The organism is Yoonia sp. R2-816 (assembly GCF_046762905.1).
Lineage (GTDB): Bacteria > Pseudomonadota > Alphaproteobacteria > Rhodobacterales > Rhodobacteraceae > Yoonia.
Genome location: NZ_JBKQXN010000350.1, coordinates 57,543 through 115,213, shown reverse-complemented (window position 1 = coordinate 115,213; position 57,671 = coordinate 57,543). Strand labels below are relative to the sequence as shown.

General features: G+C 58.7%; 49 protein-coding genes (2 of these 49 cut by a window edge). 23 read left to right on the top strand and 26 right to left on the bottom strand.

Features of this window, described 5'->3' with window-relative positions; genetic code table 11:
- Positions 1 to 398, bottom strand: the 5' portion of a protein-coding gene (locus ACFWW2_RS26435; RefSeq protein ID WP_393933624.1) for a hypothetical protein. It extends 211 nt beyond the left edge of the window; the window shows 398 of its 609 coding nt (coding positions 1–398); it begins with the start codon at positions 396 to 398; its stop codon lies off the left edge, out of view.
- 241 nt (positions 399 to 639) lie between these two features.
- Here ACFWW2_RS26435 and ACFWW2_RS26430 point away from each other — a divergent pair, with 241 nt between their 5' ends.
- On the top strand, positions 640 to 825 hold the full coding sequence (locus ACFWW2_RS26430) for a hypothetical protein (RefSeq protein ID WP_393933623.1): 186 nt from the start codon (positions 640 to 642) through the stop codon (positions 823 to 825).
- Between the two features lie 295 nt (positions 826 to 1,120).
- Positions 1,121 to 2,887 carry a phosphate ABC transporter substrate-binding/OmpA family protein gene (locus ACFWW2_RS26425; RefSeq protein ID WP_393933621.1) on the top strand — a complete coding sequence of 589 codons (1,767 nt, stop codon included), beginning with the start codon at positions 1,121 to 1,123 and terminating at the stop codon, positions 2,885 to 2,887.
- Between the two features lie 69 nt (positions 2,888 to 2,956).
- Here ACFWW2_RS26425 and ACFWW2_RS26420 read toward each other — a convergent pair whose 3' ends face one another.
- A complete protein-coding gene (locus ACFWW2_RS26420; RefSeq protein ID WP_393933619.1) occupies positions 2,957 to 3,826 on the bottom strand; it encodes a branched-chain amino acid aminotransferase in 870 nt (289 codons plus the stop codon).
- A 147-nt stretch (positions 3,827 to 3,973) separates the two neighbouring features.
- On the opposite strand from ACFWW2_RS26420, the gene ACFWW2_RS26415 reads away from it, so the two are divergent.
- The 13 genes from ACFWW2_RS26415 (at position 3,974) to ACFWW2_RS26355 (ending at position 25,793) form a co-directional block, all read left to right on the top strand.
- Positions 3,974 to 4,480, top strand: a complete 507-nt coding sequence (locus tag ACFWW2_RS26415) for a MarR family winged helix-turn-helix transcriptional regulator (protein ID WP_393933617.1) — start codon at positions 3,974 to 3,976, stop codon at positions 4,478 to 4,480.
- A complete protein-coding gene (locus tag ACFWW2_RS26410; protein ID WP_393933615.1) occupies positions 4,477 to 5,175 on the top strand; it encodes a response regulator in 699 nt (232 codons plus the stop codon). The genes ACFWW2_RS26415 and ACFWW2_RS26410 overlap by 4 nt, the downstream gene beginning before the upstream one ends.
- A 123-nt stretch (positions 5,176 to 5,298) precedes the next feature.
- Positions 5,299 to 6,222 carry a histone deacetylase family protein gene (locus ACFWW2_RS26405; RefSeq protein ID WP_393933613.1) on the top strand — a complete coding sequence of 308 codons (924 nt, stop codon included), beginning with the start codon at positions 5,299 to 5,301 and terminating at the stop codon, positions 6,220 to 6,222.
- On the top strand, positions 6,219 to 6,455 hold the full coding sequence (locus tag ACFWW2_RS26400; RefSeq protein ID WP_393933611.1) for an exodeoxyribonuclease VII small subunit: 237 nt from the start codon (positions 6,219 to 6,221) through the stop codon (positions 6,453 to 6,455). The genes ACFWW2_RS26405 and ACFWW2_RS26400 overlap by 4 nt, the downstream gene beginning before the upstream one ends.
- Entirely contained in the window at positions 6,455 to 7,342 is an 888-nt protein-coding gene (locus ACFWW2_RS26395; protein WP_393933609.1) for a polyprenyl synthetase family protein, read from the top strand. The genes ACFWW2_RS26400 and ACFWW2_RS26395 overlap by 1 nt, the downstream gene beginning before the upstream one ends.
- 12 nt (positions 7,343 to 7,354) lie before the next feature.
- Complete coding sequence (gene dxs, locus ACFWW2_RS26390) at positions 7,355 to 9,271, top strand: 1-deoxy-D-xylulose-5-phosphate synthase (protein ID WP_393933607.1); 1,917 nt, start codon at positions 7,355 to 7,357, stop codon at positions 9,269 to 9,271.
- A gap of 336 nt (positions 9,272 to 9,607) precedes the next feature.
- The gene (locus ACFWW2_RS26385; RefSeq protein ID WP_393933605.1) at positions 9,608 to 15,562 is read left to right on the top strand and encodes a beta strand repeat-containing protein; all 5,955 of its coding nucleotides are present in this window, start codon (positions 9,608 to 9,610) and stop codon (positions 15,560 to 15,562) included.
- A 116-nt stretch (positions 15,563 to 15,678) separates the two neighbouring features.
- Complete coding sequence (gene tssK / locus ACFWW2_RS26380) at positions 15,679 to 17,010, top strand: type VI secretion system baseplate subunit TssK (protein WP_393933603.1); 1,332 nt, start codon at positions 15,679 to 15,681, stop codon at positions 17,008 to 17,010.
- Positions 17,010 to 18,620 carry a type IVB secretion system protein IcmH/DotU gene (gene icmH / locus ACFWW2_RS26375; protein WP_393933601.1) on the top strand — a complete coding sequence of 537 codons (1,611 nt, stop codon included), beginning with the start codon at positions 17,010 to 17,012 and terminating at the stop codon, positions 18,618 to 18,620. Before tssK ends, icmH begins: the two co-directional genes overlap by 1 nt.
- Positions 18,617 to 22,237: a type VI secretion system membrane subunit TssM gene (gene tssM / locus ACFWW2_RS26370; protein WP_393933599.1), complete on the top strand. Its 3,621-nt coding sequence runs from the start codon at positions 18,617 to 18,619 to the stop codon at positions 22,235 to 22,237. Before icmH ends, tssM begins: the two co-directional genes overlap by 4 nt.
- A gap of 3 nt (positions 22,238 to 22,240) precedes the next feature.
- Complete coding sequence (gene tagF, locus ACFWW2_RS26365) at positions 22,241 to 22,957, top strand: type VI secretion system-associated protein TagF (protein WP_393933597.1); 717 nt, start codon at positions 22,241 to 22,243, stop codon at positions 22,955 to 22,957.
- Positions 22,954 to 23,721, top strand: a complete 768-nt coding sequence (locus tag ACFWW2_RS26360) for a PP2C family protein-serine/threonine phosphatase (protein ID WP_393933595.1) — start codon at positions 22,954 to 22,956, stop codon at positions 23,719 to 23,721. The genes tagF and ACFWW2_RS26360 overlap by 4 nt, the downstream gene beginning before the upstream one ends.
- A gap of 8 nt (positions 23,722 to 23,729) precedes the next feature.
- Positions 23,730 to 25,793: a serine/threonine-protein kinase gene (locus ACFWW2_RS26355; protein WP_393933593.1), complete on the top strand. Its 2,064-nt coding sequence runs from the start codon at positions 23,730 to 23,732 to the stop codon at positions 25,791 to 25,793.
- Between the two features lie 263 nt (positions 25,794 to 26,056).
- On the opposite strand, the gene ACFWW2_RS26350 is transcribed toward ACFWW2_RS26355, so the two are convergent.
- The 6 genes from ACFWW2_RS26350 to ACFWW2_RS26325 all read right to left on the bottom strand — a co-directional run bounded on the left by ACFWW2_RS26350 (position 26,057) and on the right by ACFWW2_RS26325 (position 29,691).
- Positions 26,057 to 27,286: a hypothetical protein gene (locus ACFWW2_RS26350; RefSeq protein WP_393933591.1), complete on the bottom strand. Its 1,230-nt coding sequence runs from the start codon at positions 27,284 to 27,286 to the stop codon at positions 26,057 to 26,059.
- A complete protein-coding gene (locus ACFWW2_RS26345; protein ID WP_393933589.1) occupies positions 27,283 to 27,687 on the bottom strand; it encodes an ExbD/TolR family protein in 405 nt (134 codons plus the stop codon). Before ACFWW2_RS26345 ends, ACFWW2_RS26350 begins: the two co-directional genes overlap by 4 nt.
- Positions 27,684 to 28,163, bottom strand: coding sequence for an ExbD/TolR family protein (locus ACFWW2_RS26340; protein ID WP_393933587.1), 480 nt, complete (start codon positions 28,161 to 28,163; stop codon positions 27,684 to 27,686). Before ACFWW2_RS26340 ends, ACFWW2_RS26345 begins: the two co-directional genes overlap by 4 nt.
- On the bottom strand, positions 28,163 to 28,801 hold the full coding sequence (locus ACFWW2_RS26335; RefSeq protein ID WP_393933585.1) for a MotA/TolQ/ExbB proton channel family protein: 639 nt from the start codon (positions 28,799 to 28,801) through the stop codon (positions 28,163 to 28,165). Before ACFWW2_RS26335 ends, ACFWW2_RS26340 begins: the two co-directional genes overlap by 1 nt.
- A 39-nt stretch (positions 28,802 to 28,840) precedes the next feature.
- A complete protein-coding gene (locus ACFWW2_RS26330) occupies positions 28,841 to 29,272 on the bottom strand; it encodes a hypothetical protein (protein WP_393933583.1) in 432 nt (143 codons plus the stop codon).
- 104 nt (positions 29,273 to 29,376) lie between these two features.
- Entirely contained in the window at positions 29,377 to 29,691 is a 315-nt protein-coding gene (locus tag ACFWW2_RS26325) for a hypothetical protein (protein WP_393933581.1), read from the bottom strand.
- Between the two features lie 134 nt (positions 29,692 to 29,825).
- Here ACFWW2_RS26325 and ACFWW2_RS26320 point away from each other — a divergent pair, with 134 nt between their 5' ends.
- The 3 genes from ACFWW2_RS26320 to ACFWW2_RS26310 are packed head-to-tail and all read left to right on the top strand — an operon-like array spanning position 29,826 to position 34,261.
- A complete protein-coding gene (locus ACFWW2_RS26320; protein WP_393933579.1) occupies positions 29,826 to 30,254 on the top strand; it encodes a DUF1036 domain-containing protein in 429 nt (142 codons plus the stop codon).
- Positions 30,255 to 30,314: 60 nt separating this feature from the next.
- A complete protein-coding gene (locus ACFWW2_RS26315; protein ID WP_393933577.1) occupies positions 30,315 to 31,925 on the top strand; it encodes a caspase family protein in 1,611 nt (536 codons plus the stop codon).
- An 11-nt stretch (positions 31,926 to 31,936) separates the two neighbouring features.
- Positions 31,937 to 34,261 (top strand): peptidoglycan DD-metalloendopeptidase family protein, encoded by a 2,325-nt coding sequence (locus tag ACFWW2_RS26310; RefSeq protein ID WP_393933575.1) that lies wholly within the window; start codon positions 31,937 to 31,939, stop codon positions 34,259 to 34,261.
- An 81-nt stretch (positions 34,262 to 34,342) separates the two neighbouring features.
- Here ACFWW2_RS26310 and ACFWW2_RS26305 read toward each other — a convergent pair whose 3' ends face one another.
- On the bottom strand, positions 34,343 to 34,507 hold the full coding sequence (locus tag ACFWW2_RS26305) for a hypothetical protein (RefSeq protein WP_393933573.1): 165 nt from the start codon (positions 34,505 to 34,507) through the stop codon (positions 34,343 to 34,345).
- Between the two features lie 95 nt (positions 34,508 to 34,602).
- On the opposite strand from ACFWW2_RS26305, the gene ACFWW2_RS26300 reads away from it, so the two are divergent.
- Positions 34,603 to 35,475, top strand: coding sequence for a LysR family transcriptional regulator (locus tag ACFWW2_RS26300; RefSeq protein ID WP_393933571.1), 873 nt, complete (start codon positions 34,603 to 34,605; stop codon positions 35,473 to 35,475).
- 16 nt (positions 35,476 to 35,491) lie between these two features.
- Here the strand turns inward: ACFWW2_RS26300 and ACFWW2_RS26295 are convergent, their stop codons facing one another.
- The 14 genes from ACFWW2_RS26295 to ACFWW2_RS26230 form a co-directional block, all read right to left on the bottom strand.
- Positions 35,492 to 36,283 carry a hypothetical protein gene (locus tag ACFWW2_RS26295; RefSeq protein WP_393933569.1) on the bottom strand — a complete coding sequence of 264 codons (792 nt, stop codon included), beginning with the start codon at positions 36,281 to 36,283 and terminating at the stop codon, positions 35,492 to 35,494.
- A gap of 26 nt (positions 36,284 to 36,309) precedes the next feature.
- The gene (gene tssH / locus ACFWW2_RS26290; RefSeq protein WP_393933567.1) at positions 36,310 to 39,042 is read right to left on the bottom strand and encodes a type VI secretion system ATPase TssH; all 2,733 of its coding nucleotides are present in this window, start codon (positions 39,040 to 39,042) and stop codon (positions 36,310 to 36,312) included.
- 28 nt (positions 39,043 to 39,070) lie between these two features.
- Entirely contained in the window at positions 39,071 to 40,051 is a 981-nt protein-coding gene (gene tssG / locus ACFWW2_RS26285) for a type VI secretion system baseplate subunit TssG (RefSeq protein ID WP_393933565.1), read from the bottom strand.
- A complete protein-coding gene (gene tssF, locus ACFWW2_RS26280; RefSeq protein WP_393933563.1) occupies positions 40,048 to 41,988 on the bottom strand; it encodes a type VI secretion system baseplate subunit TssF in 1,941 nt (646 codons plus the stop codon). The genes tssG and tssF overlap by 4 nt, the downstream gene beginning before the upstream one ends.
- A complete protein-coding gene (tssE, locus tag ACFWW2_RS26275; protein WP_393933561.1) occupies positions 41,985 to 42,575 on the bottom strand; it encodes a type VI secretion system baseplate subunit TssE in 591 nt (196 codons plus the stop codon). Before tssE ends, tssF begins: the two co-directional genes overlap by 4 nt.
- A gap of 96 nt (positions 42,576 to 42,671) precedes the next feature.
- Positions 42,672 to 43,169: an Hcp family type VI secretion system effector gene (locus tag ACFWW2_RS26270; RefSeq protein ID WP_393933559.1), complete on the bottom strand. Its 498-nt coding sequence runs from the start codon at positions 43,167 to 43,169 to the stop codon at positions 42,672 to 42,674.
- A gap of 69 nt (positions 43,170 to 43,238) precedes the next feature.
- Positions 43,239 to 44,732 carry a type VI secretion system contractile sheath large subunit gene (gene tssC / locus ACFWW2_RS26265; protein ID WP_393933557.1) on the bottom strand — a complete coding sequence of 498 codons (1,494 nt, stop codon included), beginning with the start codon at positions 44,730 to 44,732 and terminating at the stop codon, positions 43,239 to 43,241.
- Between the two features lie 55 nt (positions 44,733 to 44,787).
- On the bottom strand, positions 44,788 to 45,306 hold the full coding sequence (gene tssB, locus ACFWW2_RS26260) for a type VI secretion system contractile sheath small subunit (protein WP_393933554.1): 519 nt from the start codon (positions 45,304 to 45,306) through the stop codon (positions 44,788 to 44,790).
- A gap of 119 nt (positions 45,307 to 45,425) precedes the next feature.
- Complete coding sequence (locus ACFWW2_RS26255; protein WP_393933552.1) at positions 45,426 to 46,787, bottom strand: ImpA family type VI secretion system protein; 1,362 nt, start codon at positions 46,785 to 46,787, stop codon at positions 45,426 to 45,428.
- A 124-nt stretch (positions 46,788 to 46,911) separates the two neighbouring features.
- A complete protein-coding gene (tagH, locus tag ACFWW2_RS26250) occupies positions 46,912 to 48,171 on the bottom strand; it encodes a type VI secretion system-associated FHA domain protein TagH (protein ID WP_393933550.1) in 1,260 nt (419 codons plus the stop codon).
- Positions 48,172 to 48,206: 35 nt separating this feature from the next.
- Positions 48,207 to 48,803, bottom strand: a complete 597-nt coding sequence (locus tag ACFWW2_RS26245; protein WP_393933548.1) for a DUF6931 family protein — start codon at positions 48,801 to 48,803, stop codon at positions 48,207 to 48,209.
- A gap of 230 nt (positions 48,804 to 49,033) precedes the next feature.
- A complete protein-coding gene (locus tag ACFWW2_RS26240) occupies positions 49,034 to 49,993 on the bottom strand; it encodes an alpha/beta hydrolase (RefSeq protein WP_393933546.1) in 960 nt (319 codons plus the stop codon).
- A gap of 35 nt (positions 49,994 to 50,028) precedes the next feature.
- On the bottom strand, positions 50,029 to 50,586 hold the full coding sequence (locus tag ACFWW2_RS26235) for a nuclear transport factor 2 family protein (RefSeq protein WP_393933544.1): 558 nt from the start codon (positions 50,584 to 50,586) through the stop codon (positions 50,029 to 50,031).
- Positions 50,587 to 50,708: 122 nt separating this feature from the next.
- Positions 50,709 to 51,596 (bottom strand): AraC family transcriptional regulator, encoded by an 888-nt coding sequence (locus ACFWW2_RS26230; RefSeq protein ID WP_393933542.1) that lies wholly within the window; start codon positions 51,594 to 51,596, stop codon positions 50,709 to 50,711.
- 184 nt (positions 51,597 to 51,780) lie between these two features.
- Here ACFWW2_RS26230 and ACFWW2_RS26225 point away from each other — a divergent pair, with 184 nt between their 5' ends.
- Entirely contained in the window at positions 51,781 to 52,434 is a 654-nt protein-coding gene (locus ACFWW2_RS26225) for a hypothetical protein (RefSeq protein WP_393933540.1), read from the top strand.
- Here the strand turns inward: ACFWW2_RS26225 and ACFWW2_RS26220 are convergent.
- Positions 52,400 to 53,260: an SDR family oxidoreductase gene (locus ACFWW2_RS26220; protein WP_393933538.1), complete on the bottom strand. Its 861-nt coding sequence runs from the start codon at positions 53,258 to 53,260 to the stop codon at positions 52,400 to 52,402. The genes ACFWW2_RS26225 and ACFWW2_RS26220 overlap by 35 nt on opposite strands.
- 57 nt (positions 53,261 to 53,317) lie before the next feature.
- On the opposite strand from ACFWW2_RS26220, the gene ACFWW2_RS26215 reads away from it, so the two are divergent.
- Complete coding sequence (locus tag ACFWW2_RS26215) at positions 53,318 to 53,944, top strand: class I SAM-dependent DNA methyltransferase (RefSeq protein ID WP_393933536.1); 627 nt, start codon at positions 53,318 to 53,320, stop codon at positions 53,942 to 53,944.
- Here the strand turns inward: ACFWW2_RS26215 and ACFWW2_RS26210 are convergent.
- Positions 53,941 to 54,690 carry a class II aldolase and adducin N-terminal domain-containing protein gene (locus ACFWW2_RS26210; RefSeq protein ID WP_393933534.1) on the bottom strand — a complete coding sequence of 250 codons (750 nt, stop codon included), beginning with the start codon at positions 54,688 to 54,690 and terminating at the stop codon, positions 53,941 to 53,943. The genes ACFWW2_RS26215 and ACFWW2_RS26210 overlap by 4 nt on opposite strands.
- Positions 54,691 to 54,769: 79 nt before the next feature.
- Here ACFWW2_RS26210 and ACFWW2_RS26205 point away from each other — a divergent pair, with 79 nt between their 5' ends.
- On the top strand, positions 54,770 to 55,675 hold the full coding sequence (locus ACFWW2_RS26205) for a Gfo/Idh/MocA family protein (RefSeq protein ID WP_393933658.1): 906 nt from the start codon (positions 54,770 to 54,772) through the stop codon (positions 55,673 to 55,675).
- A gap of 21 nt (positions 55,676 to 55,696) precedes the next feature.
- Here the strand turns inward: ACFWW2_RS26205 and ACFWW2_RS26200 are convergent, their stop codons facing one another.
- Entirely contained in the window at positions 55,697 to 56,233 is a 537-nt protein-coding gene (locus ACFWW2_RS26200; protein ID WP_393933532.1) for a hypothetical protein, read from the bottom strand.
- A 371-nt stretch (positions 56,234 to 56,604) separates the two neighbouring features.
- On the opposite strand from ACFWW2_RS26200, the gene ACFWW2_RS26195 reads away from it, so the two are divergent.
- Positions 56,605 to 57,671, top strand: partial view of an NAD(P)-dependent oxidoreductase gene (locus ACFWW2_RS26195; protein WP_393933656.1) — the 5' portion only. 274 nt of this gene lie beyond the right edge of the window; 1,067 of the gene's 1,341 nt are visible here — the first part of the coding sequence; its start codon is at positions 56,605 to 56,607; its stop codon lies beyond the right edge, outside the window.

Sequence of the window (57,671 nt, the reverse complement as noted above, 5' to 3'; positions counted from 1 at the left end):
GGCAGTGCTCCTTTCGGCCAGGCCAGCAGTTTCTGGTTCAGCCGCCTGATCTGACGTCTGTCGATATCATTATCGTCCAAGCACAGTCTGTGGGTCCGGTAAAAGCCCATGTCCCAGTTCAGCAGCACCTGCGCGAACGTTTGCGAGGCCTTCGGACGCGGCGGTAGCGGCTGCGGATCGGTCAGATGACTGGCCGGGTCGCTGTTGTAGAACGCATAGGCCGCCACCGCAAAATCGCATTCTGGCTGCCCCAGCATCCAATGCACCAGATCATCATGCGCGCTGCCTTTGGTGCGCCGGATTGTGTCCAGCCACAGATCTTGCGGCGCAGACTTCAGAATGCGCCTGAGCGTTGTCGCGCTGGTGTCTGTGGTCGTGGCGTGTGGCGAAGCATTCATGTGTTATCAGTTCAGATGGTCGTTCATAGTGCCCTAACTTGCCTCCGGATACTGACAGAACTGGGGCCGCCGTTGGGCAAACATCGGACGTTTTCATAAATGACCTGTTCTTTAGGAAAGGCTTTGCCTGGCGTTACAAGGGTTTGTGCGTGGCGCGCGGGCCGGATTCCCAAAAGCCCCGCTTTCCGTGACGAATCCATTTCAATTGTGTTAAGATAGATCACTCAACACGGAGGACGACATGAGCAAACATGTTCTGGACAGACCAAAGGTTGTTACGAATGAGATGTTGCGCCGCGCCGTGGCGATTCAACGCAAGGCGCTTCCCCGTAAGGCGAGCCTGACGCTACAACGCCGCCGCCGTTTGGGCATAACACCGCAGAAGCTATCGTATTTTCTGCGGTTTGACCGGGCCAAGACCCTGTAGCGATCCGAGGGGGATTAGTTGGGGGCATTTGGGTGCCCCCATCTGGCAGGGTGCGCTTATATGTCTCAGATCCTTTCCGAATATTACGTTTCTTTTGTCTAATCTTTGCTATTATTTCTTGGTTGACGTAAGGTCGTGGCTTAGTCATCGGCTCGCTGGAAACTTCTTTTGAGGAGAATGAGCAGCGGTGGGTGAGCCGGTCGGAGTGCTATGAGGCGTTCTGAATCATTGTTTTAGTAACGAGTGGAGGATCAGTATCTTGCAGTTAACTAGACGTTCTCATTTTCAAACCACCATGCTGTCGTTGGGCATGACGCTGGCCGTTGGCGGCACCGCAATGGCAGAGCAGGTCAGCCTGACAGTCGATAATTCAAATATGCAGGTGGAAGGTGATCTGGTGTCGTTCGATGGCACAAGATACGTTGTTTCCATCCCCAATGTCGGTGAGGTTCAGATCGCGGCTGACGGCGCGGAGTGTTCCGGACCTGGATGCCCCGCATTGGTTTTCGAAGAGGGCGCTGAAGTTACGCTGGATGCACTCAGCGGCAATTCCACTGTGACCGGGACGATGATCGATTTCGCGGATGGTGTGTTTTTGATCCAGACGGTGGCTGCTGTCATGCGGGTTCCGGCGGACTCCGTTACCTGTACCGGACCGGGATGTCCCACGCTTGAGGTCATCATGCCGGCAAGCGAAAGCCAGCCCGAGGCCGTCGTTGCGGAAGAGACCCCACCGGTGCGCCTTTCCGCTGATCTGGTGATGGTCGGGTCAGACAATGTCGGCGAAGATCTGATGCCGTTGGTCATGGAGCCACTTGCAGAGTTATGGGGCGCGAACGTTTCTGATCCGATTGAGTTGCCCGATGATATCGCGCAATACATTTTCACGCCCATTGGGGGCGGTGATCCGTTTGTGATGGAGGTCGAATCGAACGACTCTGAGATCGGGTTTGATCGACTGGTCGAAGGCACCGCCGATATCGCCATGGCATCTGGGCCGCCGACACAATCGCAGATCAATGCGCTGGCGGCTCAAGGGCGGGGTAACCTGCTTGATCCATCGCAGGAATACATCATCGGCGTCGATTCCGTTCTGATGACTGTCCATAACACTAATCCGGTTGATGCGTTGTCGCGGCAGCAACTGGTCAGCATCTATACGGATCAAACAAGAAACTGGTCGCAGGTTGGTGGACCAAACCTGACGATCATGCCGGGTGCCCGCGATGGTGGATCTGCCCGCCGCAACTTTGAAAACTGGGCTTTTGGGCAGGAGCGTGATCTGTCGCCGGGGACGTTTGAACTGGACCGTGGTCGCGACATGCGGAACTTTGTTCAGGATAACCAAGGGGCTATCGGCTATTCGATCAGCGACAATATTGGCGATACGAAACCGATTGACCTGATCCTGGATTGCGGTGTGGTGACCGAGGCGACACCGTTCAAAAGCAAGGCAGAGGAATACTTACTGGGACGGCGCATTCGGCTGTATGTCGACAACCAGAACCCCAAGCCCGAAGTGCGTCAGTTGGTCAATTTCATGATATCGCCCGCCGCAGATGAATATGTGGACGAGTCCGGCTACTTCAGCCTTGGTATCATCGAGGATGACCGGGCGCTGGCCCGCCTGACCGACGCTGCGTTGATCGGACAGCCAACCGATATTGGTCGTTCCGTCCAGAGGGAGGTGGCGACGCAGTTGCGCGGAGCCAGCCGGTTGTCGCTGACATTCCGTTTCCCAACTGACGAGTTTGCGCTGGATAGCAAGGCCCTGCGCGATCTGGATCGTCTGGTGAACTACATGGCCCGTCCGGAAAATGCGCGGCGCGAGTTCATCTTTGTCGGGTTTGCGGACAGTGTCGGGCCCTATGTCTATAATATTCAACTGTCCAGAAATCGCGCGGAACAGGTTTTGCAACGGGCGCGTATCCATCCAAATGCTGGCCCGCTGCGCGGCGTGAACCTGTCAGCGGTCGGGTTGAGCGAAGCCGCCCCTGTGAGCTGCAACGACAACGCCTATGGCCGGTCCCGCAACCGCCGGGTCGAGGTTTGGGTGCGGTAAAAGCCAAACAACATAAATGAAAAGGGCAGCTTTCGCTGCCCTTTTTTGTTCGTCTATTGGTTCGTCTTTTTAGCTGCGCACCAGCTTTTCATATTCTTCAGCGATGTCGCGTGTCATCGCGCCGACTTCGAAGTTATAGTCGCCGATCTGCCCAACAGGCGTGACTTCGGCGGCGGTGCCGGTCAGCCAGCATTGTTCAAACCCTTCGACCTCTTCCGGCATGATGACCCGTTCGTGGACCTTGACCTGGTGCTTTTCCAGCATGCCAATGACGGTTTGCCGGGTCAGACCGTTGAGGAATGCGTCTGGCGTTGGGGTGTGCACCTCACCATCTTTGACGAAGAAGATGTTGGCGCCTGTCGCTTCGGCCACGTAGCCGCGATAGTCGAACATCATCGCGTCGCTGCACCCTTTCGCCTCGGCTGCGTGTTTGGACATGGTGGCGATCATGTAAAGACCGGCCGCCTTGGCCTGTGACGGGGCGGTTTCGGGGCTGGGCCGTTTCCATTTCGCGATGTCGAGCTTGGCGCCCTTCATCTTGGCGTCGCCATAATAGTTGCCCCACTCCCAGACCGCGACGGCCAGATGGACGGGGTTGCGGGCTGCGGCGACGCCCATATCCTCGCCCGAGCCGCGCCATGCAACAGCGCGCACATAGGCGTCTTTGAGGCCATTCGCCTCAAGTGCCGCGACTTTGGCGGCTTCGATTTCGTCAACCGTGTAGGGGATTTCAAAGTCGATCAGGCGACCGGATTGGATCAGCCTTTCGGAATGCTCGCGTGATTTGAAGATCTTGCCGTTGTAGCATCGCTCGCCCTCGAATACGCTGGAGGCGTAGTGCATGGCATGGGTCAGGATATGGACGTTCGCGCTGCGCCAGTCGACCAGCTGGCCGTCCATCCAGATTTTGCCGTCTCTGTCATCATAAGCGCCCGCCATCGGATCCTCCACTTGATTTGCAATAATTACGCAAATAGGTCCGTTTCGGACATAAAGTTGCGTAGTTTCTTCATTTCGCTAGCAGTTGATTCTTGGAATGTCAACAAAGCTGACGTATTGTGATCCATAGTATCGAGGGAGGGCCGTATGGCGGAAGGGTTGCAGCCACAGATGGGGCAAAGCCTGCTGTTCCTGACGGACGAACAGCTGCGCAAGGGGATCGAGGCGATGTTTTTCGCCTATCGCGGGTTTACTGCCGACCCGGATCGCATTCTGGCGCAAAAGGGCTATGGCCGCGCCCATCACCGGGCCATCCACTTCATTCACCGCAGCCCCGGCACGACGGTCAATAACCTGTTGTCGATCCTTGGTGTGACAAAACAATCGCTTAATCGTGTATTGCGTACATTGATCGAAGACGGTTTGGTTGCCAGCACCGTGGGCACAAGGGACAAACGGGAGCGTCATTTGCACCTGACGGCTGCGGGTGCTGCGCTGGAACGGGAGCTATCGGATGCCCAGCGCGACAGGATGCGTGCAGCCTATCGCGCCGCCGGACCAGCCGCCGTGGCTGGATTTCGACAGGTGCTTGAGGCAATGATGGATGAGGAAAGCCGCCACCATTACGAGGCGATGAAGGATAAGACCGAATGAATGACGACGCGCACCTGCTGATTGTTGATGATGATGAACGTATTCGTGGCCTTTTGCAGAAGTTTCTAATGCGCTCTGGTTTTCTGGTCAGTACCGCCCGGGATGCCGCCCATGCCCGCCGCGTGTTGTCGGGGCTTGAATTTGACCTGATTGTTCTGGATGTGATGATGCCGGGTGAGGATGGCATGGCGCTGTGCCGTGATCTGCGCAAAACCATTTCCACTCCGATCATGCTGCTGACTGCCAAGGGCGAAACGGATGATCGCATTTCGGGGCTTGAGGCCGGGGCGGATGATTATCTGGCCAAGCCGTTTGAGCCCAAGGAGCTGCTTTTGCGCATCAACGCGATTCTACGCCGCGTCCCCACGGCGGAGCCGACGGTGGTATTGCCCAAGGTCCTGAATATGGGGCCGGTCCGCTATGACATCGAACGGGGCGAGATGTGGCAGGGTGAAAAGCTGGTGCGCCTGACCGCCACCGAAAGTCAATTGATGCGCATCTTTTCAGGCTGTCCCGGTGAGGCGGTGACCCGCGCCCGGTTGGTCGAGGAGTTGAGCCGGTCCGGCGGGCAGACCCAGGAACGCGCGGTTGATGTGCAGATCACCCGGCTGCGCCGCAAGATCGAGGTTGATCCAAAGCAGCCCCGCTATCTGCAGACGGTGCGCGGCGCGGGATATATGCTGGCGCCGGAGTAATCCGCAAGTGATCCCATGGCGCGCCCTTCGGGCGCATTACATTTTTGGTTTGCCTCCGGCGGGGATATTTCCGCTCGGAAGAAGGTGGTTGTGGTTTCGCCCTGAATTGGGTTCTTTGGTCCCATGACGACAGCCCTGATTACACATGAAGATTGCTTTGATCACGTCACCCCGCCGGGCCATCCAGAGCAAGTCGCACGGCTGGATGCTGTTCTGGGTGCGCTGGAGGGGTACGATCTGGTCCGGGTAAAGGCCCCGCTGGCCGCAGAAGACGATCTGCTGCGCGCCCATCCCAAGGCGCATGTTGATGCTATCCGCGCTGCTGCCCCGTCTGACGGCTGGCGGTCGCTGGATGCCGACACGCATATGTCTGTCGGGACCTTGCAGGCGGCCTATCGTGCCGCCGGCGGTGTTGTCCGCGCTGTGGATATGGTGATGGGCGGCGAGGTGACCAATGCTTTTGCCGCTGTGCGTCCGCCTGGCCACCACGCAGAGCGTGAGACGGCGATGGGGTTCTGTTTCTTTGGCAATGTTGCCATCGGCGCGAAACATGCGCTGGATCATCACGGGCTGAACCGTGTGGCGATTGTCGATTTTGATGTGCATCACGGCAACGGGACGCAAGATCTGGTCGAGGATGATGCGCGCATCCTGTTCTGTTCGACCCATCAGTCCCCGCTTTATCCCGGCACGGGGGCGGCCCATGAAACCGGCGTCGGCAATGTGCTGAATGTGCCTTTGCCGGGTGGCACGGGCTCAAAGGCCTTTCGCGATGTGATGGAGCGGGTGGTGCTGCCGCGGGTTGATGAATTCGCTCCGCAACTTCTGCTGATATCGGCCGGGTTTGATGCACATGAGGCTGATCCATTGGCGGGGATGAATTTGACGACCGAGGATTTTGGCTGGGTGACCGAAAAACTCTGCGATTTGGCGGCGCGTCATTGCGATGGCCGGGTGGTATCGAGCCTTGAAGGTGGCTATGACCTTGAGGCGCTGGGCGCTTCTGCGGCGGCCCATGTGAAGGTTTTGGAGGAACGCGGGCGATGAGCGACGTGGACAAGATGAGCTTTGAAGATGCGATTAAGGAACTGGAGACGGTCGTTGGTCAGCTGGAGCGTGGCGATGTGGCGCTGGATGAAAGCATCGCGCTGTATGAACGGGGTGCGGCCCTGAAAGCCCGATGTGAAGCCAAGCTGAAAGAGGCTGAGGAGAAGGTCGCCAAGATTACGCTAGGTGAAGGTGGTGAGCCGAAGGGGACGGCTCCGCTGGACCAGAGCTGATGAAACAAATCGAAAGGCTGCCCTTTGATCGCGCGATGATCCGTGCGCAAGAGGTGGTGCAGGCCGAACTCGGCGCGGCCATTCCACCGACCAAGGGAAACGATCTGACCGCCGCCATGCGCTATGCGATTGTCGGCGGTAAGGCCTTGCGTGCGTTTCTGGTGCTGGAAGGGGCGCGCCTGCATCATGTTCCCCTCGGTCCGGCAAGCCTTGCTGCGCTCGCCATTGAATGCATCCATGCCTATTCGCTGGTCCATGACGATCTGCCATGCATGGACGATGATGACATGCGACGCGGGCGCCCGACCGTGCACAAGAAATGGAATGAACACACGGCAGTCCTCGCTGGCGATGCGTTACAGGCCCTGGCATTTGATTTGATCTCGCATCCGGGCATCGGAACGGCCAAAGTGGCTCAAACCCTGGTCCGCAAGATGGCCTATGCAGCGGGTCATCACGGTATGGTCGGCGGGCAAATGCTGGACATCATGGCCGAAACAAAGACGCGCGATCATACGCTGGCCCACATCATCGCCATTCAAACGGGCAAGACGGGTGCGTTGATCCGTTGGTCCGCAATGGCCGGAGCAGATCTTGCCGATGAGGATGCCGAGGCGCTCGATAAGTATGGCGACAAACTCGGCCTCGCCTTTCAGATTGCCGATGACATCCTTGATGTGGAGGGCGATGCCGCTGCCGTGGGCAAGGCCGTGGGCAAGGATGCGGCGGCTGGCAAGGCCACTTTTGTGTCCCATCTGGGCGTCGATGGGGCGAAAAGCCGCGCTGCGGAACTGGTACAAGAGGCCTGTGATGCGCTATTTCCTTACGGGGATGAGGCCGAGACATTGAAAGAAGCCGCGCGGTTTGTCATCGCGCGGACGCATTAGAAAGGGTCACTGATGACCGACCACCCCCTTACCCCCGTTTTGGATCGCGTGAACACGCCCGATGACATGAAGGCGATGTCAGACAAGGAGTTGTGCGAACTGGCTGATGAGTTGCGGGCCGAAACGATCGCTGCCGTATCGGTTACTGGCGGTCATCTGGGGGCCGGTCTGGGCGTTGTCGAGCTGACCGTCGCCCTACACGCCGTGTTCGATGCGCCAAAGGACAAGATCATCTGGGATGTGTCGCACCAGTGTTATCCGCATAAGATCCTGACCGGTCGCCGCGACCGGATCCGCACCCTGCGCATGGAAGGGGGGTTGAGCGGGTTCACTAAACGCTCTGAAAGCCCCTATGACCCGTTCGGGGCGGCGCATTCAAGCACGTCGATTTCGGCGGCATTGGGTTTTGCTGTCGCCCGCGATCTGGGCTGCGAAGGGGGCGATGCGATTGCTGTCATCGGTGACGGAGCGATGTCGGCTGGCATGGCCTATGAAGCGATGAACAATGCGGGCCATCTGGGCAAACGCCTGATCGTGATCCTGAACGACAATGAAATGTCGATTGCGCCGCCGACCGGAGCGATGTCGTCCTATCTTTCGCGCCTTTATGCTGGCGAGCCATTTCAGGAGTTCAAGGCGGCCGCCAAGGGGGCGGTATCGTTGCTGCCCGAACCCTTCCGTGAGGGGGCGAAGCGGGCCAAGGATATGCTCAAACATATGACCGTGGGTGGGACCTTGTTCGAGGAATTGGGATTTTCCTATCTGGGGCCGATTGATGGGCACGATATGGAGCAGCTTTTGTCTGTATTGCGGACGGTCAAGGCCCGCGCCGATGGTCCGATTCTGATCCACGCGATCACCAAGAAGGGCAAGGGTTATGCGCCGGCCGAGGCGGCCAGTGACAAGGGCCATGCGACCGCCAAGTTCGATGTGGTGACTGGCAAGCAGAAGAAAGCGCCAAGTAACGCGCCATCCTATACCTCTGTCTTTGCCGAAAGCCTGATCAAGCTGGCCGCCGATGATCCCAAGATCGTTGCCGTCACGGCGGCGATGCCTGATGGAACGGGCCTGTCGAAGTTCATGGAGCGCTATACGAGCCGGTGTTTTGACGTGGGCATTGCCGAACAGCATGCGGTAACGTTCAGCGCTGGTATGGCGGCAGGGGGGCTGCGCCCGTTCTGTGCCCTTTATTCAACCTTCCTGCAGCGTGGCTATGATCAGGTGGTGCATGATGTAGCCATTCAACGTCTGCCGGTCCGCTTTGCCATTGATCGCGCCGGGCTGGTCGGGGCCGATGGGGCGACCCATGCGGGGTCATATGACGTGGCCTATCTGGCGAACCTGCCCGGATTTGTTGTTATGGCCGCAGCGGATGAGGCCGAATTGGTGCGCATGGTCGCCACGGCTGCGGCCCATGATGACGGCCCGATCGCGTTCCGCTTTCCACGCGGTGAGGGTGTGGGTGTCGAGATGCCGGAGAATCCAGAGGTTCTTGAGATTGGCAAGGGCCGGATGATCCGTGAAGGCGCGCGCATTGCGATCCTGTCGTTTGGCACGCGGTTGCAGGAGGTGATGGTGGCCTGCGAGGCGCTGGAAGCGAAGGGGATCAAACCGACGGTGGCTGATGCCCGGTTTGCCAAACCGCTGGACCGGGATTTGATCCTGAAACTTACCGCTGAGCATGAGGCGCTGGTCTGTGTAGAAGAGGGGGCTGTTGGCGGTTTTGGATCGCATGTTGCACAACTTCTGGCTGAGGAGGGCGTGTTTGACAGCGGTCTAAAGTACCGGTCGATGGTCCTTCCTGACATCTTTATTGATCAGGCCGGTCCCAAGGCCATGTATGATGTGGCAGGGCTGAATGCTGAACACATCGAGGCGAAAGTACTGGACGTCCTTGGAGTCACACAGATTGGCAGTAAATCTGCGTGACAGCAGTGCTGAAAGAATCGGGTGTCAGCTTCACACGATCAGACGAAGATTAATTGTATATTAATGGTCAACGGTTCGCCTTATTTCGCTATTATTGTGGCGGCCTAGTATTATAATATCTTGATTTTAAAGGCAAATCACGAAACGGAAAAATGTGGCATTTCCGTGACCTATCGCCTCAGAATGCTCTGGAGAGGGTTGCCGCGGACGTGACTAGCTGTAACAATTTGGGCGAGTGTTTGCTGGGAAATTTTTGAAATGCATTTTGATGACAACGTGTCGCCCACGGGTAGTTTTCGTTCCGTCCTGCTAGGATCAACTGCAATCGCCTTGGGGATGGTTTTTGTGTTTGGGGCGGGTCTGTACAGTCCGGTCGCTGCAGAAACGCTAAGGTGGAATGATGCTGATGCCAATAACAATTGGGATCAGGATGCTGATGGTGATGGTGGCGATGCCGATACCGGATTGGAGAATTGGCTTCGCGGTGGTGGAGCGGTAAGCGCCGAAGACTTCGACCCTGGCGACGATGCTGTTTTTGGTGGTACCGCAGAAACGGTCACTGTCATTGAAGATGTCGATCCGGGCTCGATCACCTTCAATACATCTGGTTATGTTATTCAATCCGATTCAACGGCCCCCGATCCCAGTAATGTAAACATCGTTTTCGGCGCGCCGGCTGCAATTGATGTTGCAACGCCAGATGCGACGGGTACTGCCGAAATTGGCGCTGTCATCCGCTTTTTGGACGACGTGACGGTGAATGGCGCTGGTGCGACGAGTGTCGGAACATTGATCCTTTCGGGGGCTAATCAGGACCTTGACGCCAGTCGGAGTATCTCAACGATCACGCTTGAGGGTGGTGGTTTGACCATCGCGGGTAGTGGGCAAATCGGATTCGAGGATTCCTTGGCCGTGACCGATGGTCTGCTGACGATCGCGGGACAGGTAAATGCTGGTGGACCAGTTACCGGATTTAGCCGCGGCACGGTGACGGTGTCGGGCACCGGTTCGCTTAGCTTGGAAGGCGGCACCATATTCGGTCAGACGCTGATCCAAGGCGGGACGGCGGTTGGTCTCGGCGGCGATTTCAATGGTGGTGTCTTGATGACAGGCGGGAGCCTGACGATTGAAGAGACCACATCAGGTGACGTCGTAAACGGGGAGGTTGGCGGTACTGGTGGCACGCTGACGATTAATCAGTTCGCTTCGGATGGTACGACGCCAGTGGCTCTGAATGGCAATGTGACGAACAATGTTGGCGGTACGGTCAACAACGGTACCATCAACGGCGATGTCATCCAGAATGGCGGGACTGTAGCGAATAACGCCAGCCCTGTTGTCGGTGACCCGGATGCACGGATCACCGGAACCGTCACCGTGAACGATGGCGGTTTCACCAACGCTGGTGAAATTGGCGGTACGGTAACTGTATCAGGCTCCGGGGCGGATTTTGACAATACGGGTTCGCTGGAAAGCACCCTGAATGTCACAGATGGGTCTTTTGACAATCAGGCCGGCGGCAGTGTCACAGGGTTGGCGACTGTTAGTGGTGACAGCGATACTGGTGCTGCGGGTGTGTTGACCGCGTCCGGCGGCAGTTTTGATGGTGGTATTCAAGTCGACGCAGATGGCGAGTTGATTATCACTGCCGACACAGGCACAGCCCTGGACCCCGTCAGCGTGACCAACAATGGCGGTACGATCAATATCAACGCGGGCACCCTGACAACCGACCTTCTGGATCATCAGGACGGCATTACGAACAATGCCAGCAACATTGTTGGCGACGTGGATGTCGCCGGCGGCACCTTTAACAACCAGTCCGGGGCCGACATCGATGGCAGCGTCGATATCACCGGAACTGGTGTTGTGAACGCTGATGGCGGAACCTTTCAGCAGGATATCCAGATCAATGGCGGTACGCTGAACATCAATACGGATTTTGATGAGACAGCACCTGGTGCCGTACAGACGATCCTGAACAGCGGAAACATCAATGTGGGGGCCGGTGCAGCAGCACCTGTGACCTTTACGACCGATTTTGATACAGCAGGCGGCACGACGACGATCAGTGCCAATGGTATTCTTGATAATGTCGATGCGGTCGACGACACGATCATCCTTGACGCTGGCGAATTGGTGAATTCTGGTATCGTGCGTGATGAAGTCCGGGTTGTTACCGGCGGCACGCTGGGCATTGCAGGTGGCACATTTGATGAGGGCGTTGATGCACAGGGCGGCAACATCAACATTACCGCCGATTCCGATGTGGGTGCCGGGCTGGAAAACAATGGCTCGACCATCACATTGAACGCCGGGATTACCCTGACCGGCCCGGTCACCAATACAACCGGCCTTTTCAATTCAACCGGTGATATTGACGGCACGCTGAATATCACTGGCGGCACCTTCACACAGACCGATGCAACCGCTGCGACCGACGGGGTGACCGGACAGGTCACGGTCTCTGGCGCTGACGGGGCGCCTGGCACGTTGCTGGCCCGAGGTGGCGATTTCGAAACCGGGATCGATGTGCAGGCCTTTGGTATTCTGAGTATCGGGGACGACACAATCGATGACCCGGACGCGACCGGCGATGTGATCAATAATGGTGGTACGGTCACCATCGCCACGAATGGCCAGTTGACCGGCAGCCTGACCAACAATTCGGGCACGTCAACGATTGAAACCGGCGGTACACTGATCGGGCCGCTAACGATTACCGGAACCGAGGCCGACAGCATCGTCAATGTGGAAGGCTTGGTGCGTCAAGACAACCCCGGTGATCAGATTACCCTCACTGACGGGACGTTGAACCTAAATGATGGTGCTGACGTGCAGGTTGGCATTATTCAGAACGGTGCAGATGTTGACGGTGTCGATGTCGCCGGAGCCAACGGTGGTGTCATCAATGCGACGGGCGGCTTCTTTTCGCAGGGTCTTCGCGGTCGCGAAGGTGTCATCAACATCGACGGTGCTGTTGGTGGCACAATCATCATTGAAAGTTCCCCTTCTTATGCAGGCTCGGAACTGAATATCGGCACAGATGGTATTCTGACTGGTCGCGTGATCATACGTGATGGCGTCACCACTGACGCAACTAATGATGGTCGTTTGATTGGCCTGCTCACGTCTGAAGGCGGCGTTTTTGAGAATAATGGGGTAATTCAAGGTCCAGGCAATCCGGAAGGTGACGCGATTGTCGTGGCTGGCGGCACGGTGAACAACAACACGGGTGGCGATGTGACTACGACGGCCCGCGTACAAAGCGGGACGCTGATCGCCAATGGTGGTAACTTCACCGGCAGCGTTATTGTTGAAGAAACGGCACCCGATACCAGCACATTTGATGTTGTTGCAGACATGTCAGGCGACATTACCAACAACAGTATGATGCCTGTCACGGGCGACGGTGCGGTCACGATCAACGCAGGAACTGTTGTGACCGGCAGCGTAACCAACAATTCCGGTCTTGCGACCGTCAATGGCCAAATCAGCGGGATAACGGGCGATGACGGCACTTTGGTTGTCGCCGGAGGCGAGGTCGTGACGAGCAGCGACACGACAGTGGATAACGGCACGACAGTTTCTGGCGGTACGCTTACGGCAAACGGTGGCACCTTTACCGGCGGCATTCTTGCAACCGGCGGACAGACTGATGTCAACGGCTTGATCACGATAGGTGGGGGCCAAGCGCTTGTCAGCGACGATGGCGCAGTCAATATCGCCGGATCCGGCATCGTGATGGGCGATGTTCAGGCCAACAACAGCGATGGCAGCGCCGACGGTGTTGTCGAAAACCTTGGTCAGATCACAGGTTCTGTCACTGTCGGGGCGGCGGCGGAAACCGGCGATGGTGCGGTCTTTGACAACTCTGGTGCGATCGATGGCGGCGTGACCGTCAATAACGGCACCTTCAACATGGATGCGGGTGTGATCACCACGGCGTCGTCCGTCAACGAAGGCGGCACGGTCGTTATCACAGATAATGCCGCAATCGCCGGTGTCGCCATTTTTGATGATGGCTTTACCAATGAAGGTGGTGAAATCCGCATTGAAGGAAATGCCCAAGGCGATATTCGTAACGATGCTGGCGATGCGACGATTGACGCGCCCTTTACGCTGACTGGAGATGTCACCAACGGGGATGGCGGCACGCTGAACCTTGACGGTAATGTCACCGGTACACTGGACAATGACGGTGGCGTGGTGAATGCCGCAGGCACGGTTGGCGGTGCTGCGACAAACCAGAATACCGGCGACACTGGCGCGGATGGCGGGATATTCGTTGCCGACACCAGCACGGCCACATTCACGTCAGGTTTGCGCAACTTTGCGGCCGGCCTGGTTGAGGTCGCGGGTACGCTGAATGGTGCGATCACAAATGAGACGACTGGTGATGTCCGGGTTCTGGGCGGTGCACTGGGCGGCACGCTGACCAACGATTTGGGGGGCGATGCGACGTTTAATGGCGTCAGCACAGCGACCGTTATCAACAACAGTGGTGCGATGTCGGTGGGTGATGCCATCGACGCCGCCGACAGTCTGGCGGTGTCTGGCGCATTGACCAACCTGTCCGGCGGCGTGCTGGACATTGCCAGTGACGGGTCGTTGGGTACCGCTGGCGCAGGGAGCATCACCAATGCAAGCGGCGGTGATATCAACCTGAATGGGCGGTTCACCAGTGCTTTCACCAATGCCGGGGATGTATTTTTCAACGGTGATGGTACCGCCGCTGATGACGGTCGCTTTGGTGGTCTGGTGACCAATGCCGACGGCGGAGCGATCCTTTTGCAGTCTGGCAATCTCAGCTTTGCAAATGGTCTGGTCAATAACGGCGTGGTAAGTACATCGCCCAACGCGACGCCAACCACCGCGGACGCAACCGATACGATCTCAATCTCGGGCGGGTTGAGCGGTAGCGGTACCTTTGTGCTGGATGTCGATCTGTCCGACACTGACTCCGATCCACTGACCGAAACCCCGTTGTCGGATACAGTCGTGGTCACGGGGGGTGCCGTGACCGGCAATGTCATTCTCGATTTCAACATCATCAATACCGGTGCTGATTTCGCCGATCCGCTCTTGGTTTTTGATGCTGATGCCACGCAAGCCAACAACTATCAGCTTGAGATGCGGGGCCTGCCCGGTCTGAGTGAGGCCGTTCTTTATATCCCGACCCAAAACGGCGAAGATTACTTCATTAGCAATCTGCTGAATCCGGGCATCGGTGCGCTGGCTGGTACGGTTGTGTTAACCCAATCATTGATAGGATCCGTGATCAATCGGCCCTCCAGCCCGTTTGTCAGCGGTCTGGCTTATGATGATCCAGATCCGTGCGGCGCTGGCGCATGGGCGCGCGCGATTGGTGGTCAGGCCGATTCAAACGGTGACATCACCACGCTAAGGGGTGACAACCTTAGCTTTGAAAGCGATATCAGCGCGAATTATTCTGGTTTTCAGGCAGGCGGTGATCTGGCTTGCTTCAACGGATACTTCGACGGCTGGGATATCTCTATAGGGGGTATCGCCGGTGTGAACCAGGGGACCACAGAGCAACCTGTTCGGGCGCTCACGGGCGACGGTTCAGGTGGTCTGATCGCGACAGACGTCGTAACCAGCATCACCGATGTGGACTTCGATCAGGCTTATGCCGGTGTTTATATTACGGGTGCGTACAACCGGTTCTCGGTGGATCTGCAATACCGTTTGGAACAAACGAATTTCACAGCCACAAACACCGGTGTCGGCGGTCTGGGAGGGCTTGGGCTGACGGACAGCGAGTTCGGAAGTGATGCGGCCACCTTTAGCGGGTCCGCCAGCTATGCGATCCCGTTCGGCGAAAGCAATGTGTCATTTATTCCGACCGCCGGTTTTGCCTATACCAACCTGACCACCGACCCTATCGTTTTTGATGAGGGTGATATTGTTCAGATCAACGATTTCTCGACGGAAACGGTTTTCGTTGGCGGTACTCTGTCCCGCAGCGTTTTCGGGGAAGACGGAACATCGGCGATCAACCAGTTCGGTACCGTGACCTACTACACCGACATGGCGGATGAGCCTATTTCGGAGTACGTCCCAATTTCTGGTGTAGGTGCACGGACGGTGAGCACTGAAAATCTTGGCGCTTATACCGAGATCAGCGCGGGTCTGAATTATCTGCGGATCCTGCCGTTGGATGCACCATTGGGTGCCAAACAGCTCAGCGCGAGTGTGCGCGGTGATTTGCGGGGAAGCGAGCGACTGGACAGCTGGGGGATTACAGGCCAATTCCGCATTCAGTTCTAAGCGGTACCTGAAACGCCCCTATGCTGGTGTTCCTGCCTTGACCCTGCCGGGTCAAGGTTTCAGACTTGTGTTTCGGGGGACAACCCCAGCTTGCGTATCTGATTGATTGGATTGTCATGTCTTGGTTTAGCAAAGTTGCCTGGAAAGAAGGTCTTTTCCTGCAGCCGCAGCATTTGCAGCAAAGTGACCGTTATCTGGAAAAGCTGATCCAGAGCCGGACCGATGTGATGACACCCTATCCCTGGGGCCTGTCCGAGATGACGATAGACAGGGACATGGCGCAGCAGGGTCGTATCGGCCTGCGCAGTATCGTCGGGATCATGCCGGATGGCACGCCGTTTGATGCACCGAATGCCGGCGCACTGCCGACCCCGGTAGAGGTGCCTGAGGATGCCAAGGGTCTTTACGTCTGGCTGACCCTGCCGGACCTCAGCCAGAACGGGCAGGATGTCGGCCTTGGCCCTGATGCGGCGACGACACGCTATGTGCTGTCATCCGATACGGTGGCCGATAATGCGTCAGCTTCGCGCGTTGAACATCAGATCGAAACCGCGGTGCCGCGTCTGGAACTGGACATTCGCAAATCGACCAAACCGGGTTATCAATGCCTGCGCATTGCCCGCATTAACGAGGTCCGGGATGGGGTCATTTCGCTGGACGAAACCGTACCGCCGCCCGCGCTAGTTCTGGCCGTGCATCCGGTCGTCGAAGGGTATCTGAGCCGGGTGATCGGCTGGATCGAGGCCAAGCTGGGCAGTCTGGCCCGCTATGCGTCTGACCCGTCATCGGGCGGGGGGATGCAGGCTACGGATTACCTGATGCTGATGACGCTTAACCGCGAAATCGGTGTGTTGCGCCATATGAGCCATGGGCGCGCTGTTCACCCAGAGCGGCTTTACGAGAAGCTGGTCGGATTTGCCGGTGAGCTGGCCACGTTTGACAACGCCGAACGGATGGCGCGTGAATACAAACCCTATGACCATGGCGATCTGAAGGAAACCTTCACACCCGTCGTACAGGATATCCAACGTCTGCTGAGCCGCGATGTTGGTCGTGCGGTGCGTCTGGACTTGCGTCAGGTTCGTCAGAATTCGTTCCTGGCCGAAGTCGCCGACCGCAATCTTTTCCGCGATGCGACATTCGTGATCGAGGTCGAAACCGGTAAGCCATTGACCCAGGTGCAGCAGCAATTCCCGGAATTGTGCAAGGTTGGCCCGAACACTCGCATGTCAGAGATCGTCAAGAACAACCTGCCGGGTATCAGCCTGATGCATTTGCCTAATCCGCCACGACAGATCAGAGTGGTATCGAGCAACGTCTACTTCCTGCTGGATAAGAAAACCCCGCTTTGGCAGGAGTTTTCGATGGCTCCGGCCATTGGGATGCATTTCGCGGGTGACTGGCCCGAGCTGAAACTGGAGCTTTGGGCGATACCGGAGAAAGCGTGATGTCTGACGACGACGACAAGACGGTATTTGGTGGCCCACTTCCCGGGCCGCGGCCCAAACCGCCAGCCGGTGACCGGACTGTCATCGGCGGTGCAGTGCCGCCTCCGTCAAATCCCAATCCGTTTGGCCGCCCCGCGCCGCAAGATGGCGATACATGGCTTGGCGGGGCGATTCCACAGCCCGGCGGCGATATGGGCCGCAAGAGCGCGCCCAGCGACGGTTTCTTTCCCGACATTCCCAGCGATACACCACAATCCGCCCCGATCCAGACGCCGCGCATTTCCCTGCAAGAGGCCTTGCGCGCAAAGGGACTGGGCAAGGGCGGGCCGAGCAACCCGTTGCTGGCCGCTGCCGCCAATCTGCTGATCCTGTTTGGCCGCTTGCGCACCGGCATGGTCGAAATGCAGGCCCAGCCCCTGATGGAGCATGTCACCCGCGAATTGAACGATTACGAGGGTAATGCCATCGCCGGGGGGGGCGATCCGCATGAAGCGCAGGTCGCAAAATACGCATTGTGCGGCACCGCCGACGACATCGTGCAAAACCTGCCGGGGGCCGACCGTGGTGTCTGGATTCAGTATTCCATGGTGGCCCGCTTCTTTCAGCGCCGCGATTCCGGGGTCGGATTTTTTCAGGAGGCCGAGAAGGCCATGCAGGCCCCTGGTCAGCGCTTTGACCTGCTGGAACTGATGTTGACCTGTCTGTCGCTCGGGTTCGAAGGGCAATATCGCACTGCCCCTAATGGTGCTGTTGAGCTTTCCCGCATCCGGTCCGCGATTTACGAAACCCTGCGCCGGGTCAAACCGCGCCCGGACGAAGATATTTCGGTCCATTGGACCGGCGTGCCGCTGACTGGCCGCCGCAACTTTGGCGGGCTGCCTATGTGGATTTACGCCAGCATTGCGGCGGTATTGCTTGTTGGCACCTTTGCGACGCTTTCAACACTGATCAACCGCGATGGTTATGCGGTCGCGACCCAGCTGAATACCATGCACCCCAATGTGGGATCCATCAATCTGGTGCGGAGTTTCGAGATCGAACCTTTCGTGCCGCCACCACCGGATGAAACCCAGTTGGAACGTATTTCGACAGCGTTGTCAGATTTGATCGCAGACGGATCGGTCGAAGTTGGCATTCAGGGGGATTTTATCTTTGTTCGTGTGGGGAACGCCCTGTTGTTTAACCGCGGCAGCACGGAGCTGTCACCGGCCTTTCGCGATGTCGCACCTGAAATCATTGACGTTTTAAATAGTGAAGCTGGACCAATCCGGGTGGTCGGCCATACCGACAGCGATCCCTTGTCCGGTCGCGGCCGATACAAGACCAACACGGAATTATCGGTAGCGCGGGCCGAGTCGGTGGCGACGATCCTGCGCGAAGGTCTTGTGGATCAGCCGTGTGATGGCGGTACTTTCGCGATGACCGGGGCGGATGGACAAACCGTACAGGTTCCCATCGATGAAGTGACGCCTGGATGTGGCGCCGCATCGGGCCGTCTGTCGGTCGAAGGCAAAGGCGAAACGCAACCCATTGCCAGCAATGACACCAACGAAGGCAAGGCGCTGAACCGCCGTGTTGAAATCCTGCTTGCCCGGGAGGGTACGTTTTGAACATCTTTCGCATCGTGTTCCGTTTCCTGCGCTGGCGTCCCTGGATGCGCATTCCGGCCATTATTCTGGGGATCATCTGTGTCATAGTCGCGATCTGGTTCGGGCTGCCGATGATTGGCGTGCCCTTCCTGGCGACGGTCTGGCTGCGGGCCACGCTAATAGGGCTGATCGTCGGCACCATCCTTTTGTTCCAGATACTGGGCTGGCGCAAACGGCGGGCCGCCGCGCGTGAGATTGAGGATGCGCTGACACCGGCAGAGCCGGAAGGCGATGGCGCGGTTCTGGCTGAGCGGATGAATGATGCGCTGGCCACGCTCAAGAAATCGGGTGGCGCGTCTTACCTCTATGATCTGCCTTGGTACGTGATCATCGGCCCGCCGGGCGCGGGCAAAACGACTGCGTTACGTAATTCGGGTATCGAATTCCCCTTGTCGAATGCAGATGACGCCGGTGTCGTGTCCGGCTTTGGCGGCACGCGCTATTGCGATTGGTGGTTTGCTGAGGATGCGATCCTGATTGATACCGCTGGCCGCTATACTACGCAGGATAGCGACAAGACGGCGGATGAAAGCAGCTGGCAGTCATTCCTGGATCTGCTGAAGAAATCCCGACCAAATCAGCCGATCAACGGTGTGATTCTGGCGTTCTCGGTTGAGGATATGATGAATGCGACGCCGGAAGAACTGGCCAAGCATTCGGAGATCGTGCGCGCCCGTCTGGGCGAGGTGCATGAAAAGCTGCGCATCGACTTTCCCGTCTATGTGCTGTTCACCAAATGCGACCTGATTTCAGGGTTCCGTGAATATTTTAGCAGTTTCAGCCTGAACCGGCGCAAGGCGGTATGGGGCGTGACGTTCCAGACGAAGGATCGCAAGGCGCAGACCCATGAACAGGTCCCGGCGGAGTTTGATCTGCTGGTGTCGCGCTTGTCGGACGAATTGATGGACCGGCTGACCGAAGAACCTGACGGGATCAGCCGCGTCGCGATCTTTGGTCTGCCAGGGCAGATGGCGCTCTTGCGCGACAATGTCACCGATTTCCTGCGCCGGGTGTTTGAGCCGACCCGGTACAAGACCAGTGCCATACTGCGGGGGTTCTATTTCACATCCGGCACACAAGAAGGCACGCCCATTGATCAGGTTCTCGGGGCGATGTCACGCAATGAACAGGCGCCGGGGGCCTTTGCGCCATCGTTCATGTCGGGGCAGGGGAAAAGCTTTTTCCTGCATGACCTGCTACGCCGCGTGATTTTTGAGGAACGCGACTGGGTCGGGCATGATGCGCGCGCGGTGCGGCGCGCCAAGATCCTGCGCATTCTGGGGCTTTCAACGATTGGATTGACGACAGCCGGGCTATTGGCTGCCTTTGGTTTCAGCTTTTGGCAGAACAAGACGCTTGTCGACAATGTCGACGCGCAGGCCGCGCGCTATGCCAATGAAGCCCAGCAGGAACTGGCCCGGTCAGAGATCGAGGATTGGGATCCGCTGCCCGTCTTGCCCTATCTGGAACGGATGCGGCTGATGCCAGCAGGTTATGGTAATCAGGCCGAACCAACATTGTGGAACGGGTTTGGGCAGCGTCAGATTGGGCGCATCCAGAACTCTGCCCAGAAATCCTATGGTGACGCGCTGGAACAGATGCTGCGCCCGCGTCTGGTGTTGGATGTCGAACGGCGGCTGCCCGAACTACGCGCGGCTGGTGACCCTGCCGAAATCTTCCGTGCGCTGAAAGTCTACATGCTGCTTGCCGGGCAAGGGCCACGCCCGGATGATGATGCCATCAAGTCGTGGTTCGAGGCGGCCTGGGACGAAAACTATGGCAGCATTGGCCTCGCCGGTGAACGCGAACAATTGAGCATCCATCTGGCAAACATGCTGGAGCTTGACGATACACGCGACGTGTCCATCCCGATTGACGATGCCGCTGTCACGCTGGCACGCAGTGCTATTGTGCAAATGTCGCTTGCCGATCAGGCCTATGCCACCATTCTGGATCGCGCGCGATTTTCGTCCTTTCCGGAATTCAGCCTAGTGGAAGAGACACGGCCGGAAACATCGGTCATCTTTTCGACCAATGACGGCAGCGATCTGGCAGAGCTGACTGTACCGGGGCTTTATACGTTCGATGGCTACTGGTTCTTCTTTCTTGATCAGCTGATCGACGTCAAAAACATCCTTGAGAATGATAAATGGGTTCTGGGTGAGCAGGCCAATGCCGTCAGCTTTGATGCGCAGCTTGCAGGCCTCGATCAGGCGCTGCAGCGCCGCTATGCCAACGATTTCGAGGCCGCCTGGAATGCCATGCTGGGCCGCATCCAGCTCAACAACATGGCTGGTGATCCGCCGCAATACAACGCGCTTGCAACGGCGTCTTCGCCTGCATCACCCATCCTTCGGCTGGCAAACGCCGTGAGCCGGGAAACCAAGCTGACCACGTTTTTGGACGAATTGGAGAGCATTGACCCCACCGCCATCGCCAGCGGAGATGTTGGGGCCGACGTGGGTGGCCAGTTGTTCCAGCGGTTCAAGCAGACCTCTGGCGGTTTGCAGCGCATCCTGCTTGAGGCGGCCAGCAACAGCGCGAAAAACCAGCAACAGGTCGGTGGCAGCGGTCCGCAGGGGCCCCGGCGCGAGGCGGAGCGGATCGAGGACCGGTTCGCCATGTGGCACCAACTGGTTGAGGATGGGCCAAGCGGCCGCGCCATTGATGTGATCATGACCGCGCTTTCAAATGTGCGCGATAACCGCCGGGCGGCGGCGCAAACAGGAAGCAGTGTCGAGGATCAGTTGCTGCCCGGCCTGCTCAGCGATCTGACGCGATACAACTCGAGCATTCCACCGACAGTTGCCCGTTTTCTGGAAGACGCGAAGCGTGATTTCGAAAGCGAAGCGACCGAGTCGAGCATAACCGAGATGAATAACGAGCTGTCAAATACCGTCCGCTACGAATGTCAGCAGTTCATTGAGGGTTACTTTCCTTTCAATCCAAACAGTTCCGCCCACGTGTCGGTACAGAATTTTGCCGGCTTTTTTGGCCCAAACGGGACCATGCAAAGGTATTACAATGAATATCTGGATCGGCATGTGAACCGGACCAGCGACGGGTATGAGGTGCGCCCTGAAAGCCCGTTAGCCGGACGCCTGTCAGCGAATATGCTGCTGCAGTTTGAGCGAGCCTATGCAATCCAGCGCGCATTCTTTCCGGCCGGTGGGTCGCAGACCGAGGTGATCATTGATGTCAATCCGCAAGAGATCGATCCGGGAACAAAGCAGGTCAAAACACTTATTCTGGAAATCAACAATGCCAGAGTGGAGCTGCAGCAAGACGGTTCTGCGCAGTCGGTAAGATGGCCGGGCTCGGGCACCACGACTCGGTTGGATTCAGATGCAGACTTTGGTGATGCCGCTTCGCAGGTGAAGCTGTGGTCGGGTGGGCCTTGGACTATTATCAACTTTATCAGTGATGCCAGTTCACGCCAGCCTTTGGGCAATGGTGTCCGCCTGACCCATACCTACTCCGGCAGGACCTTTATATTTGATATGACTTTTGCGACCGGCTTTAACCCGTTCACCATGCCAGAACTCACCAGTTTCACCTGCCCGCAGACCGTGGATTGATTGGTGAGCCAGGTCGCACACCATATGCAGGACGCGCCGGTTCTTTCGGCGGGATTCTATGGCAAACATCCCGCGTTTGGTGATTTTGTCACCGCCGGTCTATCACAGCCGCTGGCCGATCATCTGGAAGGCTGGCTGAACACCATGCTGCCTGACCTGCGCGACGGTGTCGCTGATGCTTGGGAGGCCCATTATGACGCCGCCCCGCAAATGCGCATCTGGATTGGTCCCGGACTGACACCGGAAGGGCGCGGTTTTTGTGGAACGATGACCGCCACCCGTGACAAGGTCGGGCGCCGGTTCCCCCTGCTGGCAGGGGTCGAGGGGGCCGCGATTGCTGCCCCCTCCATCGATCCTGGTCAGGCCTATTATGATCGCATCGACAGCTTTCTCGCCACCTACGAGCGCGGTAGCGAAGATGCCCGTGGCATGGCGGCCGTGTTTGCGGCCGAAATGCTGCCGAACGTAGACAGTGCGGAACCATTGCCAGCCACGGATTTTTGGGCCGCCAGACAGGATGGTGATGTTACCCGGCTGTGGTCCGATGTGGCCGAGGCAGATCGCGCGCGGGCCTGCGCGATGCGCACCTATCTTTGGCGTGCCTCGTCCGAGGCCGCAGCACTTTATGTGACGGATGGGTTGCCCGGTGCGGCAGTTTTTGCCTGGATGATGGGTGCGGAATATACGCCACCCGTTCGTCCGGAAAGGGGGCAGCCGTGACTGTCCAGACCGATTACTTTGTCATCGAAACCGGTGCGGCGACCGATACAGGTCGCGTGCGCGACCACAACGAAGACAGCTATCTGACCAAGCCAGAATTCGGTGTCTGGGTGGTCGCCGATGGTATGGGCGGCCATGATGCCGGCGATTTCGCGAGCCAGGCAATCGTGGCCGAGCTATCATCGGTCGGGTATGGCAGTTCAACCGAGGACCTGCAGGCCAGGTTCATGGAGCGGTTGCGCCGCGCCCATGGCCGGATTTTGGATCATGCGAATGCGCTGGGCGGTGTGACTGTCGGGGCCACGCTTGTCGGTTTGCTGACCCATGACAATGAATATGTCTGTGTCTGGTCGGGTGACAGCCGCATCTATCTGATGCGCGACGGTGTTCTGACCCAACAGACAAAGGACCACACAGAGGTACGCGAATTGCTGGAGGCCGGCCTGATCTCTGCCGAGGAAGCTGAGCACTGGCCGCGCAAGAACGTGATCACCCGCGCTATCGGGGTCAGTGAGGAACCGAATTGCGACGCCACTTTTGGAGATTTGCAGGATGGCGATATGTTCCTGCTGTGCTCTGACGGACTGACCGAACATAATAGCGCCGACGATTTGGCGCAGGCTTTGGCCTCAGGCATGGCCCCGCAGGCAATTTGCAACGGGTTGATCACGCAGACATTGGATCGGGGTGCCAAGGACAATGTCACCGCCGTGGTCCTGCGTTTCAGTGCGGCAGAGCTTGTCGCCCCGGCGGTTGATTACTAGGGGGTGGCATGGCAGACGAACCGACCAATCCCCCAAATGACGACGACCGGACGCAGATCGCGCAACCGCGCCCCGTGGCGGATGACAAGACCGAGATTGCGCCAGTTGATGATCGGACGGAAATAGCGACCGGTCCCCCGGCCCTGCCCGACCCGACAGCACCACCAGCAGCTTCAGTCCCGCCCGCGGCCCCGATGCCGAAACCATCGACTCCGGTACCCGAGGCGCAGCAGGTTCCGGTGCCCATCGGGACGCTGATCAACAACAATTATGAGATCAAACAACTGATCAACGCCGGTGGCATGGGCGAGGTGTTCCGGGGCGAAAACGTGTTCACCGGCGATGCCGTGGCGATCAAGATTGTCCTGCAATCACTCGCCCATGACGAAAAGGTCGCGGCCCTGTTCATGCGCGAGGCCAAAGTACTGTGCCAGCTGTCCGATCAGGCGATCGTGCGCTATTACAACTTTGTTCGCGATGCCGATCTGGACCGTTTCTGCCTGATCATGGAGTTCATTGAGGGCATCGCGCTGTCCGATCATATCCGCGATGTTGCCCCCCTGACGCTGCAGCAGGCGGTGGGGCTGATGCGCCGCGTGGCCGCCGGCCTTGACCGGGCGCACCAGATGGAGGTGATCCATCGCGATCTGTCCCCTGACAATGTCATGCTGCGTGACGGATCAGTTGAAGATGCCGTGCTGATCGATTTCGGCATCGCCAAATCGACCGAAATGGCGGAAAGCACGCTGCACGGCCAGCTTGCGGGCAAATTCAAATACATCTCGCCCGAACAACTCGGCCATTTCGGCGGCGAGATTGGCCCGCGCACGGACATATATGGCCTTGGCCTGATGATGGCTGCGGCGCTGCGGGGCAAGGCGCTGGAGATGGGGAATTCCATTGTCGAGGCGGTGAATGCCCGGCGTGAAATTCCGGATCTCAGCGATATCGACCCCGCCTTGCGACCGCTTCTGGCCCATATGCTGGAGCCTGACCCGGCGCACCGGCCCGCGCGGATGTCGGATGTGATTGCGCTGCTGGATAATCCCGCAGCGATCACGGCGAAATACGGCAAGGCCCAGCCGGTCGCGACCAGCGATGCGTCTCCCGCTCCGGCACCTGTTGCCGTGCCAGGTCTGCGGCAGCCGCCCGGACGATCACAGACAACCGGCGGCTTTGGCGCGACGACGGGCGGTTTCGGCGGGATCGCGGCCGATACGGAGTCATCCAGCCCCTTTGGGCACAACTCAGGCCTTGAAGTCACACCGCAGACGGAACCGGAACCTGAAAACAATAGCGCCATCCTGCGCTGGCTTCTGGTCTTGTTGGTCTTTGCCGGGATTGGCGGATTTCTTGCATGGCAGCAGGGGTTGTTTGGATCACCGGATGATATTGTGACGATACCCGAACCGGACGGTATTGATCCTGTAACTGCTGGTCTGGGTCCTGACACGCGCGAAGGGTTTCTGGCCGCCTGGTCAGACGATCCGTGCGTCTTTGCAACCCGGCTGACCGCCGGATCGAATAGCGGAACAATTGCCGCGTTCTCATCGACGGCTGGGGCGTTTGAAGGTCTGGCAGATGCCTATGATCGGATTTTCGGGGCGCGGCCCACAATTTCAGAGCATCTGGTCAGTCAGGCCCAATGCCCCGCGCTTGAGCTTGCAAATGCGATGCGCACGGTAGACACCGCCCCTCCTGCGCTGGTGCTGGATTCCGACGTGATGCGTAGCGGCGGGTCAATTGTGGGCAAGGTCAGCAACCGTAGCGGACGGCCGGTCTGGTTGGCCTGGGTGTCAACCGAGGGTGGCGTCCACAATCTGACGGACCGGCTGGAGGAACAGGCCGATGGCAGTGCCACTTTCAGCTTTGGCCTGAATGCAGAGGAAGGCGATGTGGAAACCCCGCAGCTGGTGATCGCGCTGGTATCAGACAGTCCACTGATCGCGGCCGCAGCCGCAGGGCCAGCGATGAGTGCTGCTGCCCTGCTGCCGTTGATCGAAACCGAATTGAAAGGGCGCGGCGATACCAAGGCAGGTTTGGCGCTGGCGGGTTTTGACCTGAGGCCCTAGGCGGCGTCTGCATTTATCTCTCGCTATCGGTTTCAGGCGAAATTGCTCGGTTCCAGGAAACAGAGCGCAGGACTAACGGGTTAATTCAAGCTCTGTTGACGCAGAAATGGGCAATTTTGACGAAATCGCTTTGCGACGCGGCGCATTTTGCCTCTGCCATCGCGGATTTGCCCTGCCGATGAACCACATCGCTGCGGTCAAATCAGCTTGTCAGCGGCAAAATGTGTCTCGCGCCGATAGTGAGAGATAAATGCAGATGCCGCCTAGCGCACGTCGAAGGACAGCAGGACCATCGGGGTGTCCGGCCCCAGTTCTTCGCGCAGAGCTGCGAAATAGATATCGGCGCTTTGCCCGTTTTGTTCGTTCAACGTCGCTGGGCGTGTGATTGTGGCCAGCGCAACCAGCGTCTGGCTGGTGTCACGTGGATTTCCATCACGGGTGAGGATCACGTCAAATCGCGCTTCTCCACTGGTAAAGGTCAGCTCATCGCCAAGGTCTTGCACGACGCCATTGTCATCTACCAGCAGCAGCGAAACATAACGCCCCGCCGCATTTCCGATCGTGCCGGACAATTCTGTGCCGCTTTCGATTGAAGTCTCATCAAGACTGATCGAAAGTCTGAATGTGGGGTAGTTCCGGTTTTCCCGTGCGAAATTGAGTGCCGCGCATTGGCGATTGTCGATCAGTACCCGCCGCTGCGTCGGTTGTGGGGTCAGATCGGCGAGCACTGCATCGGCCAGAGCCTGCATGCCATTTTCATTAGACCCCATCAGCACCAGTTCCGGGATGTCATTGCTGCCCTGCTGTGGAATAGCCAGCAGACATGTATCGGCAAGCCGCGCCCGGATGCGGGTGATCAATTCGTTGACAACGCCGCTGGCTGTGTCGCCCTGCGGTGTTGGTGCCTGTTGCGTTGCAGGTGTGGGGACGGTCGAAATCGTCTGGCGTGGCTGCAGCGTGTTTGTGTTGCCTGTATCAGGGCGCGTCGCCGGTACTGCTGCGATCACCGTTCCGGATTGGGGCGTCAGTACGGTGGTTGCCCGGGGGGCGACTGGGACCGCTGATCCGTCTTCGGGCCGCAGCTGGTTTTCAGGCTGCAAAGCCGTCATCGTCTGCGTGTCCACCGGTGCCAGTGTTTCGGGTATCATATTGGCGATATCCGCCGGGTCCGGGTCAGGCTCTGTCGGCTGTTCAACGGGTTCGTCGGGCGCCGGATCGGATTCGTCGGGCGGTATTTCGGGTGTGCCCGGCTCGGTCGGCGTTTCGCTGAGCGGGTCGTTTGTCAGCGGTTGTTCCGGCGCTGGTGCCAGTTCACCTTCAAGGATGATGCTGGTGATGATAATCTCTGGCTCGGGCTCTTCACGAGGATCGAACACGCTGAACCCGTCCAGCAGATCAAACACCAAAATAGCGGCTCCCAGATGCACGACCGCTGATGCGCCAAATGCTTCGACCCAGTGTAATGTCCGCCTTTTCTTGTTTGCAAAGATCATGGACGAGCCGTTCTGCGCAGGGTGACCAGTTTGATCTCGACATCTTCCAGCTCTGGCCGGTTAAGAATATCCAGCAGGCTGGTTGCCGGGGCATCGCGCCCGATCAGCACATGCAGGGTAAAGGGTGCTTCGAGTTCGGCGATCGCTGCCCCCAGAATATCCGGATTAACGTCGCTATCATTCAGTTCCCAATTGCCGTTGTCACGCACGATCAGGATTGGGGCGGGCAACTGATCCAGCGGCAATTCAGTCGTTTCCGAAATCTCGACCCCCTGGGTCGGGGGGTTCAGCAATTGCCCGGTCGCCAGAAAGAAGAAGATCAGCAGCAGGACGATATTCACAATGGCCAGCGACACGTCCATGCCCCGGCTCGCGTGGCGTTTGGGCAGGGCGCGGATCATAGCTGCCCCCCCCCGGTTTCTGCGATCTGTACGGATGTCACACCGGCATTGGTCAGTGCCTCCAGCACCGAGGTCAGGTCCTGCACCTGTGCAGAGCTTTCCATGATCAGGATCACCTCTGCCTGATCGTTCTGACCCAGGGCGGCGGCCAAGGCGGGCAGCTGATCAAGGGGAAAGCGCGTGCCGTTTGCGGTGACTTCGCCTTGACTGATTGTCCAGAACTGGGCGTTTTCACCCGGCAGCGCCGGTTCATCTGCAGGTTCTGCAGATGGATCGCTGGCTACTGTCCCGGCCTCCGGGCCGCTACGGATTGTCAGCAAGGAATAAGGCGTCAGGCTGGATGTCAGCATGAAAAAGATCAAAAGCTGAAACATCGCATCGGCCAGCGGGGTCAGGGCAAAGCGATAACGCGATGCCGATCGCGGCTGCATCACCGGATGCTCGCGCGATGTATATGCCCTCGCGACCTCGGACATCAGGGGGTTTTGGCGTCCACACGGCCATTGATTGCCGCTGATATGAGCGCTTCGATGGATTGGCGTTCAGTTTCGATCCGCCCTTCGAGCCAGGTGGCCACGAAGAAGGTGACCAACGCAATGGCCAGTCCCGCGGCGGTTGTGGTCAGCGCAGTCCAGATGCCGCCGGCAAGCAGGGCGGGATCAACCGCACCTTCGGCGGTGGACAGGGTGCTGAACGCATCAATCATCCCGATCACCGTCCCCAGAAGGCCCAGCATCGGCGCAGCCTGCACAACCGTTTCCAGTAGGCGCATCCGGCTGGTCATGGCGGAAAGTTCGACAATCGCCGTTTGGCGACCCAGTTCTTCTGCAAAGCTTTGGTCATCGGGGCGCGCGCGCAGGCCGGTGAAAACCGCCTGCAATACACGGGCGAGGACCGATTTGCGGCCGGATGCCAGTTGCATCGCCTTGTCCGACCGACCGCCAAGCCAATCGTTCAAGATCGCCTCAGCACTGCTGTTCTGACCGACGCCCAGACGGGCGAACTGGAAGGTTTTGAAAAAGCCGACGGTGACGGCCATGACCGACATGATGGCAAGGGCCGCGAAGACAGCGATGGTCGGCGCGTTCAGGGCGGAAAGATCCGGGGCGTTCATGAAAGTTACCTTGTTAAACGGACATCAGGACGCGGCGGTTCAGATGCCAAACTGGATGGCCCCGCGCGAGGCCGTTTCTAGGCCGCTCATGCAGAAATCGCCAGTCGTTCCGTCAGCAAGGCTGCATTCCGCGACTTCGTTGACGGTAATGCGTGAAATATCGGCACAGCCACGCCCGGCAAGATCGAATTGCACCACCTTGGTCTTCCCTTCGATCAGAGACCCGAACTCAAGGACCAGCAGGTCAGTCACAATCCCCTGCGCGTCGAAAACCGCCACCTGATAAGATACCGCATTCAATGCCTGGCCGGTCCGGTTGGCAGCGACATAAGTCAGCCGACAACCACCCTGTTCGGTGTCGGCCACTGTGTTCAGGTCAAGCGAAAAACTGGGCGCGGCGTCCTGTGCGACGGCGGGCGCCACCATCAGAATAGCCGCGGTCAGGCAGGAAATGGCGTTTTTGAAAGTCATCTGGTCCCTCAACTCGGATCATTGGGTGTGAATATGCATGCATATTCACGCAGAAAGCGATGCGAGGGATTGGGCCGTATCAGCCCAACGCTGTCAATACGCCTTTAGCGAAAGACGCCGATTGACCAGGTGTTTTGGATGCGACGTGGCTGTACGCGTACGGACTGAACATCGGCCAGGACAGGTGCGGGTGTCGTGCCCAGCTCCGTCACCGTCGTCGATAGCGGAGGCAGTGTCAGCGTCGAATCCTCGGAAAGTTCGAGCGGAAGGTCATCAACCTGCGCCGCGCCAAAGCTGCCGAATGTAAAGGATCCCGAAGGTGCCGTATCAAAGCCTTGCGCAAATGCTGCAGCGGGAATCGCACTGGTCACGCAGGCAAACACCACGCCCGCAATTTTCGCGTTCCAAGGATGTGCCATGGCTGACAATCCTCCTTTTCCTTAGGCCCCTGCCACCAGTCTATAACAGAAAGACTTGGGAAGAGCAGTAAATTTCGATAACGGAGTTATCAGATTATTATCTTACGCGAAACAATTGGCGGTAATAAGGCAAAGTGAAGGCGACATATTTATCATCTGCCCGGTGTTGTTTCTTTGCTGGAGTCGTAGCGCTGCTCATCTGGCCACGTCCGGCGTCAGCCGCATTTGCCGTTTGTAATCAGTCGTTTGACGTCGTGAATGTTGCTGTGGGCCAGTACGAAGACACTGATTTTGTCACCCGGGGCTGGTGGACGGTCGGACCCAATCAATGTGCCAATGTTGTCCGCGAGGCGCTGCAGGCCCGCTATATCTATGTCTTTGCGCAGGATGTTTTTGGCAACGAAATCCTGCAGGGGACCAAATCCATGTGCATCGCACCCAAGCGGTTCGTCATTCGCGGCGAACGCGATTGTCTGGTGCGCGGCTATCTGGATGCGGACTATCTTGAGGTCGACACACAGGAAACCGAACGCTGGACCCTCTTTCTGGCCCCTCCGCCATAGCCTGATGTGATCGGATCGGTTAGTATCATGGACAGAGTTTACACTGATTTCAGACAGATGATGCCAACAGCACGTGACATAGCATTGAAACTTGGGGTTGTTCTGGGCTTGACCATGCCCGGTGCCGGTGCGATGGCCGAGCAGGCGTTGATCATCGTCAACCACGCCTATCAAGGCGCAGAGGCACGCCGCGACGTCCGCACCCGGGCCGAGGACGTGTCGGAAACGCTGTTCGGGCTGGGCTATGCCGTCAATCGGCTGGAAAACCCAGATGCGACCGATATTAGAACGGCGCTTGACCGGCTGCAGGCACAGGATGGGCCGGTCGTGATCTATTTCGCGGGACGGTCGATTGTCGAAAATGGCCAGACCCGCCTGATGACGACCAATGGCCGGGATGCGGTTGTACTGGATGATGCATTGGCGCGCGCAGGGGCTGGGACCCGCGATACCACCCTGGTGTTTCTGGACGTCTGTCTAGATCCTGTCGTGCCGGAAACCCCAGTTGAGCCTTCGGCGATTCCGGCGGACGGGGAAGAAACGTCTGTGACTGACGACGCCACGGCAACATATGCTGGCATCGGACCGGTGCCTGCCACTGATGGGCTGTTCGTGGCCTCATCCATGCCGGTGGGCGTGGCGTGTACCAATCTGGATCAATCCTTGACCGAGGTGATGCTGGAACGGCTTTTGATCCCCGGCCTTGATCTGGCGACTTCGTTCGAGGGCACCAATGTGGCTACCATGTCGACGCTGTCCGCGCCGTTTATATTCCGCAATGTAGAATCGGGAATTCGCCTGACAGCGGATGATTATCGCATGCTCGACAGCCTCAGCCCGCAGGCGCAGACCCAGATGCTTGCCAGTTGGGAAGCGGCGGGGATTGCCGTTGACCGAGACGGGAGCGGTCAGCAGGCGACCATACCGCAGATCGTGACGACCGAGACGGTGGTGCTGACATCCCCGGTAAAACCGGTCGCAACCGGCGGGGCAACCCTCGCCCCGGTGACAAATGCAGTATCGCGGGTTCAGCAAAGCGCCTCGCTTGCACCGCGAAACCCGACGCCGGTGCAGGTTTCAACCAACACCACCCGCGCCGTTCCCGGTGCCGGTGGCCTGCCGCGCCCGTCAATTATCGTCGGGCTGATCGAACCGACCGAGGTTGCCTTTCCCACAGTGACAGAACCCACAGGGCCGGTGTCCGGATCTACCATAGAATATACGGATATCGCTGGGCGTCGGGCCTTGCGCGATGACAATCCCGAACTGTTTGCAACGCTGGTGGACGGCGGTGCCTTTGATCCGCCCCCGGCAGAGCTTGTCGTGGCCCTGCAGACAGAGCTGCAACGGATGAACTGCTATAATTCAGGGATCGATGGCGCATGGGGGCCAGGCTCCCGCGCGGCTGTTGGACGTTATTTTGAGCAACTAGAGGCGGCCTCACCATCGCAGGACGCTGATGTGTCGATCTTTCGCCAGATCATGATGCGGGATGATGTGAGCTGTCCTGCGCAGCCCGTTGCCCAAACGAACAGGACACCGACAACCCGGACAACGCAGCCGCGCACGCAGCAACGGACCCAGCCTGCGCAAACGCAACAACAGCCGACGCAGCAGCAACAACCGTCACGCACGATCAACCGCAGCACCGGCACCGGCATCTTCCGGTAGGCTGTTTACGGATGCAGGTTGACCCGCAGTTCCGTCAATCCCGTGCCGCCGCCAAACGGCGCAAGACCCAGCGGCAGGTTAGGCTGGCCGCCATCGTCGTGGGCGGGCTTGGTGGTGTTGCCGCGCTGATCGGCCTTGTCATCTGGCTTTTCAGCGGGCCTGCCATCGACCCGAACCTGCCTGTTGCTGAGACAAGCGACAGTGATGATCAGCAGATTTCGCAGGTTGAAGATGTGACAACCGGTCAAGGTGTCCGGCTTGCGACCCCCTTTGTTGATATTGCCGGCGATCCAATGATCTTGCGCTTTGAAACCAGCGATGCGGTGGCCAAGCGTCAGGTCGCCGGGCCGCCCGCATTGGATCCGGCGCGGTTCGGCCAGCCCCGCTCGGGACGTTTTGCCCTGATTACCGAGGATCTGGTCGTGCGCGAAAGCCGGTTGATGACCGCACTGCCGTCAAGCCGCGAAGACTTCGCCTTTTTTCAGGCCCAGCGCAGCAGATCGCTGGATAGTCAGCCGAACCTGGCGGAGCTAATACCGAGAGTACCGGAAGAAAGCATCGAAGAAACTGTGATCGTCACGGATGACGATAACAGTTGGGGCGACGCGGTTGGGGGGGCAGACGATGCGATGCCGACGACCTATGTGACCACGCGGGTCCAGAACACGACATCCATCGCCTTTGTGCGTCCAGAGGCCGAGCGCGAGCGGGTCTCTCGCGATCTGGTCGTGCGGCTGGAGTATCCCCGGTCGTTGGAGGATCTGCTGACGGCAAATGGATTTGACGAAGGGATTGCTGCCAAGGTAGCGCGCGATGCCACGGCGACATTCCCCGCACTCGCGGGCATCATGACCGAAGATGGGCTGGCCGCGGGTAGTATCGTGGCGGTGCGTCATCGCCGGATTGATAGTCAGCAAACCCCTGTTCACGTAGCCATCTTTGGCCCGGATGGGTATATCGGCGCGCTCTCCCGTTATGGGCTGGTCGGCTATATCGAAGCCAGCAACCCCTGGATCAAGGATGACCTACCGGCCCTGGCCTCCCCCAATCGGGACAGCTTTGACGATGCGGTGCAGGACTATCGCCTGCTTGATGCCGTCTATAGCGCTGTGATCCGCAGTGAGGTCCCGACCGCGCTGGTGGGAGAGCTGATCGTGATGCTGTCCCAAGCCTACGATCTGGAGGCTGTCGCGGCCCCCGGTGATATGGTGACCTTGCTATATGCCCCCGGTTTGGGCGATGGATCGGCGCAGATTGCCTATGCGGCCATCAACGGGCCATCTGGCGATATGCCCTGTTACGTGGCGCGAAAATCCGGTGGGGCCGGTCTTGACGAATATGCCTGCTATACCCCGCGCGGGCTGCGTGGCGGTGGCGCTGACTTTGTGACCCCCGTCAAAGGCGGCACCTTGTCATCGCCTTTTGGGCCCCGGTTCCACCCGATCCTGAAAGAGGTTCGGTTGCATGGCGGTGTGGACTGGGCGGCGCCGACGGGCACACCGATTGTTGCGGCGCGTGATGGCAAATTCGCATTTGTGGGTAATGGTGGCGGCTATGGGAATGTCATATATATCGACCACGCCGAGGGGCTGCAGTCGCGCTACGCCCATATGGATCGGTTCGACCAGGCAGCCATCGAGGGCAGGCCAGTGCGCGCGGGCGACGTGATTGGATATGTGGGTACGACAGGTCGGTCTACCGGGCCGCACTTGCATTTCGAATTCCGATTGAACGGAGCGCCTGTTGATCCGTTTTCGCTTGGGGGTGGGGGCGGCACGCTAGTGGCGTCAGATGCTGTTGAGGCGCTGACCGAGCAGATCATTCGCGTGGAAAGCGCGGGCAACGCCAATGCCAAAAATCCGCTGTCGACGGCGACGGGTCTGGGGCAGTTTATAGAAAGCACGTGGTTAAGGATGATGCGAGATTATCGCCCTGACCTGACGCGTACCATGTCACGCGCTGATCTGCTAGATCTGCGCAAGGACCCGACATTGTCGCGCGAGATGGTTCAGAACCTTGCCCGTGAAAACGAAACCTTTCTGCGTGCGCGAGGGCACCGTATCGATGCAGGGCGGCTTTATCTGTCGCATTTTCTGGGACCGGGCGGGGCGCATAAGGTGCTGTCATCGCGTGATGATCAGACCATTCTTGAGGTAATGGGCGCAGGCGTCGTGCGGGCCAATCCGTTCCTTGCCAATTACACCGTCGCGGATCTGGAGAACTGGGCGCAGCGCAAGATGCGCGGCGTCTCTGGCGGCCCCCGGCGGCAGCCGGTGCCGCCGGAGGTTCTTGCCTATATTACGGAAATCGACGCGCTGCTGGCGCAGGAGAGCTGAGCCGTTCAGGGAGAAAACGGGGCGGTCGGCATCGCGTCTGACTTGCGTCGGCAAAACGTCGGACCCCAACGGGCGGTCCGTTTACCACATCCAAGCATCCCGATAGAGCCGCTGACGGCGCAACTCAGCCTCGCGTTCCATCTGCGCGCGCGTGCGCCGGGCGTGATGTTGGTTCCAATGATCGGGCGCGTTCCAGTCATTGCTGCGGGGCACAGAGCGGAACAGTTTTGAAAGTCCTGTTAGCATGGCTTTTCCTTTCGTGATCAGATGAAAGGAAATTACGCCTCTTGCATGGTCAAAGCGACTCTGTATGATTTTTCATATGTTAGTAGGGCTTTCATATGGATTGGCGTGATATCCCCTCGCTCGCGGCCTTGCGCGCGTTCGAGGCGGCAGCGCGAGCAGGCACATTCAGCGAGGCGGCGCGCGAATTGAACGTCACACATGCCGCCGTGGCACAGCATGTGCGCGCGATCGAGGCGCAGTTGGGCACGTCACTATTGGTGCGCGCCGGTCGTGGTCTGGCCCTGACCGATGCGGGCCACAGGCTGGCCGCATCGCTCAGCGACGGGTTCGGGATGATCACCAGCGGCGTGCGGGCCATCGCGGCAGATGTCGCGGACCGCCCTGTGGCGATCACAGTCACCCCTAGCTTCGCAGAAAACTGGCTGATGCCGCGTCTGGCGGGGTTCTGGGCGACGTATCCGGGGCTGGGCCTGTCGATCAATCCCGACATGGATGTAGCGGACCTGCGCCGCGACGGGTTCGATATGGCGATCCGCTATGGCATGGGCGATTGGCCGGGGCTGGAGGCGGAGTTGCTGATCGAGGCCGACTACACCGTTGTGGCCGCACCTTCGCTATTGCAGGGCCGCCCTGCGCAGACACTTGCGGATGTGCAGAACTTGCCATGGTTGTTCGAGGTCGTGCATCGCGAGGCCCGGCGCTGGGTAACGGCATCGGGGCTGGACATGGCGTGCTGTCAGGCAAACGAGGTCGCAACGCTGAGCATGCTGCTATCCGCCGTTCGCGCAGGGGGTGGTGTTTCGGTCGTATCCAGCGCGCTGGTGGCCGATGACATCGCCAGCGGCAAACTGATCGCGGTGATGTCAGAACGGCGCGACGGGCTGGGATATTACATCGTGCACCCGCCCGGCACCTTGTCGGCACGGGCGAAGACGTTCAAGAGATGGCTGTTGGGGCAGACGGCCTGAAGATCTTTCTCGGGCGTTACTTGCGGGTTTTCCCATCAATACCAAACGTCCCGATACCTTCGGCTTCTTTCGATGCACGGGCGATTGTCAGGTTCTTGCTCATCCATTCCCAGGATGCTTTGCTACCCTGTTCATCCTGCGCCACTGTGACATTGGTGAAGTCGTGCTCATCCGCCATCTTCTTGCCTGCATAACCGCCCAAAACGGTGGCCACGACCTTGTCGGATGTATCCAGCTCCTCGATCTTTCCGGATTTCCCGTTTTTCTTCCACGGGGTGCCGCCGACCCCGCCATGGGTGCAGAAGAACGTCTTTTCCGTATAAGCAACCGACGCCTTGGGCTTGCGCCCGCAATTGCCAAAGGACTCCCTTGATCCCGCCCGCGGATCGCGCAGAGCGTGATAACAGGCGGATACGTTGCTTGGGATCGTGTCAGTGAACAGCAATGGCGACCGGTCGACAGCATCAAACAAAAATAGGGCGTGGACCGGAATGTTGGCCTTTTCCAGATGATAGGCGAGTGCGACGGAGGCTGCCCCGCCCCGGCTGTATCCAGCCAGAAAGACACGCGTCGGTTTTGCAGGCGTGGCCAGTTTGGATTGCACTTCCCACTTTTCCTTGACCCATCTCAGCCCATTCCACATCCGGTCAGCCGTTTCCGTACCCGCCAATGATGGCCCCCGGATGTAGCCGGCAATCGGCGTGTGCCACTTTCTCCACATGGTGCGCACATGGCTGTTTTCGAAGTCTTTGGCATATTGATCGTTATTGTCCTCACCAGTCCCGTCGATGCCGTAGAAAATGTCCATAAATTGTTGCTCCTGATGTGCGCGGGCTATGCAAAGTTGTAGTCGATTTTGCCGTCGTTCATGACGATGGTGACTTCTTTCATGTCCTCACCCGAGACCATCCGCGACAGCACCTGACGTGACAGGTCGGGCAGGATGGAATTGGTGATGATGTTGTCGATCATCCGCCCGCCGCTGTCGGGGTCGCGGCATTGGTCGACGATGTGATCCAGCACATCGTCGCCATAGACCATTTTCGCCCCGTGCGATTCCCGCAGCCGTTTGGCGACTGACCCCAGTTTCAGCTTGGTGATGCCGCCCAGTACCTCCTTGCCCAGCGGGAAATAGGGGATCGTGACGATCCGCCCCATCAGTGCGGGCGGGAACACCTCCAGCAGGAAGGGTTTCATGGCCGTGTTGAGTTCGTCCATATCGGGAACCGTCTCGCCGCCTTCGCCCATCTCCATGATCACGTCCGTGCCCACGTTCGAGGTGAGCAGGATCAGGCAGTTCTTGAAATTGATGGGCCGCCCGTTCCCGTCTTCCATGATCCCCTTGTCGAAGACCTGAAAGAACAGTTCGTGAATGTCGGGATGCGCCTTTTCGACCTCATCCAGCAAAACAACGGAATAGGGCTTGCGCCGCACCGCCTCGGTCAGTCGCCCGCCCTCGCCATAGCCGACATAGCCGGGGGGTGCGCCTTTCAGCAGGGACACGCTGTGTGCCTCCTGGAACTCGGACATGTTGATCGTGATGATGTTCTGCTCACCGCCATAAAGGCTTTCGGCCAGTGCCAATGCAGTTTCGGTTTTGCCGACACCCGACGGGCCGCAGAGCATGAAGACACCGATCGGTTTGTTCGGGTTGGACAGCCCAGCACGGCTGGTCTCGATCCGTTTGGCGATCATGCGCAGCCCGTGATCCTGCCCGATCACTCGCTCACTCAGATGGTCAGAGAGGTTCAGGATCTGTTCAAGTTCGTCCACAACCATGCGACCCGCCGGAATGCCGGTCCAGTCGGAAATCACGGAAGCGACCGCCTGTTCATCCACATGGGCATAGACCATTCGGTCATCGGCATCGGTGGCGTCCAGTTTCGCCATCAGTTCCAGCATTTCACCCCGGATCGTGTCGGGGTCGCGGGGCGCTTCGCCTTCATGCTCGGATTCGGCTTCCTTGATCTCTTCATCATTGCGGGCGTCGCCGATATCTTCGGGCTCTGGCGCTTCGTCTTCGCCGGTTTCAGCTTTGGCGAGTTCGGCGCGCAGGGCAAGGATGTCATCGACGATCTTCTTTTCGTCGGTGTATTTGACTTCAAACGCAGCAAGTTCCTCGCGTTTCGCTTTCAATTCTTCCTCGGCCTCTTCGAGCCGTTCCTCGTTCTCTTCGCCCAGATCGCGCTGGGCGGTTTTGCTGGCGATCTCTGTTTCCAGCGCGCTGATGGCCGCCTGTAGGTCGCCGATACGGGCCGGGATGCTGGCCTGACTGACGGCGACGCGGGCGCAGGCAGTATCCAGCAGCGACACCGCCTTGTCCGGCAATTGCCGGGCAGGGATGTAGCGGGCGGACAGGTTGACGGCGGCGACGATGGCTTCGTCAGAGATACGCACGCCATGATGCGCCTCCATCGGGCCAAGAATGCCGCGCAGCATATAGGCGCAGCGGTCATTGTCGGGCTCGTCGACGTTCACGGGCTGGAAACGGCGGGTGAGCGCCGGGTCTTTTTCAAAATAGTTGCGGTATTCGGCAAAGGTCGTGGCACCGATGGTGCGCAAAGTGCCGCGTGCCAGCGCCGGTTTCAGCAGGTTGGCGGCGTCGCCGGTGCCAGCGGACCCGCCTGCGCCGATCAGCGTGTGCGCCTCATCAATGAACAGGATGATCGAGGTGGGCGAAGCCTGCACCTCGTCAATCAGGGACTTCAGGCGCTGTTCGAATTCGCCTTTCATCGACGCGCCCGCCTGCATGGCCTGAATATCCAGCATATGCAGGCGCGTGCCTTGCAGTTTATGCGGCACATCGCCATCGGCGAGGCGCTGGGCGAACCCTTCGACCACGGCGGTTTTGCCAACCCCGGCCTCACCCGTCAGGATCGGGTTGTTCTGGCGACGGCGCAGCAGGATATCGATGATCTGGCGGATTTCATCATCGCGGCCGACCACGCGGTCCATCTTGCCGCTGGCGGCATCGGCGGTCATGTCGACGCTGAACCGGCCAAGTGCTGTCGAGGCGCTGGGGCCTTCGTCACCATCGGCTGCGGTACCGCCAGATTGCAGGCCGGACCCGTCCATCGGGCGCATCTCTTCCTCGTCACTCTCTTTCCAAAGCGTGCGGGATTCCTTGCCCAGTTGATCGGCAGAGATATCGTTGAAAATGGACGAAGCGCGGGTGATCTCGCGGTGCAGATTGCGGTCGTTCAGCATGGCCAGTAGGGCGTGGCCCGATCTGATCTGCACCTCGCCAAAGAACAGTGTGGCATAGGTCCATGCGTGGTTGAGCGTGTCGGAAAGGCCTTCGGCGATGCCGGGCGTTTCGGTCACGTTTTTGTCCAGCTTGTCGATGGCCGCAATCAGGTCCTTCAGGACTGTTCCGCGATCCAGCCCCAATTCGCGCAAAGTGCAGGAGATGTCGGATTTCTGATCGGATACGATATGGAACAGCCAATGGGCGGTGCCGACATTGCGGTTCTTTTCGCTGCGCGCCTGCCGCATCGCCTTGAGAAACGCATCATAGCCAAGGCGGTTCATCTTGCCGGCGTATTTTTCGATGTTGATTTCAGCCATGCGCGGACTCCTTCAAATGTGGTCTGGCTTATGCAGCGGTGTTTAATGCGAATGTGGCGCCGGGCAGGTAGGTGCCGGGCGGTGGTGCCGGTTCAGGGGCGAGCGAGGCCATCCAACCGACCTCAGCCGATTTGCCGATCACTGCCGGTTCAAACTCTTCGGCGGGCAGGGTCAGGGCCACGCCAACTTCGAATGTGCGGCCCAGATAGCCGTTGACGATATCAAGCATGCGGGTATGCGACGCCCCGCCAGGCAGAAACGCGCGATATTCGGCAAGTGTTCTCGCGCGGATCTGGATCATGATCTTTTCATTGACCGATTGCGCGCGCGATCCCAGAAAACAGTCGCGCCCCAAGGTGCTGCCCTGCTGGCCCAGCCGGTTCAGGCTGTCGCCCTCGAACGCGATCCATGTAGGCACATGTTCTTCGATATCGATGGCGGCACCCAGATCATAGCGCAGCATCTGCTGCAGCTTGACCGGGCTTTTGACGCGCCCAATGCCAAGCGACGCCATGCCAAGCCGGTTTGTATCGGGGATATGACCACGATCCGCCCAGGCTGGTGTCCCGATCCCGATCAGCGCGCCGACGTAATGGGAAAACCGGTCGTCGTCTTCATGGTCGAACTGAGTGATCGCGCGGGCATCGGACCATGCCCGGAAAAACATCTGCTGGAACCGGGTGGCAAAGATATCGGTGAATTTGACAAAGGCCAGATCGCCGCTTTGCGCCCAGCGCAGGACCTCTTCTGTGGTGTTCAGCGGCAGCGCTCCGTGCGGGCCGAAAAAGCCGATGATCTGGTTGCGCAGATCGGGACGACCGGCCTTGTCCTGTCGGATATCCGATAGATCGGTTTCGGGAAAGGCAAGGAAAGGGTCCTGACCGATGGTCGCCAGTTCCTCGGCCATCGTGGTGTTGCGCCCGATGCGTGGTTTGCCCGCGCTTTCGCGTTCCAGTTTGCGCAGCAGGGCCAGATAGCCGACCGGCCGATGATCCTGCGTATCTGTCATATCAGGGGTCCGGTGCCGGTGCGCGGTGGGAATTTGGCAACCTCGCCCCGGTCGGTTGAGGTGATGATGGTCTGGGTAAAGCTGTTGACGGCCGCGTATTCGGACAGAAACCGGTCCAGCGTGGCCCCCAGCAGGATGATGCCCGATCCTTCGAACGCGGCCTCGTCCATTGTGATCGTGATCTCAAGCCCGCGGGCAGGATGATAGCCGTCGCCACGCTGAACCGACCGCACGATGGGCCGGGTGGTCACGGTCTTGATGCCCTGTAACTGCGCCTCTGTCACGACATTGGACAGATCGGCAAAGAGTGACAGAAGCTCGCGCAGTGACTCCGCCGCGCGGATCCCATCATCGTCGCCATCAAGGCTGAAATGGCTGAGCGACAGATAGCTGATTAGCCGCCAGTAGTTGTCACCTGCTGTGGTGCGATGGGCGGCGTTCGCCTCAAGCTCTGTCATGGCGGGGCGGGGCGGTGTCGGCCCCCCGACGCAGGCAAGGCTGACGCTGACATCATCGCACATGTGGAAATCATCACGGCTTTCGGCGATCGGCAGATATTCGGGAAGATGTCGGTTCGAACAGCGGGTCCGCACCTGCAGTCGCTGCGCGCGCGCGTCGCCTTCCAGATCGGGGGGTTCGTAGATCGAAATGAAAGTCTCGGTCCCCGCATAGCGCTGTTGCGCCCCGAACCGTCGTTCCTTCTGGGTCAGGCGGCGGGGCTTCTGGCGGCTGGTGTAATAGAGCGACTGGCGCGGCTTGGCCCCACCTTTGGGCACGGCGTAAAGCGGATTGACCTTCACCTTGTCCTGCAGCCCGGGGTAATGGGCATGCACGTCGATGATGTTGTAAACCTCGTAATGGGTCAGTGGGCTGCTGTCGGGGGTCACCACAAATTCGGTGCGTTTGTCATCCAGCCTGATCTGGCTCGCACTTTCCTCGAACAGGTTGACGGCTGGTACACAATTCAGCGCAAAACCCTTTTCGCTGGTCCGGGCGGCCAGGTTTTTATTGGCGGTGCCGAATTCCAGTAGCAACTGCACCTCGGATTGGCTGATGCGTTTGAGATGCTGTTGCAGCCCGGTCAGGCGGAAGCCCAGCAACTTGCGGGGAAACACGAAAACTTCGCGTAATTGGGCGAACCCTTCGAACAGGCGGCCATCATGGGGAAACAGATTTTCCCCTTCATCGAACCCGACCTGTTCAATGGATTGCTTATCAAGCCGGATGAAAACCGGATCGCCGTTCTTGTCGAGATAGCGAAGTGAGGCGCGTTTCAGATCGCAGAAGATCTGCTCATAAAGTGCGACCGCATCAGGCATATCCCCGATCAGATAAATGGGCAGGCTGTCGACCGCCACCTCGGCCAGTGGTCCGCCACCCTTGCTGCTGCTGGCAGATAGCGGCCTTTGAATCGTCAGTTGCAGGCCACCCTTGGTGCCTTGCGCGACCTCTGCCTCTCCGGCTGCCAGAAAGGGGGCGGGGCTGCCGTGATAGACGGCTTTGGGGATTTTCAGCGGCCAGACCGATAAGGGGCCGCACAGGCTGAACCGGCAGGACACCCGCTGATCGGCATCGACAAAACGGGCATCAAGATATTCACCACTGTCGAAATGCAGCCCCTTGATCAGGTCTTTGTTTTCGTAAGGTGGATTGGCCTGTGCCAGCATGACGCTTGGGGTGGGTGTCAGGGCGTCAGGAAAAATCTGGTTCAGCAGTTCGGTCGAAAATGTCCGAAACTCTTCTTCCATCTTCAACTGGACACGGGCGGCCATGAAGGCCGTGCCTTCCAATAGACCCGCCACCGCCGGGTCGAGGTTTTCCTTGATCAGCCCGCCAAGGCGATCCGCAATACCCGGATAATCGGCGGCAAATTCGCGCGAACGCTCGTAAAGCAGCGCCAGTTCCTTGTTATAGGCCTCGCGGAATGCCTTTTTCATGTCTGCACCCGCAACCGTGTCATCTGGATTTTGCCCGCGCCCATGTCGACCTCGGCCACGAAATCAAGCGGGACATCAACCGGGGTGGCCACCATTTCGGCGGATACATCAAAGCTGAGCCGCTGGGTGGTTTCTTGTTCATCCCGGTTAAGCTGGATTTCGATTGTATCGGCGATCAGGCGCGGTTCATGTTCAATCAGCGTGTCGCGGATCAGTTGCGCGATCTGCTGGCCCGCATGGATCGAATTGCTCATCTCGCTCATATCGCCAAAGCCGTAGTTGATGACCGACTTGGCGACATAGGGTGTGTCATCCAGATCAACCACGGCATCGAGATTAATCGTGTTCATCAAGCTGGCCAGATCGGCGGTCAGATGCTGGCGCAACGTCGCCTCATCCGTGCCAATGCGGCGTTCCTGGCTGCGGGATGTGACCTCGCGGGCGCCGTCCTGATAGTTGGCTTCATCCTTGCTGGCGTCACGCTGGGCGCGCGCTGATCGGAACACATGCATCAATGACACCTGCCGCCGATCCTTTGGATCGCCGCGGGTTTTATCATTTCCACGTTTGCTCCGGTCGGTGCTCATCAGGTCAGCTCACAAAAATCGGGCGGCTTAAGGTAATTCGGGGCCGCGAAGGGCCCCGAACGTGTTCGTTTCGCGATGTGATCGGCTAATGGCCGATTAAGCGCTCCACTCCTGGTTCGCAGCGACATCCCAGCCGGCCAGCGATTCAGCGCCAGCAGCACCGGAGGCTTCCTGCAGGGTGTAGGCGATTTCGAACTTGCGGAAGTTCAGGGTCAGGTTTTCCTGGATCCGGTCAAGACCATCCTTGGAGCCACCAGTGGCGTAGGACGAGATCATGATGTTCTCCAGCTTCATGCGGAAATACTCCACAGGGGCCGCACCACCGGATTTACGCACGATCAGCTCACCGTTTTCGATGTGTTCGCCGGTTGCGCAGCGCTTGATCAGGTCGTTGGATGCCAGATCGACATATTTGGTCAGGGAAATATCCTGCACGTTGACCTTGCCGCCGCCGCCGCCAGCACCGACATGGGTCGTGCCGGACTGAGACATGCCCCAGTTCCACGCCAGGACGTCGATTTTGTCCATATGCGTGGCATCCTGGCTTTCGCCTTTGATGTTGTTCGAGAGATGAAGAAAAATATCAACAGCCATTATATTACTCCGTTTTGGCCGCCAGCGTACTCAAATGCGCTAACGATAAGGGTTGGTTGGGAGGGGTCTTCATTTGCCGCTAGGCAGCTTGGACACCAGACTCATGCCGATATCCATGCCTTCCATTTGGAAGTGGGGTTTGAGGAAGAATTTGCCCATGTAGTAGCCGGGGTTCTCCTCGTCTTCGATGACCTGCACGGTTGCACCAGCCAAAGGCTTTTTCGCCTTCTCTTTCTCAGTGGCGCTTTCGGGGTTTGCAGAGACATATTTGTTGATCCACGTCTGCAGATCTTTCTCAAGCTGGATGCGATCCGGGCTTTGCCCGATCTTATCCCGCACCATGCACTTCAGATAGTGGCTGAAGCGTGAGACCGCGAAGATGTATGGGAGGCGCGATGACATATTGTCAGAGGCCGTGGCCAGATCATCCACATATTTCTTGGGGCGATACAGCGATTGCGCACCGATAAAGGCCGCCTTGTCGGTGTGCTTGCGGTGGATCAGACCGATGAGGCCCGCCTTGCTCAACTCGCCCTCGCGACGGTCGGTGATCGACACCTCGGTCGGGATTTTCATGTCCTTGGACCCGTCGCCGGTATCGAAGGTGTGGGTGGGCAGGTTGATCACCTCGCCGCCTGACTGCACACCACGGATTTTGACTGTCCAGCCATATTCCTTGTGGGCGCGGTTGATGTTGGCGGCCATCGCGTGGGCTGCGTTCATCCAGGCATATTGGTTACCGTCATGGCCGTCAGTTTCTTCGATGAAGTTGAATTCCTCAACCACCGATGTACCGTCTTCGGTATAGGGCTCACGCGACAGGGCACGCGGCAGGGTCAGCGCCAGATAGCGCGAGTTTTCGCTGTCGCGCAGGCTGTTCCAGGCGGCATAGTCGGGCGTGTCAAAAATCTCGGACAGATCAGCCGGGTTCGGCATTTCTGTCCAGTTATCCATACCAAGCAGAGTTGGTGCTGCAGCCGAGATAAACGGCGCATGTGCGGTCGCCGCGATCTTGGATAGATCACGCAAAAGGCCGACATCGCCACTGGACTGGTCGAAATAATAGTCGCCAATGATTGTGCCAAAGGGCTTGCCACCCATGGTGCCAAATTCCTGTTCGTAAATCTTGGTGAACAGTGGGCTCTTGTCCCATTTGGCGCCGGGATAGCGGCGCAATTCGCTTTTCAGCTCGTTCTTGGACACGTTCATGACATTGACGCGCAATGAACTGTCAGTTTCCGAGTTGTTGACCGTGTAGGCCAGACCACGCCAGCTACTTTCCAGTTCCTGGAATTCCTTGGCGTGAATGATCTGGTTGACCTGATCGGTCAGCTTCTTGTCGATCTTGGCCAGCATCGCGCCAATTGTATCAATGATATCATCGGAAATGACCGTCTGATCGTTCATCGCCTCGCGCACCAGCGTCACAACGGCATTATCGACCTCCTTGGCGGCCTCATCCGTGCGTGGCTTGATCGTCTGCTTGAGGATATCAGAGAATTCATCAAGCTCGTTCAGGCCTTCCTTGACCTGGGCGTCCTGCTGTTGCGCTTCTTCTGCCATTTCACATCTTCCCTATTACACCGCTGCTTGCGCCAACCCGACGCAATGCGTGTTTTTATTCAGCGTCGTCTTCGTCGCTTTTGTTGGCTTCGGCGAGTGCGGCCATCAGCTCTGGGTCTTCCAAAAGCGCCTTGAGGTGATCCTGCGCCTTGGATTTCCCGTTCATATACCGTGACAGGTTGGCCAATTGTTCGCGGGCTTCCAGCAGTTTGGCTAGCGCGGGCACCTGACGGGCCACCTGTGCCGGGCCAAAATCATCTATCGAATTGAATTCGAGGTTCACGCCAAGCTTGGTGTCGCTATCCGGTTCCAGCTTGTTTTCAACAGCGAAGGACAGGCCGGGCGATACGCTGGCCATATAGTCATCCAGCGTCGATGCCGTCACATCGGTAAAGTTGCGTTCGGCCACCGGTGGTTTTTCCACCTTTGACGCGTTGCCGGACAGATCAGACAACACACCCATGACAAACGGCAGCTCGACCATTTTCTCGCTATCATAAGGATCGGCATAGGAAATGTTCACGCGCGGAGGGCGGTTACGCTTGATAAAACCCGTGGCGGAATCTGATGGCATCTAAACTCTCCTCAACATCGGCGTTATGAAACTTTGAATATCACTTGAAGTCAACGCTATTACCACGTTTTCAAACGGTTTGACCGTGATTTTGGACACAAATATCGGTTGCATTCTTTTTACTGACTTTCACCTTTTGGCGGTAACAAATCTGCGACAATCGCGGTGAAATCCTTGTCCAGATATGTGCGCGCCTTGAACAGCAGTACCGGGATCGGGCTGGCGGGTTCGCGGACCCGAAAATACTCTTCCACCGCGCTGATCAGCGGGGCCACTGCCGAACGGTCCGCGATGTCTGGCCGTGGGCCGGGATCGGCATCTGCTGCCGTTTCCGCTTGCCCCGCCCCTTCGCCTGCCAGCATTTTCAGCCGGTCCATGTATAACACGAAACCGGTGTCGGACCCGAACGTAATCTTGGTCTGGTTGGCCTGTTCCGGCATCAGCGTTTCGATCGCTTCGACCAGCGGGCGCCCGACCAGCAGACGGGCCTGCGTGATCAGCAAAAGTGCCGGGGCTGCTGGTTCGTGGGTTGCAAGGTAACCCTCGACCGTGTTCAGGATTTGCAGGGCGGCTGCCCGGTTTGGCACACTGGTTTTGACGGCAGGCGCTGCGGGTGCTGGCTGGGCGGGCGCGGTTGCTGCGTCTGGCGCAGGCTCTGCCCCTTCGGCGGTCTCTTCGACCGGCTGTGCAGGCGCTTCAACTGGCGCTTCGCCCTCTGCCGACCAGGGTTTCAGATCGCTGCGCCCATTGTGGATCAGATCCTGAATATCCGCGATTACCTTCAGCGTATCACCTAATGATGGCGTGAATGGATTGTCGAGGCGCAGGCAGGCCGATTTGATCCGGGTCAGCGCGTCAGCGGCTTTGGACAGGGCGGCATGTGATGCTTCTACCGCGTCCCGGTTTCCCGGGGCCGCGATCTCGGACAGCATGGCGCCGCTATTCAACCCAACCTCACCTTTGCGCGGCTCTGCCCCGCCTGTCGCCACGGTATAGCGGCGCAGGCTGACCTCGCCTGCGCCGGCCAGATTGGCGTGCTGCAGCGGCAAAATCACCATGCTGGAATTGCCCAATTCATCAATGCTGCCGCGCCGATCAGATGCATCCTGCGGGTGGGCATCGTCGGGCCGGGTCTCAAGCAGAATGGCCAGCCCTTCGACCGCATCGGCAAAATCAGGTAGCCGACCGGCCAGGATCATCATCCGCGCCAGCAGCGACAGCAGGCGCGCATCGCGGCTGCGCTTGAGCAGGGCAGTTATGGTCTTTTTCTCGTCCGCGTGGGCGATGGATTTGGGATCGAACAAGGTTCCCGGTGTGTAGTCGTCATCCGGGTCCTTGATGCCGGGCACGAAATAGCGTTCGGGCATCCGGCTTTCGGCTTCGAAATAGTAGTCGACAAAGGCCGCGTCGTCGGTGGCTTCCAGATTTGGCCCGCAGGGCGCATCATCCGACACCGGTTCACTGAGCCAGTCGAAACTCATGACTTATCCTTTTGGAGTGACAGCATTTTCAAAGCGCAGCGTACCCGATTAAATCTGCTATCAAGCGTGCCGCGACAGCGGGGAAGGGTCAAGCAGGGGATTCCAGACCTTTCACGTCTGTGGCCTATTTGCGCGCTGCCGCAACGGCGGCGGCATAGCTTTCGGCAAAGTGCTGAAGGAACACATCCAGCATCCCGTTTTCATGATTGGCAACCTTGGCGTCCCAGCGTTTGACGTATTCTTCCCAGGCCTTGCGCCGTCCGCCTGCCAGCAAGCCGCCACCGGTCGATTCTTCAATAGCCTCCGGGGCGAGGTCGGCGAGTAGTTTGATCAGCGCAGGCTGGATCGCGGCAAACACCGCCATCTGGTGCGTCTTCACGTCGTTCAATGCCGATGTCATCCCTTCGCCGCCGGTCATGAAACCTTCGCGCGGTTGTACAAACATGACCTCGAGCGCCTGGGTCGGGTCGGGCAGGAATTTCAGCGGGTTGTTATTGGCGGCCCCCATCATGGTCCGGTCGCCGCCACGGGTGAATTTCTTGGCCGCTGCCCTGTCCTGCAGCAACGCCATCAGTTCGGCGGCAGCAGTTCGCATCGTCTGCCCAAGTTCGCGGGCAAGTGCCTCACCATCCGCCGTACTGCCCGGCGGTGGCGGTGGTAAACCCGCCCCTTCACAGAACGCCTTCAGGATCGCGGCGCCGTTATCGGGTGGTGGTGCTGGCGTGGGCGATGGTGTGGCCGCCTGCGGCTGCTGCGGGGTAGGGCCGGGCATGGGTGATGGGGCTGCAGGGATCGGGCTGTCACCAAAGGGTGAATCCGATGCGCCAAAGGGCGACGGAGCTGCCGCAGGCACCGGCGCGGATGGCGATGGTTCGGGTGCCGGTGCAGGCTGCGGCGCGACGGGGTTCACGATAAAGTCGCTGGCAAAATCCTCGAACGCCCGCGGGTCGGGGCGCGGGCTGACATCAACCGGGGCGGCGGGGGTGGATGACACGGCCCAGGGATCACTGTCTTCGAATTGCGGTGCCGGGGTCATCGCCTGGGGCGGCGGCGGGGCTGCCGCGATACCTGCGCCAAGATCAACAACGATAAAGTAATTGCCAACCTGAAACCGGTCGCCCTGCTTTAGCTGATAGGCCCCTTCGATCCGGTGGCGCTGGCCATCCAGAAACACGCCGTTGGTGGATACATCGGTCAGCCAATAGGCCCCGTCACGATAGCTGATGTCGAAATGATGGCCCGAGATATGCTTTTGCGGATCAGGCAATGTCCAGTCCATCGCGGCAGAACGCCCGGCGCTCATGCCCGCACCCGTCACCGTAGCCGAGGTCGGCCCGCCGTCAGGCAAGCTGTCATAATTCTCGATCCGCAGTGTCAGGGTCATGCCACGCCGTACCAGTCAAATGGGGTCAGGGACCGCTAATAAACCTTGAAGAGAGATTCTGCCATGTCGATAAACCGGGCGAGGAAAATGGGGCGGCGTGACAGATCGGCGCGGGCCAGACACGACAGGATCGCCGTGTTGATCGCGCGCGGCGCGCGGCTGTGATGCACAGGGGCCGGATCATTGGGGGCGATGGACCCGCCAGACCATCCCACGGCCAATGCCAGATGCACACCGGGCGATTTGGCGGGGGCCCACAGCGCCTCTCGCATTACGTGATGGCGCATGGCGTCGTCGGGGCGCCCGATCCAGCCCGCCACAAGTTCCATCATCTGCCGGTCCAGCGGGGTCAGCGCATCTGGCATGTTGCGCAAGCATTCATGCCCCCACCAGATCGCCAGCTTGGGCTGGATGGCAAAGGCGGTGAATGTAATCGCCTCTTCCGGGGTCGTCGACTGGCGCAGGCGCATCAGGTAGTCCAGCGCCTCTTCCTCGGGGCGCGGGCGCTGCTGGGTCACTTCGGCCAGTTGCGGGATGGCCACGTAAAGATCAGCCAGTGTTTCATACCGTGTGGCTACCGCGGGCGGTCGTGTCTTTTCTTCGTCAAGCGGTGGCGCATCATCGGGTGACATGAACGGGCGGATCCAATCACATGAGGCGGCAGAAGGTGCCGCGAGGAATACGCACAAGTTTCCGCAGTTGACCCGCGGGCGTCAAGGACGGTTTTGGATTTACAAGTAGCGAAGGATCGGAAATGGCGTGCCAGCGCGAGAGTTCCGACAGGTGGTCACTGCAATACTGGTAGTGAACAGCAAACGGCGGCCAATTGGTTGACCGCCGTTTTTCGAGTTATTCAAATGGTTCAGCTGTCTTGCCCCACCGGTCCGGCAAAGTGCTGTGCCATTGTGTCTGCGGCGTGCGTCACATCCTCGGGGTTGTCGTAGAAGTCAAACTGCGTGACGTCTTCCAGCATCTGTAATGTTGCATCACCGCTGAACCCTTCGAGGAAGCTGCGAACACCCTGCGGAATTGCGGCCGCTTCGGAATGCACAATGGCGAGCGGTTGGGTCAGCCGGTTTGGGTTATCAGCCGGATGATATGTCAGCCAGCCTTCCCAGCCTGCGTTGTTCCACTGGTTGTCATATTCCGGGATCGCGCCGCGATCGGCCTCGTAATAATAACCGCCGATGGGCATCAATACGCCTTCGGCACCTTCGGGACCAGCGGCGGGGATGATCTGGCCACCCGCCGCTTCGGCGGCGCGGCTCGCTGCGATCAGGCCCTGCACGCTTTCTTCGCCACCATAGACAGCATTCACGATCTCTTCGTTTTGCAGCCACGGCGCCACAAGTCCGATCCGTTGGACAAGGTCATTCCCGGCGACAGCATCAATCATATAGCCAGCCGAGGCGCAGATGCCCAAGCCGTTGATCTGTGTCGGGTCGACCTCTGGCAGGGTCGCCACGAAGTCGAACGCAGCGCGGATGTCGGATGTCTTTGCCTCCGGGCTTTCGACAAAGCGCACATTCTGTGGCAGGTCGCCGGATTTGCCCCAGCCGCGGAAGTCGAATGTGAAGGCGGCAAAGCCGCGTTCGACCATTTCCTCGGCATAGATGCGGGGCATCTGTTCTTCGACGCTGGTCCATGCGCCGGTGACGACAACTGTGGGCAGGGCGCTGCCATCGTGGCCTTCGGGCAGATAAAGCGTGCCGGACAGCGTGGCCCCTTCGTTTTCAAAGGTCAGCGTGCGGGTTTCGACCTGCGCGATGGCCGCAGTTGAGGCCATGAGGAATGCAGCGGTGGTGAGTGAGAAGGTTTTCATTTGGGATCTCCTTGAGTTGCGTTGTTAAGAGGGATTCAGGAACCGGGCGTATTGCGCACGAAGGGGTTTCCACGTTCGGCTGTGGCGATGAATGTCATCGCGTTGACCTTCCAGCCATCCTGGGTGCGTTCGAAGCCATGCTCGTAAGTGCCCCAAACCTCCCAAAGCGCCTCGCCGCCGTTTTCGGGCAAGGCGCCGCTTTCCATACGGTTCCAGGCATAGCCATGCGAAACCATCGTGGCCGCGTCATCGCCGTGGAATGTCACGCGATGATTACCGCGTAGGTGGAACGAGGTCTTTTCTTCGGTCAGATTTGCGGACCATCCGGCGATCAGACCATCAGCCGGGATCGTTGCAGGCTCTCCCCCGACAAGTGACGTGAAATCGACTGTGATTTCGTCGGTGAAAAAGCTGCGGGTCAGCTCCCAGTCCTTGGCGTCGACACCAGCGTCGATGGCATCTGCGATGCGCACCACCTCGGCCTGAGCGGTCAGATTTTCTGCGGTGATGGGATCACCCGCCAATGTTGGTGTATCGGCCATGGCGAAGTTTGTTGCAGCGATCAGCGCTGTTGCGGCAGTGAGGGCTTTCATTGTCTGTCTCCTTGGTCTTGGATGTCTTGTTGCGATGACCAAAGAGATACGGGAACGCCGGTTGAATTAATTGAACCGGCCTGCGCGGTTTTTGTAGGATTCCGCTTTTTGAAGATATCGGCTCAGGCCGCGCGCGCGGACCTGAACTGCCGCGGCGTTTGCCCGGTGACCTGCTTGAAGCTGCGTGAAAAATGCGCCTGGTCGGCAAAGCCGCAGGCGAGCGCCACATCTCCCAGGGGGCGGGTGGCATCTTCCATCATCTTCATGGCCTGCTCGATCCTGTAGGCCAATACATATTGCATTGGGGTTGACCCAAGCGTTTCCTTGAACACCCGCGAGAAATGCGACGGGCTCATCCCGGCTTCGCCTGCCAGTTCATCAACCGTGATGGTTTGATCCAGCCGGACACGGATGAAGGCAAGGACCCGGTTGTAGTGGCTGGAGGTGAAGCGCGCGCTTAGCGCAATGTCCTCAGCGCGGCGTTTGCCATATCGCTGCAAGAGCTTGACCAGCAACACCCGGCTCATGGCTTCGAACATCACGCCGGATGAGATGTCATCGCTTTCAAGCGCGTCGCGCAATATCACACCGGCAGCGCACAGGTCCGGGTCGGAAAACTGCGGTTCGTCGTTGAACTGCTGCGGATCGAGGAGCAGGCCCAATTCGGTTTGCGCGAACTTCGCGACCTTTGCCGGGTCCAGCGTGACGATAATGACATCGCTCTTGGCAAACCACCGCCAGCCAGAACGCATGCCTGCAGGTGTCACGATAATATCGTTTTTTTGAAGTGTGAAATCGCGCATCTTGCCATCGCGGGTATTCTGCACGCGATGCGCATTTTCCTGCAAGTTCAGCAGGATATGGTGTTCGGCAAAAACATCCTCTGGCATGGTATCGGGTTCGGCCTGAAAATACCGCACCGACATCAATGCGGCGGCAGAGCTCTGTTCATGCGTATCGCTGTTCAGAAGCGGGAGCGATGGAAAGATATCGGCGTAGCGGCGCGGCATGGGTCATCCTTTGACGGTGAAAATAGGACATAACGGTCAATAATCGAGATGGGCCTGCACAATTGGTAGTCGCGGTCTTGCCCAGCAGGATGAGATCGGCAAGAAGTCAATGACGCAAGGTCATGATGGACCGGATCGACCGTCGCCATGCATGTTTCGGCAAAACGAAGGAGACGTCAGATATATGCGCCCTGTGCTGGTTTATCGGTGGATCGTGTTTCTGCTGGCGGGTGGCTACTGCATCCGCACCCTGATTTTTTCCGACTTCACCGGCAATTTTGGTGGGCCGTTCCGGTATCTGACAATCTGGGCGCTGTTCTTCTCATTCTTTGCCGCCAGTCGGATGATGGCGATCGAAGAGGGCCGCAGCACCCGCCGCTGGGATGGTCTGGTTTGCATGACTGCTGTCATCAACACGATGGTCGTGTTTCTTTACTGGCGGCTTTACTTTGCCGATCCCAATTCCGTCACCGATGATGGCCAGTTACGTGCATGGTATCTGGAGATGTATTTGCACTTGCTGGGGCCATTGCTGCAGGTGATCGACGCCATTTTCATTCATCGCAGTTTTCACCGGCTCAGGGGCGCAGTCGTATGGCTGGTTGGTGTCATCGGGGTTTATGTGCTGTGGGCGGAATTGATTGTGCAGGGGTTCAACCAAAGACCCGAAGGCACGGTGACATCGGGCCTGCCCTATCCGTTTCTGAACAATCTGGAATTGGCGGAACGCGCGGTTTTCTATGGTAGCAATCTGGCGACTGGCGTTGTCCTGTTGCTGATCTACGCCGGAATATCCTGGATTTTCAGGCGCCGATTTCCTGTGCCAGCAACGCCTTGAGCCCGGATTTGTAGTCGGGGTAAAGCAACTCTACCCCCAGTTCATCCTTGATCCGGTCGTTCCGCACCTTCTTGCTTTCGGCATAAAAGCTGCGGGCCATGGGCGACATCTCGGCGGTCTCGAAATCTTCGGCTGGCGGGACCGGCAGGTCCAGCAATTCGGCAGCATAGGCGATCACGTCCTCTGGCGGGGCGGGGTCGTTGTCGCAGACATTATAGGCGGCACCGGGGTTCGGTCGCGCGATAGATGCTGCAAGGACCCGCGCAATATCGGCCACATGGGTCCGGCTGAACACCTGCCCCGGCTTGATGATCCGGCGCGCCGTGCCATTGCGGACCTTGGAAAACGGCCCACGTCCGGGGCCGTAGATACCGGCCAGCCGAAAGATATGCAGGGGCAGGCCGGGGATGGCGGCCCATGCCGCCTCGGCCTCGACCCTTGCAATCCCGCGTTTGGTGGCGGGGGTCAGGGCGGTGTTTTCGTCCACCCAATCGCCATCGTGATCGCCGTAGACGCCAGTGGTGGAGAGGTACCCCACCCATGCAAACTGGCGGGCGCGCTGGGCAATCGCGTCCTGCAATTCCGCCAGCACCGGATCGCCATCGTCCCCCGGTGCCGCAGAAATCAACAGATGGGTCGCGGCATCCAGTGCGGGGCCCATATCCGCCCCCGGCCAGATGCGCGGTTCGATCCCTTCATTCATCAGACGGGCGGCCTTATCCTCTGACCTTGTGGTGCCAATAATCCGCCAATCCTGCGGCAACAGAATACGGGACAAGGCACGGGCGCTATAGCCATGGCCAAAGGAAAGCAGCGTTTTGGTCATAGGTCCTGTCCTGCCTTAGCTGTTGGGAATGCGCAAGCCTGTGATAATATGCGGACCATGGCTGATGATCCTGATGTAAACGATGCATATGCGCTGAAATCCCCCGAGGATGTCAAAGCGCTCTATCAGACATGGGCGCATAGCTATGACACCGCCTTTCACGATGGGCAGGGCTATCAGTTGCCGCGCGAGGTTGCGGCCGGTTTTCTGGCCGGCAACGGGCGCGGCCCGGTTTTGGATGTGGGGGCCGGCACGGGGCTGGTGGGGCAACATCTGAGGGCGGCTGGCATCAATCCGATCGACGGGGTCGATCTGTCGGACGACATGCTGCGCGTCGCCGACATGAAGGGGCATTACCGGCATCTGATGGCGGGCGACATCACCAGACCGCTGTCGCTCAAGGGCGAACCCTATGCGGGGGTGGTCAGCGCGGGCACCTTCACGTTCGGCCATGTCGGACCGGGTGCGTTGCAGCACCTGCTGGACGTGGCCGACACTGGCGCTGTCTTTGCGATCTCGGTCAACGCGGCCCATTTCGAAGCGGATGGGTTTGGCCCTGCGCTGGAGGCTCTGTCCGACCGGATCACCGACCTAAATTTCCGGCAGGTCCGCATTTATGACGACCGGGCAGATGAGGCGCACCGCAATGACATGGCGCGACTGGTTTTGTTTCGAAAAGCCTAAGCCGCGTAGTTCGACCCTTCGTTATCCAAGATCGCCTTAAGTTCTGCCAAATGCCGCACATCCTGTTCTGGATAGCTCTCCAGCTCTTGCGCGGTCTTTTCGGCCACGTCATCCGGCAACACGCGCAGGGGCTGACCGGTTTGCAGGGCGCGGATATAGGTTTCGCAAGCGCGCTCAAAATAGAACATCCGGTTGAAGGTCTCGGCCACGCTATCGCCAATGATCAGCACACCGTGATTGCCCATGATCATCACCTTCTTCTTCGGGTCAGTGAACAGGGCGGCGCAGCGTTCGCCTTCGCTTTCAAAGGCTAGACCGCCATAGCCATCATCAATCACATAGCGATTGAAGAAGGTGCAGCAGTTCTGGTCAATCGGGGGTAGGCGGCTGTCGGCCAGTGAGGCAAGAACCGTGGCAAAGATCGAATGCACATGCATCGCACAACGGGCATGGGGCACCAGCCGGTGAATGCCGCCATGCAGGCCCCAGGCAGTCGGGTCTGGCGCATTTGGACCCTTCAGCGTTTCGGGATCATTGGCATCCACCACGATCATGTCACTGGCCTTGATCCGCGAAAAATGCATCTGGTTGGGGTTCATCAGAAACCGGGTGCCGTCATCGTTTATTGCCAGACTGAAATGATTGGCCACGGCCTCATGCATGTTCAGACGGGCGGTCCAGCGAAAGGCGGCGGCCAGATCAACACGCTCAGCCCAGTGGGTCAGGTTTTCTGTGGGTTTGTTCATCACCGCTCCCTTGGATTTGGCTGGCACGCGCGCTAAGGATGCCGCAAACGCCCACTGAAAGAAAGCCGCGCTGATGAGCATGAATATCGCCCTTGTGGGTATCGGCAAGATCGCGGTCGATCAGCATGTCCCGTCAATCAATGCCAGCAGCGATTGGACCCTGGCCGCCACCGTCAGCCGGTCGGGAACCGTCGATGGGGTGCCTGCCTTCACCGATTTCGACCAGATGCTGACAGAGCGGTCGGACATCCCAGTTGTCTCTCTCTGCCTGCCGCCCGTGCCGCGCTATGATTACGCGGCCAAGGCGATTGCGGGGGGTCGCCACGTGATGCTGGAAAAACCACCCGGTGCGACACTGGCCGAGGTGCAGGCGCTGGACGCCATGGCGCGCGACGCGGGCGTAACCCTGTTTGCCACATGGCACAGCCGCATGGCCAAGGGGGTCGCCCCGGCCAAGGCATGGCTGGCCGATAAACAGATCGAAGCCGCCCATATAAGTTGGAAAGAGGATGTGCGCCGCTGGCATCCCGGCCAGCAATGGGTGTTTGAACCCGGCGGCATGGGTGTCTTTGATCCGGGCAGCAACGCCTTGTCGATCATGACCGAGATCTTGCCTCAGCCGGTGCATCTGCGGCAGGCAGAGCTCCTTTTCCCATCCAATTGTGACACCCCGATTGCGGCCCAACTGACATGGACCGGCAAGGTCACCGGTGATTTTGACTGGCTACAGGAAGGCCCGCAAAGCTGGGACATCACGGTTGAAACCGACGCGGGCACACTTGCGCTACATGACGGCGGCGCACGACTGCTGATCAATGGGCAAGAGGTCGAAGCCGGGGCCGACCGGGAGTACCCCGCGCTTTACGACCGGATGGCGGAATTGGTCGAAACCGGGAAATCTGACGTGGACCTATCCCCGATGATTCACGTGGCCGACGCGCTGACACTGGGCAAACGGATCACCGTCGAGGCGTTTCATTTCTAGCAGGGCCTGCCAAATGCTGCGCTATTTGTTTGGGTTTGCTCTAGACCTTTTGTCGCATTCATAGTGCCGGTAGGGGACATCGTAATCGGCCAGAACGCGAAACACCCGATGGGGATTGATCCCGGCATTATCCTGCGCAATCACCCGTACCGACCCATCGCGCTGCCGGATTTCAAACGTTGTCTCGATCATCGTTTCCTTATCGGAACCCTCGGTAATGGTTTCGATCCGTGCAACCTCTGCAATCTGTGCGAGCGGGATGTCCAACGGGAACTGCGGATGCGATATTGCCGTTTCCCAAAACAGCCTGTCGCGACTGACCGATACCTTCCATGATCCCTGCGTCGACAGAATGCGCAGAATTCTGAAACCGGCAGACAGAAAAAGTACCAGCCCAACACATGCCGCAGCCAGAAATACCGCCTTGGCCCAGACAGGGATATGTGTTGCCGGTTGGATGCCCCAAACATAAAGGACCGGAAACGCGGCACCCAGCCCCAGCCCGGTAAGATGGTAGGCGGCGACGCGGCCGCGTGATGCTGTGACAATCGTGGTCATGTGTTCACCGACCGGCAGCAATACCCAACATAATGACAGGATTATGACGCTGGGCTGTGTCTGCACATGGCACTTTGCTGGGCTGATTTGTGTTAACGCATCATTTACGGCTGCGGCGTGTGGTCCGTTTACCGGCCGGATTACAGCACAGGGGTCCGACGCAAGTCCGACGTTTTGCCGACGCGATGCCGACGGCTGTTTTTCCAATAAATGCAGGCCTTAACACTTGATTCGCCACTGTGTTGATTGACCCATGCTGCACTACCCACCGAACGTTGCGCCAGTTATTCATAAACTGCCAAAAATTTACCATTTGATAAAAAATGAAACTGTGGCAGGCTATAGATGACAAGCCACGACAGGAAGCAGCCATGTCCGACCGCCAGAACAGCCAGATGACCCCCGGTATCGCCGCTGCGCGTCTGCCAGCAGATACAATTGCTGAAAACTTCGCGGATCTGCACGCGCCCTACGCCCCGCATGAGGCCGCAGTGGCCGCTGACCGATGCTATTTCTGCCATGATGCGCCGTGTGTGACCGCCTGCCCGACCGGGATCAACATCCCCTTGTTCATCCGCCAGATCAGTACCGGCACGCCAGAGGCTGCGGCGAAAACCATCTTTGACAGCAATATCTTAGGCGGTATGTGTGCTCGCGTCTGTCCCACCGAGGATTTATGCGAACAGGCTTGCGTGCGTGAACTTGCCGAAGGCAAACCGGTTGAGATCGGTCGCCTGCAACGCCACGCGACCGATGCCCTGATGGCCAAACAAAGCCATCCCTATGAACGTGCGCTGTCTACCGGAAAATGCGTGGCCGTTGTTGGTGCGGGCCCTGCCGGTCTGGCCTGCGCGCACCGTCTGGCGATGCATGGGCATGACGTGAATATCTATGATGCTGCCGACAAACCGGGCGGTCTGAACGAATTTGGCATCGCCGCCTATAAAACAACGGACAGTTTCGCCGCCCGCGAGGTCGACTGGCTTTTGGGCATTGGCGGAATTGACATCAAATATGGTCAGCGACTTGGCGAAAACCTGTCGCTCGATTCACTGGCCGAAGCCTATGACGCCGTGTTTCTGGGCCTTGGTCTGGGCGGGGTAAATGCCTTGCGCGCGGATGGCGAAGACAAGGATGGTGTTCGCGATGCCGTTGATTTTATTGCGGATTTGCGACAGTCCAGCGACCTGACAACCCTCCCTGTTGGGCGCGACGTGGTGGTGATCGGTGGCGGGATGACCGCCGTCGACGCCGCTGTGCAATCCAAACTGCTTGGCGCCCAGAATGTCACCATTGCCTATCGGCGCGGGCGCGACGCGATGAGCGCGAGCCGTTACGAACAAGACCTCGCCGCCTCCAAAGGCGTACATCTGATGTTCAATGTGCAGCCCGTGGCGGTACATGGCAACGGGGCCGTGCGCGAGATCGAACTGGAATA

Excerpts from the sequence above, each read along its gene's own strand:
- ACFWW2_RS26430 (WP_393933623.1), top strand. The coding sequence starts at position 640 with ATGAGCAAACATGTTCTGGACAGACCAAAGGTTGTTACGAATGAGATG.
- ACFWW2_RS26425 (WP_393933621.1), top strand. The coding sequence starts at position 1,121 with ATGCTGTCGTTGGGCATGACGCTGGCCGTTGGCGGCACCGCAATGGCA.
- ACFWW2_RS26420 (WP_393933619.1), bottom strand. The coding sequence starts at position 3,826 with ATGGCGGGCGCTTATGATGACAGAGACGGCAAAATCTGGATGGACGGC.
- ACFWW2_RS26415 (WP_393933617.1), top strand. The coding sequence starts at position 3,974 with ATGGCGGAAGGGTTGCAGCCACAGATGGGGCAAAGCCTGCTGTTCCTG.
- ACFWW2_RS26410 (WP_393933615.1), top strand. The coding sequence starts at position 4,477 with ATGAATGACGACGCGCACCTGCTGATTGTTGATGATGATGAACGTATT.
- ACFWW2_RS26405 (WP_393933613.1), top strand. The coding sequence starts at position 5,299 with ATGACGACAGCCCTGATTACACATGAAGATTGCTTTGATCACGTCACC.
- ACFWW2_RS26400 (WP_393933611.1), top strand. The coding sequence starts at position 6,219 with ATGAGCGACGTGGACAAGATGAGCTTTGAAGATGCGATTAAGGAACTG.
- ACFWW2_RS26395 (WP_393933609.1), top strand. The coding sequence starts at position 6,455 with ATGAAACAAATCGAAAGGCTGCCCTTTGATCGCGCGATGATCCGTGCG.
- dxs (WP_393933607.1), top strand. The coding sequence starts at position 7,355 with ATGACCGACCACCCCCTTACCCCCGTTTTGGATCGCGTGAACACGCCC.
- ACFWW2_RS26385 (WP_393933605.1), top strand. The coding sequence starts at position 9,608 with ATGGTTTTTGTGTTTGGGGCGGGTCTGTACAGTCCGGTCGCTGCAGAA.
- tssK (WP_393933603.1), top strand. The coding sequence starts at position 15,679 with ATGTCTTGGTTTAGCAAAGTTGCCTGGAAAGAAGGTCTTTTCCTGCAG.
- icmH (WP_393933601.1), top strand. The coding sequence starts at position 17,010 with ATGTCTGACGACGACGACAAGACGGTATTTGGTGGCCCACTTCCCGGG.
- ACFWW2_RS26355 (WP_393933593.1), top strand. The coding sequence starts at position 23,730 with ATGGCAGACGAACCGACCAATCCCCCAAATGACGACGACCGGACGCAG.
- ACFWW2_RS26350 (WP_393933591.1), bottom strand. The coding sequence starts at position 27,286 with ATGATCTTTGCAAACAAGAAAAGGCGGACATTACACTGGGTCGAAGCA.
- ACFWW2_RS26345 (WP_393933589.1), bottom strand. The coding sequence starts at position 27,687 with ATGATCCGCGCCCTGCCCAAACGCCACGCGAGCCGGGGCATGGACGTG.
- ACFWW2_RS26340 (WP_393933587.1), bottom strand. The coding sequence starts at position 28,163 with ATGTCCGAGGTCGCGAGGGCATATACATCGCGCGAGCATCCGGTGATG.
- ACFWW2_RS26335 (WP_393933585.1), bottom strand. The coding sequence starts at position 28,801 with ATGAACGCCCCGGATCTTTCCGCCCTGAACGCGCCGACCATCGCTGTC.
- ACFWW2_RS26330 (WP_393933583.1), bottom strand. The coding sequence starts at position 29,272 with ATGACTTTCAAAAACGCCATTTCCTGCCTGACCGCGGCTATTCTGATG.
- ACFWW2_RS26325 (WP_393933581.1), bottom strand. The coding sequence starts at position 29,691 with ATGGCACATCCTTGGAACGCGAAAATTGCGGGCGTGGTGTTTGCCTGC.
- ACFWW2_RS26315 (WP_393933577.1), top strand. The coding sequence starts at position 30,315 with ATGCCAACAGCACGTGACATAGCATTGAAACTTGGGGTTGTTCTGGGC.
- ACFWW2_RS26310 (WP_393933575.1), top strand. The coding sequence starts at position 31,937 with ATGCAGGTTGACCCGCAGTTCCGTCAATCCCGTGCCGCCGCCAAACGG.
- ACFWW2_RS26305 (WP_393933573.1), bottom strand. The coding sequence starts at position 34,507 with ATGCTAACAGGACTTTCAAAACTGTTCCGCTCTGTGCCCCGCAGCAAT.
- ACFWW2_RS26300 (WP_393933571.1), top strand. The coding sequence starts at position 34,603 with ATGGATTGGCGTGATATCCCCTCGCTCGCGGCCTTGCGCGCGTTCGAG.
- ACFWW2_RS26295 (WP_393933569.1), bottom strand. The coding sequence starts at position 36,283 with ATGGACATTTTCTACGGCATCGACGGGACTGGTGAGGACAATAACGAT.
- tssH (WP_393933567.1), bottom strand. The coding sequence starts at position 39,042 with ATGGCTGAAATCAACATCGAAAAATACGCCGGCAAGATGAACCGCCTT.
- tssG (WP_393933565.1), bottom strand. The coding sequence starts at position 40,051 with ATGACAGATACGCAGGATCATCGGCCGGTCGGCTATCTGGCCCTGCTG.
- tssF (WP_393933563.1), bottom strand. The coding sequence starts at position 41,988 with ATGAAAAAGGCATTCCGCGAGGCCTATAACAAGGAACTGGCGCTGCTT.
- tssE (WP_393933561.1), bottom strand. The coding sequence starts at position 42,575 with ATGAGCACCGACCGGAGCAAACGTGGAAATGATAAAACCCGCGGCGAT.
- ACFWW2_RS26270 (WP_393933559.1), bottom strand. The coding sequence starts at position 43,169 with ATGGCTGTTGATATTTTTCTTCATCTCTCGAACAACATCAAAGGCGAA.
- tssC (WP_393933557.1), bottom strand. The coding sequence starts at position 44,732 with ATGGCAGAAGAAGCGCAACAGCAGGACGCCCAGGTCAAGGAAGGCCTG.
- tssB (WP_393933554.1), bottom strand. The coding sequence starts at position 45,306 with ATGCCATCAGATTCCGCCACGGGTTTTATCAAGCGTAACCGCCCTCCG.
- ACFWW2_RS26255 (WP_393933552.1), bottom strand. The coding sequence starts at position 46,787 with ATGAGTTTCGACTGGCTCAGTGAACCGGTGTCGGATGATGCGCCCTGC.
- tagH (WP_393933550.1), bottom strand. The coding sequence starts at position 48,171 with ATGACCCTGACACTGCGGATCGAGAATTATGACAGCTTGCCTGACGGC.
- ACFWW2_RS26245 (WP_393933548.1), bottom strand. The coding sequence starts at position 48,803 with ATGTCACCCGATGATGCGCCACCGCTTGACGAAGAAAAGACACGACCG.
- ACFWW2_RS26240 (WP_393933546.1), bottom strand. The coding sequence starts at position 49,993 with ATGAAAACCTTCTCACTCACCACCGCTGCATTCCTCATGGCCTCAACT.
- ACFWW2_RS26235 (WP_393933544.1), bottom strand. The coding sequence starts at position 50,586 with ATGAAAGCCCTCACTGCCGCAACAGCGCTGATCGCTGCAACAAACTTC.
- ACFWW2_RS26230 (WP_393933542.1), bottom strand. The coding sequence starts at position 51,596 with ATGCCGCGCCGCTACGCCGATATCTTTCCATCGCTCCCGCTTCTGAAC.
- ACFWW2_RS26225 (WP_393933540.1), top strand. The coding sequence starts at position 51,781 with ATGCGCCCTGTGCTGGTTTATCGGTGGATCGTGTTTCTGCTGGCGGGT.
- ACFWW2_RS26220 (WP_393933538.1), bottom strand. The coding sequence starts at position 53,260 with ATGACCAAAACGCTGCTTTCCTTTGGCCATGGCTATAGCGCCCGTGCC.
- ACFWW2_RS26215 (WP_393933536.1), top strand. The coding sequence starts at position 53,318 with ATGGCTGATGATCCTGATGTAAACGATGCATATGCGCTGAAATCCCCC.
- ACFWW2_RS26210 (WP_393933534.1), bottom strand. The coding sequence starts at position 54,690 with ATGAACAAACCCACAGAAAACCTGACCCACTGGGCTGAGCGTGTTGAT.
- ACFWW2_RS26205 (WP_393933658.1), top strand. The coding sequence starts at position 54,770 with ATGAATATCGCCCTTGTGGGTATCGGCAAGATCGCGGTCGATCAGCAT.
- ACFWW2_RS26200 (WP_393933532.1), bottom strand. The coding sequence starts at position 56,233 with ATGACCACGATTGTCACAGCATCACGCGGCCGCGTCGCCGCCTACCAT.